53 protein-coding genes and 1 tRNA gene (2 of these 54 running past the window's edge) are annotated in these 57671 nt (G+C 33.5%); 20 read left to right on the top strand and 34 right to left on the bottom strand.

The window, feature by feature from the left end; genetic code table 11:
- From JE46_RS07470 to JE46_RS07435, 8 genes are all read left to right on the top strand, one after another.
- Positions 1-463, top strand: partial view of a sigma-54 interaction domain-containing protein gene (locus JE46_RS07470; protein WP_031454637.1) — the 3' end only. The gene continues 797 nt to the left of window position 1, outside the view; 463 of the gene's 1260 nt are visible here — the last part of the coding sequence; its start codon lies off the left edge, out of view; its stop codon occupies positions 461-463.
- Positions 464-541: 78 nt separating this feature from the next.
- The gene (locus JE46_RS07465; protein WP_031454636.1) at positions 542-1063 is read left to right on the top strand and encodes an LptE family protein; all 522 of its coding nucleotides are present in this window, start codon (positions 542-544) and stop codon (positions 1061-1063) included.
- 53 nt (positions 1064-1116) lie between these two features.
- On the top strand, positions 1117-1686 hold the full coding sequence (locus JE46_RS07460) for a hypothetical protein (protein ID WP_209445151.1): 570 nt from the start codon (positions 1117-1119) through the stop codon (positions 1684-1686).
- On the top strand, positions 1661-2560 hold the full coding sequence (locus tag JE46_RS07455; protein WP_051872837.1) for a tetratricopeptide repeat protein: 900 nt from the start codon (positions 1661-1663) through the stop codon (positions 2558-2560). Before JE46_RS07460 ends, JE46_RS07455 begins: the two co-directional genes overlap by 26 nt.
- Before the next feature lie 3 nt (positions 2561-2563).
- On the top strand, positions 2564-2905 hold the full coding sequence (gene secG, locus JE46_RS07450) for a preprotein translocase subunit SecG (RefSeq protein ID WP_031454633.1): 342 nt from the start codon (positions 2564-2566) through the stop codon (positions 2903-2905).
- A gap of 141 nt (positions 2906-3046) precedes the next feature.
- Positions 3047-3322 carry a co-chaperone GroES gene (locus JE46_RS07445; RefSeq protein WP_012023920.1) on the top strand — a complete coding sequence of 92 codons (276 nt, stop codon included), beginning with the start codon at positions 3047-3049 and terminating at the stop codon, positions 3320-3322.
- A gap of 84 nt (positions 3323-3406) precedes the next feature.
- Positions 3407-5035, top strand: coding sequence for a chaperonin GroEL (gene groL, locus JE46_RS07440; protein WP_031454632.1), 1629 nt, complete (start codon positions 3407-3409; stop codon positions 5033-5035).
- A gap of 203 nt (positions 5036-5238) precedes the next feature.
- A complete protein-coding gene (locus JE46_RS07435; RefSeq protein WP_157505885.1) occupies positions 5239-7611 on the top strand; it encodes a hypothetical protein in 2373 nt (790 codons plus the stop codon).
- A 28-nt stretch (positions 7612-7639) separates the two neighbouring features.
- Here the strand turns inward: JE46_RS07435 and JE46_RS07430 are convergent, their stop codons facing one another.
- From JE46_RS07430 to JE46_RS07420, 3 genes are all read right to left on the bottom strand, one after another.
- Positions 7640-9172, bottom strand: a complete 1533-nt coding sequence (locus JE46_RS07430) for a SulP family inorganic anion transporter (RefSeq protein WP_031454630.1) — start codon at positions 9170-9172, stop codon at positions 7640-7642.
- A gap of 127 nt (positions 9173-9299) precedes the next feature.
- Positions 9300-9512: a hypothetical protein gene (locus tag JE46_RS07425; RefSeq protein ID WP_031454629.1), complete on the bottom strand. Its 213-nt coding sequence runs from the start codon at positions 9510-9512 to the stop codon at positions 9300-9302.
- 31 nt (positions 9513-9543) lie between these two features.
- A complete protein-coding gene (locus JE46_RS07420) occupies positions 9544-10536 on the bottom strand; it encodes a hypothetical protein (protein WP_031454628.1) in 993 nt (330 codons plus the stop codon).
- A gap of 75 nt (positions 10537-10611) precedes the next feature.
- On the opposite strand from JE46_RS07420, the gene JE46_RS07415 reads away from it, so the two are divergent.
- From JE46_RS07415 to JE46_RS07390, 6 genes are all read left to right on the top strand, one after another.
- Positions 10612-11694 (top strand): sensor histidine kinase, encoded by a 1083-nt coding sequence (locus JE46_RS07415; RefSeq protein ID WP_236010755.1) that lies wholly within the window; start codon positions 10612-10614, stop codon positions 11692-11694.
- Positions 11667-12380, top strand: coding sequence for a LytR/AlgR family response regulator transcription factor (locus tag JE46_RS07410; RefSeq protein WP_031454626.1), 714 nt, complete (start codon positions 11667-11669; stop codon positions 12378-12380). The genes JE46_RS07415 and JE46_RS07410 overlap by 28 nt, the downstream gene beginning before the upstream one ends.
- Before the next feature lie 236 nt (positions 12381-12616).
- Positions 12617-12871, top strand: a complete 255-nt coding sequence (locus JE46_RS07405; RefSeq protein ID WP_157505884.1) for a hypothetical protein — start codon at positions 12617-12619, stop codon at positions 12869-12871.
- A gap of 178 nt (positions 12872-13049) precedes the next feature.
- Positions 13050-13430 (top strand): hypothetical protein, encoded by a 381-nt coding sequence (locus JE46_RS07400; RefSeq protein WP_031454624.1) that lies wholly within the window; start codon positions 13050-13052, stop codon positions 13428-13430.
- A gap of 2 nt (positions 13431-13432) precedes the next feature.
- The gene (locus JE46_RS07395) at positions 13433-14695 is read left to right on the top strand and encodes a hypothetical protein (protein ID WP_031454623.1); all 1263 of its coding nucleotides are present in this window, start codon (positions 13433-13435) and stop codon (positions 14693-14695) included.
- Between the two features lie 198 nt (positions 14696-14893).
- A complete protein-coding gene (locus tag JE46_RS07390; protein ID WP_031454622.1) occupies positions 14894-16150 on the top strand; it encodes a TMEM143 family protein in 1257 nt (418 codons plus the stop codon).
- A gap of 614 nt (positions 16151-16764) precedes the next feature.
- Here JE46_RS07390 and JE46_RS07385 read toward each other — a convergent pair.
- A complete protein-coding gene (locus JE46_RS07385) occupies positions 16765-17310 on the bottom strand; it encodes a DUF4494 domain-containing protein (protein ID WP_031454621.1) in 546 nt (181 codons plus the stop codon).
- Between the two features lie 161 nt (positions 17311-17471).
- Between JE46_RS07385 and JE46_RS07380 the strand changes: the two genes are divergently transcribed.
- Genes JE46_RS07380 through JE46_RS07370 form a run of 3 tightly spaced genes read left to right on the top strand, consistent with a single transcriptional unit; the run spans position 17472 to position 19216 of the window.
- Positions 17472-17936, top strand: a complete 465-nt coding sequence (locus JE46_RS07380; RefSeq protein WP_031454620.1) for an Mpo1 family 2-hydroxy fatty acid dioxygenase — start codon at positions 17472-17474, stop codon at positions 17934-17936.
- A 27-nt stretch (positions 17937-17963) separates the two neighbouring features.
- Complete coding sequence (locus tag JE46_RS07375) at positions 17964-18443, top strand: DinB family protein (protein WP_031454619.1); 480 nt, start codon at positions 17964-17966, stop codon at positions 18441-18443.
- 26 nt (positions 18444-18469) lie between these two features.
- Positions 18470-19216, top strand: coding sequence for a hypothetical protein (locus JE46_RS07370; protein WP_031454618.1), 747 nt, complete (start codon positions 18470-18472; stop codon positions 19214-19216).
- Positions 19217-19439: 223 nt separating this feature from the next.
- Here the strand turns inward: JE46_RS07370 and JE46_RS07365 are convergent, their stop codons facing one another.
- The 3 genes from JE46_RS07365 to JE46_RS07355 all read right to left on the bottom strand — a co-directional run bounded on the left by JE46_RS07365 (position 19440) and on the right by JE46_RS07355 (position 22667).
- The gene (locus JE46_RS07365) at positions 19440-19769 is read right to left on the bottom strand and encodes a DUF4870 domain-containing protein (RefSeq protein WP_031454617.1); all 330 of its coding nucleotides are present in this window, start codon (positions 19767-19769) and stop codon (positions 19440-19442) included.
- 130 nt (positions 19770-19899) lie between these two features.
- Positions 19900-20643, bottom strand: a complete 744-nt coding sequence (locus JE46_RS07360; RefSeq protein WP_031454616.1) for a LytR/AlgR family response regulator transcription factor — start codon at positions 20641-20643, stop codon at positions 19900-19902.
- Entirely contained in the window at positions 20640-22667 is a 2028-nt protein-coding gene (locus JE46_RS07355) for a sensor histidine kinase (RefSeq protein WP_031454615.1), read from the bottom strand. The genes JE46_RS07360 and JE46_RS07355 overlap by 4 nt, the downstream gene beginning before the upstream one ends.
- Before the next feature lie 246 nt (positions 22668-22913).
- Between JE46_RS07355 and JE46_RS07350 the strand changes: the two genes are divergently transcribed.
- The 3 genes from JE46_RS07350 to JE46_RS07340 are packed head-to-tail and all read left to right on the top strand — an operon-like array spanning position 22914 to position 24346.
- Complete coding sequence (locus JE46_RS07350; protein ID WP_051872836.1) at positions 22914-23375, top strand: hypothetical protein; 462 nt, start codon at positions 22914-22916, stop codon at positions 23373-23375.
- A gap of 7 nt (positions 23376-23382) precedes the next feature.
- The gene (locus JE46_RS07345) at positions 23383-23850 is read left to right on the top strand and encodes a hypothetical protein (RefSeq protein ID WP_157505883.1); all 468 of its coding nucleotides are present in this window, start codon (positions 23383-23385) and stop codon (positions 23848-23850) included.
- On the top strand, positions 23828-24346 hold the full coding sequence (locus tag JE46_RS07340; RefSeq protein WP_031454612.1) for a hypothetical protein: 519 nt from the start codon (positions 23828-23830) through the stop codon (positions 24344-24346). Before JE46_RS07345 ends, JE46_RS07340 begins: the two co-directional genes overlap by 23 nt.
- Before the next feature lie 92 nt (positions 24347-24438).
- On the opposite strand, the gene JE46_RS07335 is transcribed toward JE46_RS07340, so the two are convergent.
- The 27 genes from JE46_RS07335 to JE46_RS07210 form a co-directional block, all read right to left on the bottom strand.
- Positions 24439-24690 carry a DUF6755 family protein gene (locus JE46_RS07335; protein WP_031454611.1) on the bottom strand — a complete coding sequence of 84 codons (252 nt, stop codon included), beginning with the start codon at positions 24688-24690 and terminating at the stop codon, positions 24439-24441.
- Between the two features lie 21 nt (positions 24691-24711).
- Complete coding sequence (locus tag JE46_RS07330; RefSeq protein ID WP_031454610.1) at positions 24712-25230, bottom strand: Rieske (2Fe-2S) protein; 519 nt, start codon at positions 25228-25230, stop codon at positions 24712-24714.
- Between the two features lie 9 nt (positions 25231-25239).
- Entirely contained in the window at positions 25240-25809 is a 570-nt protein-coding gene (locus tag JE46_RS07325; protein ID WP_031454609.1) for a 4Fe-4S dicluster domain-containing protein, read from the bottom strand.
- Between the two features lie 16 nt (positions 25810-25825).
- Positions 25826-28042 (bottom strand): molybdopterin oxidoreductase family protein, encoded by a 2217-nt coding sequence (locus JE46_RS07320; protein WP_031454608.1) that lies wholly within the window; start codon positions 28040-28042, stop codon positions 25826-25828.
- Positions 28043-28160: 118 nt separating this feature from the next.
- A complete protein-coding gene (locus JE46_RS07315) occupies positions 28161-29210 on the bottom strand; it encodes a hypothetical protein (protein WP_031454607.1) in 1050 nt (349 codons plus the stop codon).
- Between the two features lie 421 nt (positions 29211-29631).
- Entirely contained in the window at positions 29632-29802 is a 171-nt protein-coding gene (locus JE46_RS24495) for a hypothetical protein (protein WP_236010716.1), read from the bottom strand.
- A gap of 77 nt (positions 29803-29879) precedes the next feature.
- Positions 29880-30098, bottom strand: a complete 219-nt coding sequence (locus tag JE46_RS24490; RefSeq protein WP_236010717.1) for a hypothetical protein — start codon at positions 30096-30098, stop codon at positions 29880-29882.
- Between the two features lie 536 nt (positions 30099-30634).
- Positions 30635-33442, bottom strand: coding sequence for a M16 family metallopeptidase (locus tag JE46_RS07305; protein WP_031454606.1), 2808 nt, complete (start codon positions 33440-33442; stop codon positions 30635-30637).
- Between the two features lie 399 nt (positions 33443-33841).
- A complete protein-coding gene (locus JE46_RS07300) occupies positions 33842-35236 on the bottom strand; it encodes a TlpA family protein disulfide reductase (RefSeq protein ID WP_051872835.1) in 1395 nt (464 codons plus the stop codon).
- 27 nt (positions 35237-35263) lie between these two features.
- A complete protein-coding gene (locus JE46_RS07295) occupies positions 35264-36661 on the bottom strand; it encodes a RagB/SusD family nutrient uptake outer membrane protein (protein ID WP_031454604.1) in 1398 nt (465 codons plus the stop codon).
- 5 nt (positions 36662-36666) lie between these two features.
- The gene (locus tag JE46_RS07290; RefSeq protein ID WP_031454603.1) at positions 36667-40023 is read right to left on the bottom strand and encodes a SusC/RagA family TonB-linked outer membrane protein; all 3357 of its coding nucleotides are present in this window, start codon (positions 40021-40023) and stop codon (positions 36667-36669) included.
- A 270-nt stretch (positions 40024-40293) separates the two neighbouring features.
- Positions 40294-41481 carry a FecR family protein gene (locus tag JE46_RS07285; RefSeq protein WP_051872834.1) on the bottom strand — a complete coding sequence of 396 codons (1188 nt, stop codon included), beginning with the start codon at positions 41479-41481 and terminating at the stop codon, positions 40294-40296.
- Positions 41482-41548: 67 nt separating this feature from the next.
- Positions 41549-42103, bottom strand: coding sequence for an RNA polymerase sigma factor (locus JE46_RS07280; RefSeq protein ID WP_035136434.1), 555 nt, complete (start codon positions 42101-42103; stop codon positions 41549-41551).
- A gap of 637 nt (positions 42104-42740) precedes the next feature.
- On the bottom strand, positions 42741-43559 hold the full coding sequence (locus JE46_RS07275; protein WP_051872833.1) for a lysophospholipid acyltransferase family protein: 819 nt from the start codon (positions 43557-43559) through the stop codon (positions 42741-42743).
- Between the two features lie 408 nt (positions 43560-43967).
- Positions 43968-44678 (bottom strand): TauD/TfdA family dioxygenase, encoded by a 711-nt coding sequence (locus JE46_RS07270; protein WP_031454599.1) that lies wholly within the window; start codon positions 44676-44678, stop codon positions 43968-43970.
- Positions 44653-44976 carry a hypothetical protein gene (locus tag JE46_RS07265; protein ID WP_031454598.1) on the bottom strand — a complete coding sequence of 108 codons (324 nt, stop codon included), beginning with the start codon at positions 44974-44976 and terminating at the stop codon, positions 44653-44655. Before JE46_RS07265 ends, JE46_RS07270 begins: the two co-directional genes overlap by 26 nt.
- A gap of 218 nt (positions 44977-45194) precedes the next feature.
- Positions 45195-45268, bottom strand: a tRNA-Arg gene (locus JE46_RS07260).
- A 41-nt stretch (positions 45269-45309) separates the two neighbouring features.
- The gene (locus JE46_RS07255; RefSeq protein ID WP_031454597.1) at positions 45310-45759 is read right to left on the bottom strand and encodes a GatB/YqeY domain-containing protein; all 450 of its coding nucleotides are present in this window, start codon (positions 45757-45759) and stop codon (positions 45310-45312) included.
- A 212-nt stretch (positions 45760-45971) separates the two neighbouring features.
- Complete coding sequence (gene ftsZ / locus JE46_RS07250; protein ID WP_031454596.1) at positions 45972-47957, bottom strand: cell division protein FtsZ; 1986 nt, start codon at positions 47955-47957, stop codon at positions 45972-45974.
- A 73-nt stretch (positions 47958-48030) separates the two neighbouring features.
- Positions 48031-49440: a cell division protein FtsA gene (ftsA, locus tag JE46_RS07245; RefSeq protein WP_031454595.1), complete on the bottom strand. Its 1410-nt coding sequence runs from the start codon at positions 49438-49440 to the stop codon at positions 48031-48033.
- A 6-nt stretch (positions 49441-49446) separates the two neighbouring features.
- The gene (locus tag JE46_RS07240; RefSeq protein ID WP_031454594.1) at positions 49447-50169 is read right to left on the bottom strand and encodes a cell division protein FtsQ/DivIB; all 723 of its coding nucleotides are present in this window, start codon (positions 50167-50169) and stop codon (positions 49447-49449) included.
- Entirely contained in the window at positions 50156-51505 is a 1350-nt protein-coding gene (gene murC, locus JE46_RS07235; RefSeq protein ID WP_031454593.1) for a UDP-N-acetylmuramate--L-alanine ligase, read from the bottom strand. Before murC ends, JE46_RS07240 begins: the two co-directional genes overlap by 14 nt.
- Before the next feature lie 142 nt (positions 51506-51647).
- Positions 51648-52733, bottom strand: coding sequence for an undecaprenyldiphospho-muramoylpentapeptide beta-N-acetylglucosaminyltransferase (gene murG / locus JE46_RS07230; RefSeq protein WP_031454592.1), 1086 nt, complete (start codon positions 52731-52733; stop codon positions 51648-51650).
- A gap of 46 nt (positions 52734-52779) precedes the next feature.
- Positions 52780-54093: an FtsW/RodA/SpoVE family cell cycle protein gene (locus tag JE46_RS07225; protein ID WP_031454591.1), complete on the bottom strand. Its 1314-nt coding sequence runs from the start codon at positions 54091-54093 to the stop codon at positions 52780-52782.
- 81 nt (positions 54094-54174) lie between these two features.
- Positions 54175-55506 carry a UDP-N-acetylmuramoyl-L-alanine--D-glutamate ligase gene (gene murD, locus JE46_RS07220; protein WP_031454590.1) on the bottom strand — a complete coding sequence of 444 codons (1332 nt, stop codon included), beginning with the start codon at positions 55504-55506 and terminating at the stop codon, positions 54175-54177.
- A complete protein-coding gene (mraY, locus tag JE46_RS07215; protein WP_031454589.1) occupies positions 55507-56736 on the bottom strand; it encodes a phospho-N-acetylmuramoyl-pentapeptide-transferase in 1230 nt (409 codons plus the stop codon).
- Between the two features lie 79 nt (positions 56737-56815).
- On the bottom strand, positions 56816-57671 hold the 3' portion of the coding sequence (locus JE46_RS07210) for a UDP-N-acetylmuramoyl-L-alanyl-D-glutamate--2,6-diaminopimelate ligase (RefSeq protein WP_031454588.1). Its footprint extends 608 nt past the window's final position; 856 of the gene's 1464 nt are visible here — the last part of the coding sequence; its start codon lies off the right edge, out of view — the gene reads right to left on this strand; its stop codon occupies positions 56816-56818.

The following is a 57671-nucleotide window of genomic DNA, read 5'->3' as shown; positions in this document are numbered from 1 at the left end:
TTCTGTAATTAACGACAGTAAAAAAGAAAGTGACTTTAGTACCGAAAGAGACATTTTGTATAAAGTGCTTTTTGATATGAAAAGTGATTTAAATGATTTAAAAAAACTCACTTTAGAATTAATGAAAAATGGGTCTTCAAAAGTTCAGGACATCAATCCAAATTTAATTCAGAAAATTTATGGCTCACAGGAAAACGACAGTGAAATAGATTTTGAAGAAGAACCAAGGACAGCGGTTATGACGCCAGCAGTTCATGAAGATAATTATCATATACCAGACGACAACAACTATTTAGACGCTGAAACGATTGAAGAAGAAGAGATTTTACGTTTAGAACAAAAAGAAATCGAAATGATCAAAAAATCACTAGAGAAAAACAAAGGTAAACGAAAAGCTGCGGCTGATGAATTGGGTATTTCTGAGCGAACTTTATACCGAAAAATCAAACAATTTGACTTATAAACTAATCAATTCCAAAAATTAAATTGCAAATTCCAAATTAGTATATTTGAACAAAATTAGAATTTCATTCAAAACTTTATGAAAAAAATATATTCTCTATTAGCCCTAATCAGTCTTTTAACACTGAGCGGTTGTACTGTAAAATATAACTTTACAGGTGCTTCTCCAATTGAAGGCAAAACATTTCAGGTGAACTTTTTTCAGAATAACGCTGATTTGATTGAGCCTGGAATCGACAGAGAGTTCACATTGGCTTTACAGGATTTAATCATGAATCAGACTAATTTAAATTTAGTAAGCTCAAATGGTGATTTGCTTTATGAAGGTGAAATTACAGATTACCGAATTACTCCAATGAGTGCAAGTGCTGTGACTACAAATGGTGATGCAACAGCTTCCCAAAACCGTTTAACGATTCGTGTAATGGTTCGTTTTTCAAATAGAAAGAAAGAAACTGATGATTTTGAAAAAACATTCGAATTTTATCATGACTATCCGGCGCAATCTCAACTTGTAGGATCAGTTTTAAATGAAGCCATCAGAGATATTTTTGAAAGAATTACCCAGGATATCTTTAATGAATCGTTAGCTAAATGGTAAAATTGCTTAATCGGTTTTATTAACAATTAAACAACAATAACTAGGTTAAAATAATGAATGTAACTAATTATACATACTTAATAAATAAGCCTGATGCCATCACAGAAAAGCATACTGAAGCATTGGAAAATGTTCTGTATGAATTTCCGTATTTTCAAAGTGCCCGTGCATTGCGATTAAAAGGGCTTTATAATAAAAATAGCTTTAAGTATAATTATGCCTTAAAAGTTACAGCAGCCCACACAACCGACCGCTCTGTTTTATTTGATTTTATTACTTCTGAAACTTTTACGACTATTCAAGGCGAATATTATGACCGTCAACTTAGAGATCTTTTAAACATAACAGTTTTTGACAGTGAAATTGTCTTAGCGGAAGAAAAGAAAAAACTGGCAGAAGTTCATATTGATCCTATTGAAAAGTCTATTTTAAATTCTATTAAAGAGGCTACAACTGTCACAAACGCTACTTTTGAAGAAGCTGCAAAAATTGAAGAAAAACGAATTGATTCAATTACTGAGCAATCGATTTTGGATTCTTTTAAAGAAGTAACAAACGTTACTTTTGAAGAGCCTGTAAAAATTAAAGAAAAACCAGTTGACACCAACTTTAGATTCTTTTAAAGAAATAACAACCACTACTTTTGAAGAACCTCTAAAAATTGAAGAACAGTCAATTGATTCAATTACTGAGCGACCAACTTTAGATTCTTTTAAAGAAATAACAACCACTACTTTTGAAGAGCCTCTAAAAATTGAAGAACAGTCAATTGATTCAATTACTGAGCAACCAACTTTAGATTCTTTTAAAGAAGTAACTCCAGCTATTGAAGAAGTACCTATTATAAAGGAACAAACACGAACTTTTTTTGATGAAATTGTAGAGGATGAAGTTCCCGAAGTAAGAGTTGAGTCAATTGAACAATCTGTATATACTTCATTACAAGATGCATCAACAATTGTCTTTGAAGAAGCTCTTGAAGAACCTACAGAAACTGAAGTTCCGCAATCAGTAAAAATTGCTGAAGAAAACCTGGAAATTGGAAAACCATTGGATTTTTCTGTTAGCGAAAAGCATTCTTTTCAGGAATGGCTGCAATTAGCAAGACCAGAACCAATTGACAGAACAAATGAAGGTCCCAAAGAAGCAGTAAAAACAGAAATTGAAGTTGAAAACATAGTCGAAAATGAAATAATGGACGAAGAGAAAAAGAAAAAAGCAGAAATAATAAATAAATTCATAGAAGCGAATCCGAAAATTTCACCAATCAAACAAACCGCAATAACTCCGGCAGTACAACCTGACTCTCATAAAGAAGATAATTCTTATTTAATGACAGAGACGTTAGCCAGAGTTTATTTGGAACAAAAAAAATATACAAAGGCAATACAGGCATATGAAATATTAATTTTGAAATATCCAGAAAAAATTACTTTCTTTGCAGACCGCATATCGGATATAAAGATTTTACAACAAAATAACAATAACAATAATTAAGTAATGAGTACATTTTCAATTTTTTTAGTTTTAATCACAATAGTTTGTTTTCTATTGATCGTAGTAATTATGGTTCAAAACCCTAAAGGAGGCGGATTATCGTCTACAATTAGTGGAACTCAAATGTTAGGCGGAGTACAAAAAACGACTGACTTTTTAGACAGAAGTACCTGGACGCTTGCTACTATTTTGATTGCTTTAATCTTGCTTTCAAGTTTAAGCTTCCCAAGTATTTCAGGGGGAACAGACTCTAAAATTATTGAAAAAACTGAAGCACCCGCAGCTAATACTCCTGCTGCTCCAACTCAACAAACTCCTGCTCCGGCAACTCCAGCAGCTAAATAATAATTTAAATACAAAAATGAAATGCCAGCCTGTCAAAGCTGGCATTTTTTTTAGGAAAAAATGTCAGTTTTAAGAGCATGGCACAATTTCTGAAAGTCAAATAGAACATTAAAAAACGTATAACTATAATAATATAAAATCATGGCCTTAAACATTAAACCGCTTTCAGATCGCGTACTTATCGAGCCAGTAGCAGCCGAAACCAAAACTGCCTCAGGGATTTTTATTCCGGATACTGCCAAAGAAAAACCACAAAAAGGAACTGTAGTTGCAGTAGGAAACGGGTCTAAAGACCATACTATGACCGTAAAAGTTGGCGATACTGTCCTTTACGGTAAATATGCAGGAACTGAATTAAAACTGGAAGGAACTGATTATTTGATCATGCGTGAGGATGATATCTTGGCGATAATCTAAAAAAAATACAAGTATTAAGTTCTGAGTATTAAGAATTAAGATATTTCAAACTTGAAACAAACAAACTTTAAACAAAATTAAAAAATGGCAAAAGATATAAAATTTGATATTGAAGCACGTGACGGTTTAAAACGTGGTGTTGATGCATTAGCAAATGCTGTAAAAGTAACCCTTGGACCAAAAGGTCGTAACGTAATTATCGGGAAATCATTTGGTGGACCAACTGTTACTAAAGATGGTGTTTCTGTTGCAAAAGAAATCGAATTAAAAGACCCATTAGAAAACATGGGCGCACAAATGGTTAAAGAAGTTGCTTCTAAAACCAATGATTTAGCGGGTGACGGAACTACAACTGCTACAGTTTTAGCACAGGCAATCGTAAAAGAAGGTCTTAAAAACGTTGCTGCAGGAGCAAATCCAATGGATTTGAAACGTGGTATCGATAAAGCGGTTGAAGCTATCGTTGCTGACCTTGCAAAACAAGCTAAAGTTGTTGGAAGCGATTCTGACAAAATCAAACAAATTGCTTCTATCTCTGCAAATAACGACGAAGTTATTGGTGAATTAATCGCTACAGCTTTCGCAAAAGTTGGAAAAGAAGGTGTTATTACTGTTGAAGAAGCTAAAGGAACTGATACTTTCGTAGATGTTGTTGAAGGAATGCAGTTTGACAGAGGATATCTTTCTCCTTACTTCGTAACAAATCCGGAGAAAATGGAAGTTGAATTAGACTCTCCATACATCTTATTATACGACAAAAAAGTATCTTCTTTAAAAGAACTTTTACCAGTTTTAGAGCCAGTTGCTCAATCAGGAAAACCATTATTGATTATTGCTGAAGATGTTGACGGAGAAGCTCTTTCTACCCTTGTAGTAAATAAATTAAGAGGTGCTCTTAAAATTGCTGCTGTAAAAGCTCCAGGTTTTGGAGACAGAAGAAAAGCAATGTTAGAAGATATCGCAATCTTAACCGGTGGAACTGTAATTTCTGAAGAAAGAGGTTATACATTAGAAAACACAACTATCGAAATGTTAGGAACTGCGAAAAGAGTTTCTATCGATAAAGACAACACTACAATTGTAAGTGGTGCTGGTGAAGCTGATATCATCAAAAACAGAGTAAACCAAATCAAAGGTCAGATGGAAACTACTACATCTGATTATGATAAAGAAAAATTGCAAGAGCGTTTGGCTAAATTAGCCGGAGGTGTTGCAGTTCTTTACGTAGGTGCAGCTTCTGAAGTTGAAATGAAAGAGAAAAAAGACAGAGTTGACGATGCTTTACACGCAACTCGTGCTGCTGTTGAAGAAGGAATTGTTGCCGGTGGTGGTGTTGCTTTATTAAGAGCAAAAGCTGCTTTGGCAGACCTTAAAGCCGATAACGCTGATGAGGCAACAGGAATTCAGATTGTATCTCGTGCTGTTGAATCTCCGTTAAGAACTATTGTTGAAAATGCAGGTCTTGAGGGCTCTGTAGTTGTGGCAAAAGTTGGTGAAGGTTCTGGTGATTTTGGATATAATGCCAAAACTGACGAATACGTAGACATGCTTAAAGCCGGAATTATCGATCCTAAAAAAGTAACTCGTGTGGCATTAGAAAATGCTGCTTCTGTTGCCGGAATGATCCTTACTACAGAATGTGCATTAATTGATATTAAAGAAGAAAACGGTGGTGGAATGCCAATGGGAGGCGGAATGCCGGGAATGATGTAAGACCCCATTCCAACTATATATAAATCCGTTTACCAAAAGTAAACGGATTTTTTTTAGCTTTTATTTTTTTTATCTTATCATGATAAAAATTTTGATGTTTTAAACAAAACATTAAGAATGCGTTAACTACAACAGATTGTTATTGCAATTAAATTTATGTGCTGATTTATTCAACATATAATTTAGCTTAAACATTTCTTTGTATGAAACTATTTTCCAGATTTTTTAGTTTGTTATTCTGTTTGCAATCCTTTTCTCAAACTGCTAATAATTCGGAAAAAATAAAGGAATATATCAATACTTATTTTCATTATGACAGGGAAATTATCCATGTACAATTCAACAAAAATATTTACATAAACAATGAAGATATCGCTTTTAAAGGATATGTATTCAGTAAAAATAACAATATTCCAAACAACAATACTACAAACGTTGAATTGGTAGTCTATGATGATCAGCAGCAAATAATTCAAAAGCAATTACTTTTTACAGAGAATGGCACTTTTAAGGGCGGAATTCATTTGAACGAGAAATTTAAACCCGGTAAATATAACTTCCATTTTTATACTAACTGGATGAATAATTTTAAGGAAGATGATTCTTTTAATCAAACAGTTGAAATTATAAGTAAAAACAATCCCTATGTTTTTGAAGCTAATGACCCTGACTGGAAAACGGCAGAAATAAGTTTATTTCCGGAAGGTGGCAATATAATCGACGGCATCATTAATACAGTTGGAATTAAAATTAAAGATTGTAATAAGAAGGGCCTTGAAATAATGAACGGAGTTATTTTGGATTCTAAATCAAATGATGTTGCGCATTTTCAAACCAACTCAATGGGAAATGGCGTTTTTTATTTGAAAGCTGATTTGAAAGAAAAATATACGCTCAAAATAAATTCTGAAAAATTAAACATATCACAGCCGTTGGGTAAAATCGCTGAAACCGGGATTATTTTGAGTTACAATAATAATCTGGCGAAAAACAATTTGCTTGTTGTTCTTAAAACCAATGAAAAAGGCCTTCAGTTATACCAAAATAAAAAATTCATTTTGCTAGTTGAACAGGATGGTAATTTTATGCAGCAAGAAATTACTTTCAACAATAATAAAACAGAACAGCCCTGCTTTTTTGATAAAAAGATTTTATCAAATGGGGTAAACACCATTAGAGTGCTCGATGAAGATTTGAATGAAGTTACTGAGCGACTCGTATACATCGAGAACAATACTACTCCCATAACAACTCTGGAAGCAAAAGCAACATCTAATGACAGTATTATGCTATCTGGAAAAACAGAAGTCAATAAGGCTCATTTAAGTATCAGCATACTTCCTGAAAAGAGTGTTTGTATGAATCAAAAAAAATCAATTTCAGGTACCTTTTACCTGAATGCGTATTTAGAAAAAACAGAAACAAATACGTATCCTTATTATGATCTGGACAACAAGAATCGAAAACAAGACCTGGAACTCTTAATGCTTAATCAAAATAAGGGCAAATTTCTCTGGGAAAATATTAAATCTGATCCGCCAAAAATAAATTATCAATTTGAAAAAGGGGTTACTCTTAGCGGTAAAGTAGAGAAAGAACTAAAACCCAATTCGAAGAACAAAATTTCTCTTATATCCTTAAAAGATAATTCATTTGAAGAAGCTAGTATAGATGAGCATAATGATTTTAAGTTTGAACATTTTTATGCACAGGATTCTACGGTATTAGCTGTACAAATGATAAATGAAAAAAACGCTGCCCTATTTACTAAGATAGAAGCCAGAGTTTCCAGAGACGAACCCCGTTTTATTTTAGGGCCTTTATTCGAAAAAATTACTTGCCCTGTATTAAAAACTACAGATAATGTTTTTAATTTCGCTTCGCCAAAGCCAGAAGACAAGGCTATTGAACTGGAAGGAATCGCAATAAAAAACAATTTCAAAAAAGAGATTTTAACGCACAAAAACAGCATGAGTCCTGTTGCTAAAGCCTTTAAAATTAAAGAAGGAGAATACAGAACAGTTTTGAGCTTCCTGACATCGAACGGATATAATACCGGCATCAACCAAAATGATAATACTGTATATGTTCGCAACTCAAGAGGAGCATATCTGGGCGATTCAGCAAGTTCTCCATCAGTATATATTGATGACATTTTAGCTTTTGATTTTAATCAATTGTTAACTCTTACTTTAGATCAGATAGATGAAATTTATATTGATCAATCAGGCAGTTCGGATGTTTCATCTGTAGGACATGGTACGATTAAAATTTACATGAAAAAAGGACAGAAAAGTAATTATTTTAAACCTAAGTTTACCACGTTCATCGTAACAAAGGGTTTCGCTCAAAACATTAATTACAAAAATAGCAGATTTGAAAATCAGGAGGAGTTTAATTATTTCGGCACTTTAAACTGGTCTCCGGATATAGATTTAAAAGACGACCACTTAGACTATCAGATAAAATTTCCTAAAAACAATCAAAAAGAAATTCAGGTCTTAATTGAAGGATTTTCTGAAGGAGGACAATTAATTTCAGAAGTCAAAAAAATTCATATTGGAGGAAATTCATAATTTCCTCATGATCATTAGAACTTAGTTTTTATGATGAAACCACTTTGTACGTAGGGTCTTCAATTAGATTTACATTAATAACTGCATCGGCATTTTTCAGCAATTGCCTGCAGTCTTCGCTTAAATGTTGTAGTTCGACTAGTTTATTTAGCTGATTGTATTTTTTTGTCAGATTATTTAAAGCTTCAATTGCCGACATATCTGCAACACGACTTTCTTTAAAATCTATTATAACATGATCTGGATCCTTTTGAATATCAAATTTTTCAAGAAAAGTAGTTATTGAGCCGAAAAATAACGGTCCATAGATTTCATAATGCTTCACTCCTGCTTCATCAATAAAATGACGTGCACGAATTCTTTTGGCACTTTCCCAGGCAAAAACCAAAGCTGAAATAATAACACCTATTAAAACTGCCAAAGCCAGATTGTGCAATACAATTGTAATTACAGCAACCAGAATTCCAACAAAAATATCATGTTTTGGCATCTTGTTTATAACCCTGAAACTCGCCCATTCAAAAGTTGTAATGGCTACCATCATCATAACGCCAACCAAAGCAGCCATTGGCAGTTTTCCAATTACAGGAGCTCCAAAAAGTATGATAATTAAAATGGTCAAAGCCCCGATAATTCCGGAAAGTCTTGCTCTTGAACCTGCACCAAGATTTACTAAAGTCTGCGCAATCATTGGGCAGCCTCCCATTCCATAGAAAAAACCGTTTAAGATGTTCGAACTTCCCTGCGCTATACATTCTCTGTTACTATTTCCACGTGTTCCGGTAATTTCATCAACTAAATTCAGCGTAAGCAAACCTTCTGTCAAACCAACAGCCGCCACAATTACCGAATACGGAAATATCACTTTTAAAGTTTCAAAAGAAAGTGGAATATCAGGGATATGAAACGGAGGAAATCCGCCCTGAACTGATGCTATATCTTCAACCGTTTTGGTTTCGATATTAAATACAATTACCAAAGCAAAAACTACCATAATGGCTACTAAAGAAGCCGGAACTGCTTTTGTAATCTTCGGAAAAATTAAAACAATCGCAATTGTTAAAGCAACCAAACCAAGCATAATATATAAAGGAGTTCCCTTAAGCCAGGAAACCTGACCATTTACAATTGTCTTAAACTGTTCTAATTGCGACATAAAAATCACAACTGCCAAACCGTTTACAAAACCAAACATAACGGGCTGTGGCACCAACCGAATAAATTTTCCGAGTTTAAAAAGTCCGATACAGATCTGGACAACACCACCAAGCGCAACAGCTGCAAAAACATATTCTATACCGTGTGATTTCATCAAGGATATTAAAACAATCACGGTAGCTCCTGCTCCACCAGAAATCATTCCGGGCCTTCCACCAAATATTGCCGTTACCAGACCAGCAATAAAAGCAGCGTATAATCCAACTAAAGGCGGAAATCCGGCCAAGATAGCAAACGACAACGATTCCGGAATCATCGTCATGGCTACTGTTAAACCTGCTAAAATTTCATTTTTGTAATTTACTTTTTGAGTAAAATCGAAGAGTTGGAATGCTTTTTTCATAGGGCACAAATTTAAAAAAATAATGTGCATAAAATCAATAAACCTTTCTCTGCAAAAAGGAACTTCTGTACTTATAACTGCTCCAACAACAGCATGATACATGAAAAAATAAAGCTGATCATATTTTTTATTCTAACGGAACACAAACGTATCCCAGATGATTTACATATTCTACAATATTTTCAGGTTGCAGTTCATCCCCTTCAACCCTTAATATTTTATCACAGTCTTCTAAATCAAAATTGATTTTATAACCAGGAAATTGAGTCTGGATAACAGTCATGACATGATTTTTATCTGCCTCTTCCTGAACATTTGTTTTAAAAATTTCGACTTCCATAATCATTAATTTAAATTATAAATCTTAAGAACTACTGTTTTTTATTAAAAAGATTATATGAAATTCCAAATCTAAAATACCCCTGAGTATCTTCTTTCTGATCATAAACATATTGGTTGGTTCGTTCCCCTTTTTCGGTAATTCGGGTGGTCAACACATGATTAACACCTCCTTTTACAAATGCTATTATTTTGGGCGAAAAACTATATTCATACGTAACTCCGGATTTTAACTCTAACTGGTTAAGTTCATAGACACCTTTCAGATTGGCAGTGTCTAAATTGAGATAAAAGTTTTCAGAATTTAATTCTGTTCCAAAAGAAATTCTGCCGTCTTCGAGCAATTCTCTTCTAAACAAAATTCGCTGTGGCAGAATAAAATCCATATCCCACTTTGAGTTTTTAAACTTATGATTCATCGAAAAAAGCGGCGTAACAGGAATTATCGATGACGGATCTAATAATGCTAAAGCTCCTGCGGTAATTGTAGTAGAAGGTGTTTTTTTAAGCACCAAAACTACCGAAACGAAACCTTTTAGACGCTGAAAATCATCTTCGTTTCCATCAACAGTAGCAGTAGCATTGTAAATAACCGGTTTGTGAAAGAGCGAAGACATATAGGTTGCGCTTAATCCTCCTGCCCAATATTGCGTATTTCGATTGTCACGGGTATACGTTTGATCTGTACTGTAATTGTAAATTTCTCCAAAATCATAACTTTCATATTTATACCGCAATGAAGTCGTCAAAACAAACTGTTTGGATTTTGAAGCATAAAAAGGCAAATTAAACGCTGCTTTAAACCGGCTATGATTTTCAATTCTGCCTCTTTCAAATTTATTTCCTAATAATTCAGAATTGTAATTTGATGGTCCTAATTGCTCATATTGAATATCAAAAGTTCTTGTACTGGGAAACTTATCAATTATAGCTTTGCCAAACGTTTTCATATCAGGTTCTTTTTCCTGGGCTATTGTTTGCAAAGATGTAAATACAACGATTAACGAAATGATTTTTGATTTCATGAAAACTGTCTTATGATATTAAATCCGAATCAAAAATAATCTAGTTATCCTGATTTCAATCACAATTTTATACCAGTGGCGTATGTTTTATACGAATGGCGTTTGTATAATTTACCTATCACAAACAGTTATAAACTATACTATTATAGTATTTTTGCCGTTATGACAATTGCAAAAATTTATCAAAACTTTTTTCTACGCAATCTCTTCGTAAATACGCTCGTATATCTGATTATTCTGGCTTGTATCTACGATGAAGTAAAACTTGACGGTCATGACTGGCCTTATATCCTCAGTAAAATTGCTGTTGGTTATTTTCCAACCATTGTCTGGATAACCTGCTTTAATCTTTTTATTATCAAACCTTTTTTATTCCGTAAAAAGTTCAAGCTTTTTTTTACGCTTCTTGTCGTTTACTGGACAGGTTTTTATTATTGTATGACCTGGTTTTTCCCCGAAGTTGGATTAGGAAACTTAAAAACCCTTCAAATATTGTCACTTATTATAAATGGTACTCTTTTCTATTTTGTACACATCTTTATTACTAAAAAAATTACACAGACAGACAAAGACATCATGAATTTTAAGTCGGAGCTTTTGTTTTTAAAACAACAATTGAATCCCCATTTTCTATTGAATGCCATGAATAATCTTTACGGGGAAGCATTGGCAGAACCGGACAAAGTTCCTGACCGAATCCTGAACCTTTCGGATATGCTTCGATATCAGATTGAAGCGACAAAAAAAGATTATGTTTTAATTGAAGAAGAAATCGCTTTCATAAAAAAATACATTGAATATTACACTTTTAGAAATGAAAGATTGTCTGTAACCCAAAACATCGAAGGTGTTTATGATCTGACCGAGATTCCGCCATTGTTCTTTTTGCCACTGGTAGAAAATGCCGTAAAATTCTCTGCCGAAACTACAGAACCTTTTATTAAACTGGACTTAAAAGTAAAATGCCGAAATTTGACTTTTACTTTAAAGAACAATTATCTGGAATCATCACGGCTTTCGGGCACCGGAATTGGAATTGAAAACCTTAAAAGGCGTTTGAAAGTATATGGTTTAAAACACCATTTGAGCTGTAAAAAAGAGAAAAATATGTTTGTTGTAAAATTAAGTATATGGCAATTACCTACCGCTGTCTCATAGTTGATGACGAATCGCCTGCACACAAAGCACTGATTTCACATATCTCAAAATTTGATGAACTGGAACATTCCGGCAGTGCTTTTAATGGTATGGAGGCAATTAAAATGCTTAATGCCAATCAATACGATATTATTTTTCTGGACATCAATATGCCTGTTATCTCGGGTGTAGAATTAATGGAATTACAACCCAACAGACCACTCACTATTGTTACAACTGCGTATTCTGATTTTGCACTTTCGGCTTACCAAAATGATGCGATTGATTATCTTTTAAAACCTATTTCGCCTGAAAAATTTGCTAAGGCCATAGAAAAAGCCAAAACTTATTTTTCCGGAAACAGCCTTAAAAAAGAAATCAATACCAACGTAAAAACATTCTCCTATCGTATAAACGGACAAATGACAGACATGCCACTCGAAGATATTATTTATATCGAAAGCCTGGGCAACTACATGAAACTCTACAGCACCAGACTTAAATCGCCTGTTATCATTTACGGTTCACTTTCCAACATTGCTTCAGAAATTGAGTGCTCTAACTTTTTACAAGTACATCGCTCTTTTATTGTAAATGTGAATAAAATTACTGCTGTCACTTTTAAAAATCTTACTATGTTTAATGGGGAGGTTGTTCCTGTAGGAAGGAAATATCAGATTTTATTGAACAATTTACCAATTAGATAATTAGGCAATTAGAAAATTAGATAATCGAAAAGCTAAACTTTTATGAACTGCCCCCAAAAAGTGTCTAACTTTTTGGGGGCAGTTCAATTTAGTTGGGCTTTTTTATTTTTAGTGTTTACGTGAAACGGGTATTTATACTTGGGGATTGGGGTTTATTTTATGGTATAATTGTCTGGGAATAAATTTCTGGGAGATTATGGATTTACGTAAAGATTCAAATTTATAATTACAGATTTTTGTTTTTAAAATTAACTAACTTAAAAAACTATATGTATTCTACATCTGAAAAAGAAAAAGACTTTTTGAACCAACAAAAATTATTGACAACAAGTTCTTTAAAAGACTTTAATGATCGGGAATTGCTGGAAAAGCAAACTATTTATTTAATGAATATTGAAAAAAGCAATGAAAGAATAAAAGTTAATTTACAGTTTTGGTTTTATTTCGCAATTATTAGCGGCGTATCCGGTTTATTATTTTTAATTAATTAAAGGTTTTTCGAAGATTTTACACTAAAAACTATGCAAACCTCTTTTAAGTTTATGCAGGCTTTTTTATTCCTTACAAATCAAAATCTACCGACTCATAACTTGTTAAAAAACAATATTTGCCCTCATCCAACATTGTAATTTTAAACTTACTTTTACTGTAACTTTAATTCCATAAATTATGGCTGCTAAAACTACGCTTGATACGCTTTATTTAATTAATGATTCCAATCGAATAGTTTCAATCGAAATAATCGTTGGGGATCAGGGACAGACCTCAACTTTGAGTATTTCTTTAGACAAAGAAGACATTGTTTCCAATCATATTGGCAATTTGCCTAAAACAACCATTCAGGAAAATAAATTGCTGCACGGAAAAAGTCTTAAAATACAGGCAACGATCACTGATACTTCTAAGGAAACCAATGTAACTTCGTTAAATATAAAGTTGTCCGGCGGTTTCTTAACCCGAAACTATCCTTTATATAAAATGGTTGATAGTGACGGAGATTCAGCAGATTATTATTGCAATATTGAGTTTTTTAACCCTTCAAATTCTTGATCATGAAAATAGCCCTAAAAATTATTTTTGTATCCATCTTGCTGACCAATTTTATACTGGTGGCACAGCAAAAAGACAACAGTCAGGAATTTGATTTATTAAAGGCGCCTATTTCTCCGGCTTCAAACTTATTAGGTTTTTCACAAAGTGATATCGATAAACCTACAGATGTTTCAGCTTTTATGACATCCCTTCAAACAGCGACCAATTCATTTTCGCAATTACCATCTAACTACGCTATTGATATTGCACCGTACTGGCTGTTCAAAAAAAATAGTTTAGGAGATATTTCTACTAAAGGCCTTAGCAATTCTTATGGCAAAAAAGTTTTAAAACAGACTTTGGTATTGTCTTTTGCAGTTAAGAACACAGACTCGGTTTCGAATAATTTCAATCCTGAAAGTACATACGCCGCCATGGGGTTCCGATTTTCAATCTATCGGGGAAATTATGACAGTACAACGGTAAGTCAATTAAGGAAAATTGCAATACTGCAGCAGGAAAAACTTAAGCTTATGAAGAAAAACCAAACTCAGGTATATGATAATCTTCCTCAGGAAATTGATAGTCTGAAACAAGCAAGAAAAAATATTTTTGCAGGATTCGATACTAAAGATGAATCAAAGGATAATCTATTACTTGGTGAATTATTACTAAAAAAAGCAAGCAAATTAGACTCCGTTATTGGTGCTAAAATAGAAATTCTCCTGGATGATAATAAAGATGCAGAACAATTTACTAAAATAGATTCCAAGGTAAAAGAATTGGCAGGCAAATTTCAACTGGCCAGAGTAAACTTTACGTGGGATATTGCGGGCGGTATCAGTGCCGAATTCAGGAATAAAAATTTTAATAACTCAAAAGTTTACAATACGGGAATATGGACCACTTTTGGATATACTTGGGAAAAATCCGGGTCTTTATTAGGGTTAATAAGATATTTGTATAATCCTAATAAAATTTTCGCATTGGATAATCAGGTTAATGAAATTGATAATATTTCTACTCTTGATACAGGAATTAGATATATTTTTGGAAAATCTCAGTCTAAATTTAATTGCAGTATCGAGGCAATCTACCGAAGTGCTTTGTCACAGGATTCTATTAATTCTTCCTGGAGATTTATAGCAAACGCAGATTATGCAATATTAAAAAATCAGAAACTAACATTTTCTTTTGGACGTAATTACGATGGAACAACAACTAAGGATGGCAATTTAATCGCTGCTTTGGGTCTTGTAGTAGGATTTGGTAATAATAGATAATTAATACATGTAGTAAATATTATACTACAAATTTCATTTTTTACCATGCCATTAAAATAAAAATATATAAATTCTCAATCAGATCATTCTCTTTTAAACAATAACTAAACTTTAATACATTTACCACTTAAAATCAAATTTCGAGTGGTATTTTTGCGTTTAAGAAAATACTACTAAGATTAAAGTATCCAAATTCATATGACACGAGAACATTACATTCCTTTTAATAAGGAATTCTTACTCGATCAACAAATAGCTGCTTTTGCAGAAGATCAAAAAAAAGCAGACGATTTTAAAAAGTTATTCGATATCATCGAACATTACTATCATTATGAAGCTTTTAATCTTAATCGAAATCTAAAACAAAACTATGCTTTATTCGATCCGGATTTAAGTGAGAAAGAACGTGAAGGATTTGTAGGCAAGAGTGATTTTTCGATCTTTAAAGAAACACTTCTCAAAGTTTTAGATCATGGCAACTATCGCCGCGTTGAGCAAGAAGCATTGGACAAAGCTTTTAAAGATTCGGATTTGATTGGTTTAAAACTTTCAATAGACCTTAATGCTTTTAAAGAATATGAACTGTATGTTCGCGGTCATCACAAAGCGAAAGAAAAAATTACTAAACATATTTTCTGGAAAAAAGAAATAGAGATTGAATATTATGATCGCGTTATGATTTATCTAAATTATAATGAAGCCGATTATCTTAAGAAGAAAAAAGTAAAATTAGGAAAGATGCCTGTCGATCCGGGATCGATCGTTTTGAAAATATTTAAACGTGTCCCTAAAAACGATCTTGAAACCATTTTTCCAAATGCAATTCCAAGAATGTCTACTACCGATAAATTACTTCTTTGGATACCGGGAGTTTTTGGCGGAGTCTCATTATTAAGTGCAAAAGTAATTCCGGCTTTGATCAATATGTATGATGCCTATCAAACGGGTGAAGCTATTGATATACTAAACAGTAAAACTTCTTTAAATCAGGGATTAATTGCATTGGGAATTTTATCTGCTTACTGTTTTCGCCAATACAACAATTTTGTAAACAAAAAAATCAGATATTCTAAAATGCTTTCGGACAGCCTGTATTTTAAAAATCTGGGAAATAATAGTGGTGCTTTTTATTCGCTGTTAAATTCATCTGAAGAAGAAGTACTTAAGGAAACTATTTTAGCCTATACCTTTTTACACGAAAGTAAAATTCCGTTAACAGCAGAAGAAATTGATGATCAAATAGAGTCATGGTTTAAAACTAAACTAAACACAAACCTTGATTTTGATGTAAAAGATGCTTTATTAAAACTAAAAAACATTGGTCTTGGAATTGAAACCAATACTAAATGGGAAGTTATTCCGCTCGACAAAGCTCTGATTAAAATTGATAAATTATGGGATGAAGCTTTTGATTATAACCAAAAAAACTTTCCTGTTTCCAAAAATCACAAGTAAAATTCTCTATCACAAAAGCACAACATAGTAGTTGTTTTTTTTTTTGCTTTTTTTAGTTGAAATTCTATACCCGTATCAAGCAAAATCTCAGTGTTTTCAACGCATTATTAAAGTAAAATCCTGTTTATTTTTTTTTTAAGGTATTTTGTCGGTTTATTTTGTAGTTTATCGATTTAATTCGTAATATTGGCCTTATTTATAAATTTAACAAAACCAGTTAGTTTTATCATTTTTTGAAGTCGTTTTCAATCAAAAGTTAAAATTACAAATCATTAAAATCGAGAAAAGAGATGTCTCATACAAGCTATAAAAAAACAAAACATATAACGACAAAAATACTTCTAGTCTTATGGATTTCATTTGTTGTTGCCGCTATTATTGTCTTGCTTTTGCAAAATGAACTTTAACATCTCTCCTTCAAAACCTCAAAGGCGTTGCTATAGGATTGTACGCTTTTGAGAAAAGAAAAACTTGTTCTTACGAGGGTTCTTCTCAAGAATAAATTCATACAAATTTTTACTATAAATAAATAAAGTGCTTACCAAATTATTTAAAACAAAAAAGAGAACCATAAGTTCTCTTTTTTGTTTTATGACTAATTATCTCATTGATAATTAGTCTGTTTCTGCTTCAGTAAAATCCTCTGCCGTTTCTCCCACAGCAACCAGTTCTGGCTTAGAAGCTTTGAGGGCATTGAATCTTTCTAATTGCTCCAACTCTTCTTCTTCACCACTGAAATAAGGAAAAACGTCCATAATTGGTGACTCTGAAATAGCCGGAATTGTATAATCGCCCATCGTGTTTTTCATTACTGAAACGGTGTTATCATATGCTTCTTTTACATCATTGGCCTGTACTAATAAATACATGTTTGTTTTGCGTTCTTTTCCAGTTTCTTCATCAAAAGCTATTAATGATACTTTCGATTTAAACCAACGGTCTGCATTTTCGAAAGGATGAATTTCTGCATAATTTGCCACTTTTATATTCGTGATTTTAAATTCTTCACTTACATACGCCTTCATTTCTTCATTAATTCTGCTTTCAGCTTCCGTGTAGGATATTGCGTCTACCAAATAAGGCTCTGTTGTAACCTTTTGTGATCCAATATCATCCGTTTTTCTATATTTTACCTTGCACTCATACCAAATTGCACTCATCTTTGTTTTTTTTTAAGGAAGCCAAAGATAGATTTTAACGGAAATAAAATCGTCTTTTCGTAAAATAGATATTCACAATTTTGAAATCCAGAATCTTTAACGAAATTTACAACAAACTCAAAAATATTTAATAGCTTTGATATTCACCTAAACCCTGAAAAATGAGAACATTAGAACAATGGTTTGAAGAATATGCAGTGAGCCACCAAAACCCAAAGAACAAAGCGATACATTATATATGTGTTCCGGCAATTTACTTTTCTATAGTAGGATTACTTATGAGTATCCCGACCGGGCTTATCTCTACAACTTTAAAATTAAATGCTCCAATTATTGAAAATTGGGCTTTTGTGGTTTTACTTTTTGTACTTATTTTCTATATCAGATTATCAATTGTTATGGCTCTTAAGATTGCTGTTTTTTCAGCACTTTGTTTGATTGCCAATTATTATATCGCACAGTTATTGCCCCTGTGGATATTTTCAATAGGTGTGTTTGTTATTGCCTGGATTGGGCAATTTTATGGACATAATATTGAAGGCAAAAAGCCTTCTTTCCTAAAAGATATTCAGTTTTTAATGATTGGTCCGGCATGGGTTGTGGAGAATTTGTTTTCTAAGAAATAACTTCTCAACTAAATTTAATATTACGTTATGGAATTTATAGCTGTATACTCTAAAGAGCAATATGAATTCATAAAAGAATCTCGTGGAATATTATTTGAGTTTTGTAAAACAATTTCAGCAGAAGATTTTGTTAATCAAAATACTTCATTTGGTCGTGGAGGAAGCATTAGAAATCTGTTAGTTCATGTTGCAAACACTTACGAATACTGGATAGCAAATATTGTTTTGAAAAAAAATGTAATCTATTCTGAATACGAAAACTTTAAAACAATACAAGACGTCATTAGACTGTTTGATGATGTAGATAATTTCATGTTGGAATTTATCTCAAAAATGGATGATTTTGAAGATGAAATAGTATATGAAGTACAAAATATCAAAAATTCAGCAAAACCGTTTAAGATTTTTACTCATATTATTACTCACGAATATCATCACAAAGGGCAAATTTTATCCTTAAACAGGCATTTAGGCTACACTCCTGTTGACACTGATATAATGCGGTAATTTCAATACCCAAAATAATCATTACCATGAAAATAAACAATCAGGAAGTAAAAATTGAAAATTATGATATTTTTACTTATCGAAGAATTCGGCGTGCGATTGGTTATCTGGGAATTAGCCTGCCGGTACTGTTAGTTGTTTTGTCTTTTATTTCTTTTTTCGAAACTCCTGTTCAACATTCGATAAGTCATTACTATTATACGAATCTGAGGGAAATTTTTACCGGAGCTTTATGTGCAGTAGGTTTATTTTTGATTTGTTATAAAGGCCGTGGCAATATTTCAGTCTGGAAAAACGACAACTTATTAACTAATATTGCCGGAGTTATGGCTCTGGGTGTAGCTTTATTTCCTACAAATCCTGATATTATATCCGATAAAATGTACAGCCTTATTCCGCTTAATGAAAAATGGATTGGCTGGCTTCATTATGGATTTGCGGCGTTATTGTTTTTAATATTCGCTTTACTGGCTATCAATGTTTTTACAATTCGTCAGGAAAAAGAAATTCAAACTCCTAAAAGTGTCCTGAATGAAAACAACATTTACCGATTTTGCGGTTATTCGATATTGACATTTATTATCATGGTACCTGTAGCGGAAAAATTTTATCTTTTTCCTTATTCGACTTTGGTTTTTGAATCACTTTCGCTTTTTGCTTTTGGAATTGCATGGTTAATCAAAGGACGGGCTTTAGGCGATAAAGGTGTTATTGGGCAAAAATTGTATCAGGAAAATAATTCTGTGAGTACCGAAAAAGTTTTTGAGGAGTAAATTATTCTTTTCTTCTACTGAAAACTAAAGCCCTAGCCCGGACAGCAGTGGCATCCTTTTGTGGCGGGGTTCGCCATAAAAGATATAGCGAATGGCCGGATTAAGCTTCTAAAATTGTAAATGTGCTTTTTCTATTAGAAATTATCCCAATTTGTATTCCTGAACGCATTGGGATAATATTTCTATCCAAAATTAAAATGCAACAAAAGGTAAAAATTAAATTTTAGTTTATGAAACTAAATTTGTCTTCAAATATTTTTCCGATAACCGGAATTGGTTTCTTTTGTTCGTTGGCAGCATTGATGATGCCAAAAATCCACAGAATAAAAATGGCGTAACCAATGTAGTTAAGAAAATAAAGCGACGTAACCGTGAACACAACTACAGAAAGTATAATATTTACTGCGAAAGAAAATAGAAAAATTCCAAAGCCCTGCTTAAGATGATACGTTACAAGATCGCTTTTTGGCGTTATGTCTTTGCTTTTTACGAAGGCTATGATCCAACCAATAATGGTGATGTAGCTCAGGATTGATAAGGTTTTATTATTCATTGTTCTAATTATTAGTTGGACCAAAAATAGATACAATGAAACGAATGTGAAACCACCACTTTGTCATGGGTAGCTTTTAGTTGGTATTTGCCGTAGTTAAATCTATATACTGTAAATCGCTGTTGTAAAATTAAATTTCGTCTTTCATCAGTTTGAAAAATTGCTCCTTTTTTGCTCTCGAAATTGGCACAACCGATTTGTCATTCATGTGAATCATTCCTTCGCGGGAATAGCTCAAAATGGCATTTATATTGATCAGATGTGACTGATGTACCCGAAAAAAAACTGGCGGAACCAAAATATCCTCATAATTTTTTAGCGGTTTGGAGACCATGATTTTTCGGCCATCGGTTAGGAAAAAAGTGGTGTAGGAGCCCGAAGTTTCACATCTTAAAATTTGTTCTAATTTCACAACATACATTGCTTCCTGAGTTGGCAAAACAAGTCTGTCAGGCGTTTTAGACAGATTGGTCTGCAATTCGGTAATTTGCTGTTTTTCCAGAACTCTTTCCTGCAAAATGGCAATACGCTCAATTGCGGTTTTTAGTTCCTGCGGATCTATAGGCTTTAGCAAATAATCAACAGCACTGTATTTGAATGCGTTGATTGCATGCTGTTCATAGGCCGTCGTAAAGATGAGATGAAAAGCATTAAACGAAATTTGCTGCAGGACCTCAAAACCAGTTCCGTCTTTGAGCATTATATCCATAAAAACCAGATCAGGCTTGAGTCTGTCTATTACCTTTTTGGCTTCATCAATGCTTTCAGCATATCCGATAATCTGGATGCTGTCTCCGGCAACCATTTCCAGCATAATCGACAAGGCTTCTCTTAATCGGTGTTCGTCTTCAATAATTATTGTTTTGTATATCATTGTAGTATTGGAATATTTATAATTACGATACAACCCTGACCGTCTGTTTCCGGATCTCTTTCTTTTACCGTAAAACCGGCATCGGGATTCTCTTTTTGCATTTTTGTCAACCGTTCTTCTGTGATAGTTGTGGATAAAGATTGATGTGCATCGTTGATTTTTAATTTTCCCGAAGCAGCCAGCCCTATTCCGTTATCCTTAATTGTACAGATTAAACTTTGCCCGGTTTCATCTTCTTTAAAATAAATTTCGATTCGTCCGCGTACATTATTTTCCTGTGGTTTTAAGCCATGTTCAACAGCATTTTCTACAAAAGGCTGAATCAATAAGGGCGGAATTAAAACATCTGTTTCAACAGCATCGTCGCATTCAATTACATAGTCAAAGCCATTGTTTAGGCGTAGCTGCTGGAGTTCTATGTAATTCTTTAAGGTATTGATTTCTTCTTCAAGAGAAATGGTTTCTTTGCGTGATTGTTCTAAAACCTGTCTGGTGAGTTTTGCAAATTTATTGAGATAAGAAACGGCCGGGATAGTATCTTTTTGCAAAATCATACTTTGGATGTTCCCTAAGGCATTAAAAATAAAATGCGGATCCATTTGCGAACGCAGCAATCGTCTTTCTAATGATAGTCTTGCCGAAAGGTTTTCGATGGTTTCTTTTTCCATCAACTGTACTTTCAGATCGCTATTGGCTTGTTCCTGCTTTAAAAAATCTTCTCTGTTCTGATAATATCGCTGACGGTAGTAATAAGACCTGAACATAAATATTAGTCCTATCAGTAAAACTCCTGCAATGGCATAACCCAACAACTTATTTTTCTGTTGTAATTCGTTTTCGAGTTCCAGTTGTTTAATACGTTCTGCTTTTTTGGAAGATTCATATCTGGCCTCGGCATTTTGGAGTTTTGACTGGGTCGACTCGTTGTATTTTAACTGATTGTATTTTGCATAAAGCGTATCATAACCATAGTAGGCCTGAAAATCTTTTCGCTTTACCGAAACATCTTTTAAAGAGCTGTAAAATGTAGCTAACAGATAATTATCAGTATACGGAAGGCTTTTTTGGTAATTGATTCCGTCAATAAAAAGAAGTTCTGCTTTTATATAATCGCCTTTTTGGGTAAAGTAATATCCCTGAAGTCCAATCGCACTTCTATAGATGATTTTTACATTGTATTTTTTGGCAATTGCAGTGGCTTTTTCGAGGTTTTTCAAAAAAGCCTTTTCGTCAATTGGCTGTGGGCTTTTGGTATAAAGATCAGCAAGATTGATATAAGCAATTCCGATGTTGCTTTTGCTGACAATTTGATCTGATTTTTTTTCTGCCAAAGAAACTGTCTCCTTAAAAAAATCTATGGCAGCTTCCCAATCTGCTATCCCTCCGGTTTCGAGTTTATCGGTCAAAAAACTTCCAAAAGCTAATCTTGCATACAACTCGCTTTCAGCATCTCCGGATTTTGCAGCATGAACCATTGCTTCTCTTGCATATTTTTCGACTTTTGGAGGTGATGCAGGTGAAAAAAGGTACGAGATATCTGAAGCAATTTTGGCACATTGATCGTGTGCCTTTATTTTAGAAAACAATTTATAGGCTTCCAGAGAATACTCAAGTGCCTGAGGCTTATCATCGATATACGATTTTAAAGACCCCATTGCCCCAGCCGCATATGCTTTTGCCCTAATTTTATTTATGTTCTGCGAAAGGTAATAAGCGGTATCTGCATAATGCAAAAACTCTTTTAAATGCAACAGACGCCTCTGTGTTAATGCCAAATACGAATAACAAATCACTTCATCTTCTTTGTTCTTATTTTTTATTGCCAAACTAAGAGCCTGTTGCTGGATTTTAAGAGAAGCTACAGTATCAGAAAAACGTCTGGCATAACCCTGACTCGCCATTTTTTCGACAGTAGAGATACTTTGCGCCTGCATTACGATGGTCAATAAAAAGCAAAATAACACCAAAAAAGGGTAGTGAATTTTTCTCGTTTTTTTGAAATCAGATGTAAAAATTTGAAGCATAAATAATGGTAATTGTCGCCAAAGTACAAATTGTGATTAGACTTACCAAACATTTCATCATGGTTTTTAAATGATAAAAAGCTGATTACAAATACTTAATTGGAGACCAAAAACTGCCTGTTTCCTGATATATTTTAGAATTAACCAAATAAAAATCTAAACATTCCATTTACCAATTCGCAATTGCTATTGGTTTTTGTATGGAGTAATCTTGTTCTGTTAAATTATTTTAAAATCAACACTATCATGAATAAGAAAATCCTTTCATTACTATTTATCTTTTTTTGCTTTTTTGCTCAAATAAGCTATGGACAAACTGAAGAAAAACGTACAAAAATTGAAATCACCGTAAAAGACGGAAATAAAACTATTACAGCAGCCGTTCGCTCTGCAACAGTTTCTTTTACGAGAAACTCAACTTTGCCATCAAAAGATCCGTTAGACAAAACAGATCCAAAAAATCATTATCTGGCAATTGATTTTGAAAAACAAAGTATTGCTTTGTTGAGCGCTTTTGCTAAAAATAAAAACGGAATCGACGGTGAACTGACTATGACGGATACTTACGGGAAAACGCCATCGAGAAAATTTGAATTTAAAGGTGCAACATTAGATGCCTTAAGCGATCAGCTAAATGGTGATTATTCGAGCTCGTATTTTTCACTGAATTGCCGTTCCTTAATTATAGACGGTGTAACCATAGAATAAGTTCCCCATGACGCAGCTAAAATATTTTATAAAAGAGGGCAATAAATATGTCATGAAACGTGAATATGGCTTTTCTATAATGATCAGCACAGGGCTTGCTGCTTTTGCAATAGGCGGAATTTGGATCGACAATATGACTATGTTCTGGATATTTGGTGTTTTGTCTGTTTGTGCTGTTATTTCTATTTGGTCAAAACAGGTTATTATAGATTTAGACACACAGGAAATCATCATCAAAGTAGGGCTAATTGGGAAACCTGTTCCTATTGCCCTGAAAGATTTTCAAAATTTTGAACTGATAAGAATGAAGCAATATTTTATTACAATCAACACTTCTCTAAATATCAATTATTTAAAAGACGGAAAAGAAAAAACGCACTTGATTGCTCAGGGCTTTACCACAAGAGCAATGCAGAATCTGGCAAACGAAATAGACGAAATACTTGACAAGAATGAACATACGGGAAAAATATAATATTAAAGAAAACTCAAATTCGTTTTCATTTCAGCCTTTAAAACCACTCCAGAAATTATCATCATGGTTTTTAGCAGGGATTTTTGCTACAGCAATTCTATTGCCATTATTTAGAGAAATGCTGGATGAAACTTTATTTTTTGCCCTTTACATTTTATTAGCCTATGGTGTTATTCATAGTTTATATGATATTCTGATAAGGGCAAAAATTAGCTATACTTTTGATCTGAGAGCTAACTCAGTTTACAGAATGAGTCCTGTTTCTGAAAAGAAAAAAATCATGAAACTGGAAGAAGCTGTGATCTTTGTCAGTTCCGAAATGGGCAGCTGGCATTATAGCCTTGGGGCAAAAAAAAGTCATTTTGTAAAAAGTTATGCGATAAGTGAAAATTTCAGTTCTGGAAAAAAAAGCGATGCGAAGCAGGAAATATATGAAGAACAAATACTAATGAGAATTAACAAAATGATTGACTCTGCTCAGGGCTTAACAAATTAGAATGTGCAAAAAAGACAATTCAATAAAACTGAAGAAATTAATATTAAAAATGAGTATTTAATTATACAGAACGGTTTACACAGGTAATACGGTTACAATTGCTTTTTCGAATTCCCAATTGGAAGATAATAGAGCAAACCAATACCTATTAAAAATAATATAAAAGAAGCGACAAAAGCAGGAATAAGAATTTCTTTATTATTATCTAAAGCATTGTTTAAGGAGGCATACAATAACCAAATTTGAATCGTTACATTTAGAATTAATATAAAGATAATGGTCGAAAGTATTGCATTCAATTTATTAGGATTGGCTTGGTTCTGACTTCTTCTAAAATTACTCATACTCTTATTTTATTTACTGATTTATCCTAAACTTTCTTCTACGTTTTCAGCTGCTTTTACATAAACAGCATTATCTTTAAAAAACACTTCTAACTTAGGCAAAGCTCTCGGTGGCGGTCCTGCAATAACATCTCCGGTCTGCGCATCAAAAGAACCTTCGTGACATGGACAATGAATAACTCCGGTACCGGGCTTGTAAAAAACAGAACAGGAAAGATGAGTACACTTTTGTTCATAAGCTTTAAACTCTCCTGTTTCCAGATGAATCAATATATAAGGAATTGTACTCCCTTCCAGAACAAAAGCACGGGTACCACCTACCGGTACCTCATCTTTTTTACATACAAAGTGCTCTCCTTTTACCTCATCCTTCGGAAAAAGATGGGCTTTAACTGCTACCAAACCACTTCCAACCATTAACCCTCCTGACACTAATGTCAGGAATTTTGCAAAATCACGACGACTTACATTGGTCGCCTGTTGTTTTTCGATTGGAAAATCTTTTTTCCAGTTTTTATTTAAATTATCTTCTTTAGACATGAATTTGTTCTAATAAATTATTAATTCATTACTGCCTTTCGGCATCATAATATTAACTTTTGTATTCACCACCTCTTGACCAAAAAGGAAAGTATTTACAGGTGAGCTGTTTGGACGCATTTCCTGTATTTCCTCTCTGGTGCCATAAAACAAAGCCCCGCTTGGGCAAACAGTAGCACACATTGGTTTTTTGCCTACGCTTGTTCTGTCGTAACACATTGTACATTTCATCATCAAATCGTAAGATTCTTCTTTTTTCGGAACTCCAAATGGACAAGCCATTACACAATTTGAACAACCAATACATCTTTCTGTATTGGCGGTATGTACAATTCCGAATTCGTCTTTTGAGATAGCATCAGCAGGACATACATTTGCACAAACAGGATCATCACAGTGCATACACACCTGAACAGTTGTCTGCACAGTTGAAGCTCTGTCTACATAATTTACATGTATCATAGATTCCTGTCCATTTGTTTCGCATTCAGCGCAAGCCATTTCACAGGCCTTACAACCAATGCAACGTTGCATATCTACAAAAAACTCTTCATTTTTATTAAAATTGGTATAATTCATTTTTTGTTTTTAAAGATTAAACACTGGCATAGGCCAAAGATTCATTCGAAGGTGGTGCTATTTCATGTAATGGTTCTAAATGGCAGGCGCAAACTTTGAATTCCGGAATTTTAGAAATTGGATCTAATTCTCCTGTTGTTAGTTGATTAGCCGATTTTTTTCCAGACCAGTGATACGGAATAAAAACCGTATCTTCCCGAATCGTTTCTACAATATTTGCAGGAAAAATGCCTTCGCCACGGCGGGTAGTGACCTTTATTAATTCTCTTTGTTTAATCCCGTATTGTTGCGCCAGATTGGGATGAATTTCTAATAATGGTTCCGGATACTGATCAACGAGTTTTCCAATTCTTCGGGTTTGTGTACCGCTCAGATATTGGGAAACCACACGTCCTGTAGTCAAAATTACCGGATAATCGGCATTTGGAACTTCGCCCGGAAGTTTGTAAGGAGCCGGATTAAAATGAGCTCTTTCATCAGCTGTCCTAAATTTTTTATCTTCCCATAAACGAGGTGTTCCGGGATGTCCAATTTCCGGACATGGCCAAAAAACGCCCATTTCGTCTTCAACTCTTTGGTAGGTAATTCCATAATAATCAGCAGTTCCTCCTTTTGAAGCTACACGTAGTTCATTAAAAACAGCTTCACTGTTATCGTAGGTAAATTTATCTTTTACTCCTAATCGTTTTGCTAATTCCAAAATAATCGAAGTATCGGTTCTGGCATCTCCGGGAGGAGTTACTGCCTGACGAATGCGAATAACACGCCCTTCGGCAGAAGTAGTTGTGCCTTCTTCTTCTTCTTGTAATGAACCTGCCAAAACAATATCGGCATGACGGGCTGTTTCGTTTAAGAAAAAATCAATACAAACATAAAATTCTAACTTTTCCAAAGCTTCCCGAACGTAATTACTATTGGGTAAAGAAACTAAAGGATTAAAACAAATGGATAACAATCCTTTGATTTCTCCGCGATGAATGGCTTCGATTATTTCATACGCCGACAAACCTTTTCCGGGTAAATCTTTCTCATTTATACCCCAAACTTCTGAAATATATTTGCGATGTTCCGGATTCTCAATGTCTCTGTTTCCTGGTAATTGATCGCATTTATGACCATGTTCTCTACCACCCTGCCCATTTCCTTGTCCGGTAATAGTAGCATATCCGCAATATGGGCGTCCAATTCTCCCTGTCGCTAAAACCAAATTAATGCAGCCCAAAACATTATCTACTCCTTTAGAATGATGTTCGATTCCGCGGGCATGAAGTAAGAAACTCGTTTTGGCTTTGCCCCATAATCTGGCAGCTTGTTCAATTTTTTCTTTTTTAATTCCTGTAACTTCCTCTGCCCATTCTAAGGTATACTCTTTTACAGCATCTATGGTTTCCTGAAAACCGGACGTATGATTATCAATAAAATCATGATCCAGCATATCATGATCGACCAAATATTTTAGCATAGCGCCATACAATGCTGAATCTGTACCCGGACGGACATCCAAATGGAGATCGGCTGTTCTGGCCAACGGAATCATTCTTGGGTCAATAACGATAAGTTTTGCTCCCCGATCTCTGGCTTTCCAGATCCAGTGGGTTAGAGTGGGGAAAGTTTCACTAACATTGGCACCGGCTACAATTATAACTTCGGCATATTCTAAATCAGAATAATTATTAGAACCCCGGTCGAGACCAAATGCTTTTTTATTTCCCGCTCCTGCACTTACCATGCACAAACGCCCATTGTAATCTAAATTTTTGGTTTTCAAAGCTACCCTGGCAAATTTACCCATCAAATAACTTTTTTCATTGGTCAGCGAAACTCCGGAAAGAACGGAAAATGCATCGTTACCATATTTTTCCTGAATTCTTTTAATCTCCGAAACGGTTTTACCCATTGCATCATCCCAGGATGTTGGTACAAATCCCTGTCCTTCTACTCTTTTTAGTGGAGACAAAAGACGGTCGGGATGATTGTTTTGTAAATAACGCTGTACGCCTTTTGGACACAATCTTCCTTCGTTGAATGGAAATTCCATCCAAGGCTCAAAACCTACTACTTTATTGTCTTTTACCGACAATTGAATACCACACTGCATTCCGCAAAAACAGCAATGCGTTTTTACCAATTCATCCGGTTCATCTCTCCCTTCATATCCATCCTTAGGAGTATAATTTTTATGTGGACCAAATTGTGTTATAATGTTTTGTTCTGAAACAGGTAATTTTGCCATGTTTTTATGTTTTCTTTTCTTGGTTTTTCCCTATTTTATATTATTTGTATCCATTAATGTAGCTAATTCACAAACTCTAACTGAATACTAAAAAAAACGAAGATTGATTACTTATAAATTATCCAAATAAATTTCCGCCTTCTTGTCGGGCTTTCAGGTGCGCTTGGGCTAAACGGGATCTTTTTCCTTCAGGGCTTAAATCTAAATGTGAGGTTCCGTCTGGTCTGTCAAAATTAAAACCCAATTCTTTTGTTACTGTTTTAAGATCTTTAATATGTAAACTGGTGGTGAATGCTTCTCCAGTATGCTCACAAACAGCCATTCCCATTTTCATCCCTTGCTTTTTATAAATATGGGCTCCAATTTGCGCCGGACGCTGAATGATATGAAAGAACTTCCCGAACGGAATCCAAATCAAGAACATAATTACCGTTACAGCATGCAAAACGGCCAGGAAATCAAAGGCAAAACCTTTCATAAACTGGTACGAATAGGTTAATCCTAAACCTGTAGCCGAAATAGCAATTAATAAAATGAGAGGCAACAGATCACCTTCAAAAGTTTGAGTAGCAATCAAACCCGGATTTGTCAAACGTCTTCTTAAATAGTATAATGAACCAAAAATAACCAAATAAGAAGACCAATTTAAAGCATGAAAAGTCAAGAATGCGATAATGGAATCCAATTCAAAATCCATGACTTTAAAGCCAAAAAAATGTGCCTCGTATACGCTTATGCTATTAGGCGCCATTGAAAAATGAATCCATCCAAAAGTCAGCGGAATCGTAATTAAAAAAGCAGAAGTACAACCTATGGCAATCATAAAATGCGCCATCCATCGGTATTTTCCTCTTGGATAGATAAACTTTTGAAAAGCAATATTTTCAATAGATTCTTTAGAAGCAAACCAAAAATGAGAAAACACTTTTCCTGTAAACAGATAACTAATTCCTCTTTTAAAATATATCCAGGTTGGAGGTCTTTGCAGCCAAACAGAATAGCGGTACACAATACCAAAAAAAGCAAATACTGTCCCAAATAAATACGTAATTAATGCCGCATCAAAATTTTGCAGTTTTCTGGATCCGTAAAACACTAATACAATCATTAGGATGGACATCGAAGTAGCAATGAGTAAGGCTTTTATATTGTACTTTCTATCTTTCATTTTAAATTATATTGCACCAGCTAACCTTTAAATACCAATTAAAAAGAGTAACGGTTAATTTTTAAAAATTATATTTTTGAGCAAAACTAAGTAAAAAAATAAGTTAAATTACGTAAGTACCAATCATTAACAATAACGTTCTGTGATGTTATGATATTCAACACTGAATTTACAATAAAAAAGGCTGATTTTAGGCTGATTTAAAGAATCAATGGGCTAATCATTTCTTATTTAAAATAAAAACAAATACTATTTATATTTATTTTACAGTTTCTTTTCTGTCCATATCCTGAGCAAATTCGGGCAACTTTTCTCTGGTCATTTTTACAATTACGCGATGCATCCAAATCAGACATGTAATTGATAAAGCAAAGATAAAGAGCCATGAACTAGTCCAAAATCCAGTAAAAGCAAGTAAATATCAAAAAACTATTGGTCCGATAAATCCTCCCAAACCACCAATCATTCCTGCCATTCCTCCAATGCCCCCTACCTGATTTGGAAAATATTCAGGAATGTGTTTGTAAACTGCCGCTGAACCAATTCCCCAGCAAGCGCCAATCAAAATAACCAATACAAGATAAATCCACATATTCGCTTCAAAATGAATTTGTGTTATTCCGTCTGCAATTAATTCTTTTTTCTAAACTTTTTGATTTTCTGCTGCCACTACTTCCTGCCAGCTATTTTTGATGGAAAAAACGGACAGTGTTCTGCCTTAACCTCTTTTGGAGTAACTAAATATTCTCTTTCTCCAATAACTATTTTGGAAGAAGAAATTTGTGTTACTGTTCCTGCTTTCGCTGCCATTAAACCGTTCCCGCAGGTGGTGATATCTATTCTTGGAAATAAAAGCAGAAAACTCAATACTACCGAAGTACTTAACACCCAATAGACCACTTTTCGGGCTCCAAATTTATCGGATAAAAATCCTCCAAAAACACGAATAACACCTGCCGGTACTCATGAATTCCTCATTTAAAACAATGCCAATAGTCTGGTTTTTGACTCTAAGCTGATACAAAGCAGCTGAATATGCATAACGATAATAGTATTGGAAAACGTGTTTTCATGATTCAATAAGTTTTAAATAATAAATACTTTGACTGATTTTCAGCCTTAAATATTAAGACAGGAAAAACTAAAATATGCCTAGAGATAATAATATAAAAAAATGGATCGTCAGACCATACTCTTTTCGAATAATTTCACCAACCGATTTTGAGCCCATGAATGAAAGATATAAATGCTAAAAACCAATCAAATACTTATGCGACAAAAAAACCTTTTTTAGTTACATCTAATCTCTTTTAATTTTTTTTAAAGAAATTCAGAATTAGGAAACGATACAAAAAAACTTCCCATTTAAATTCTTCGATAATTTAAATGGGAAGTTTTCAGTAAAAAATTGTATTTAATTTTTTTTACACTTTAAGTTTAGGTTTAAATACTATTTCATAAGATTTGCCGCCTTTAAGAATTTCCGCTGCTATAAGCTGAATATCTTTTTTAGTCATTTTACTTACAATATCCTCAAAGTTTTTAGGATCATTTATATCCTCACCATATCTGTAATATTTAGTGATAAGCTGCATATCATAGGAGTTTTTATCTTTGGACTGTTCTTTTTCTTTTAAAAGATTAGTTCTAATTTTATTTAAATCTTCATCATTGATATTGCCTTCTGCAATTTTTTTAAATTCATCATTGACAATAGCAACCAGTTTGTCAGCCATATCCGGATTACAGTCAAAACTAAAAGAAACATTAGCTCTGGATTTAGGTTCTCTCGAAAAACCTGCAGAAGCACTTGGACTGTATGCCCCTCCTTCGGCCTCACGCACTGTTGCCGTGATTCGAAGCTGAAGTATTTTCCCTAAAACACTGCTGTAAATTGTATTTTTAATACTGTAAGGCATCTCTTTTCTATATATCATATTGACAACAGTCTTAGGATCTTTCATTTCTATAAAAATATCTTTATCAATTCTTGCTGAAAGCCATTCGGATTCATTGTCAAGATACTTCTCTTTTTTATTCTCAGTTTTAATCCCTGCAATGTATTTTTCAAGAAGAGGCTTCAACTGAGCTTCTTCGACATCTCCAACTATAAAAAATTCAAAGTCTGAAATGTCCGCAAATCTTTCTTTATAAATCTGTTTTATTTTTTCAAATGATACAGCATCAGCATAGTCCTGATTAAAAATAGCTTCTCTTGGATTATTTTTTCCATAAAGAGCCAGTGTTAAGCTGTCTCTCATTTTTTCGCCCACATCTTTGCTTCTTCTTACAATGTAATTGTTGATATTACTCTGCATTACTTTGAATGATTCTGCGTCAAAACGAGGTTTTACAAAATGAAGATGAATGAGCTGTAGCATGGTCTCAACATCTTTAGTATTAGAACGGCCAGAAACAGATTCATTGATATCACTTAGCCCTAAAGATACCGACGCTGTTTTGCCTGCCATTACTTTTTTAAGTTCTGCAGCATTAAATTCTCCAAGACCTGACATCTGAGTTAAATTAGATACAAAATCTGCAGATGGCAAATCAGCATCTTTTAACAGTGATATTCCGCCATCACTAATTGCATTTAGACTAACCTGATTTTTCTCTTTATTAACAAACTTATAATGTACTTTAACACCGTTACTCAAATAAAAAGTAGAAGCGCCAGTTTTCTTATCTCTCTTTACAGAAATAATAGTACCTGGTTTAATTTCGGTACCAGACATAAGTGTTTTTCCTGCAAGCTCTTCTTTATACGGTTCAATTGAACTGCTGTTTTCTAATGCTGTTATAATTTGATTTGCCTGGTCTTCAGATAAATTTTGCTGCCCTTCTACTCCGGTAACAATTAAAAATCTGTTTTCTTTAGTGTAGAATCCTTTTATAGCAGTATGAAGTTGTTCATTAGTAATTCCGGCTAATAATTCTTTTGCAATACCATATTCTTTATCAATATCCGTAATCACAGCATTTGTCAGGAAATTTTCCTGTATCTGATTTTCAATACTTGCATGGCTTTTTTGATTTTTTGCCGCAATTTGGTTTTCATAAGCCGTCCTGATGTTTTCTTTGGCTCTTTCAATTTCAGATGCTGTATAACCAAATTTCACTGCCCGGATTATTTCTGTCAAAACCTGACCGAAAGCTTCTTGCTGTTGATTTGGTTTAGGAGTAATTACAACATTAAATGCTTTTTTTGTTCTTGACAAAGGTGAATCTAATACACGTGCGCTAAGGAATGAAACTGTAGGTTTCTGTGCTAATTCTGATATTCTTTCAGACAATATGCTCAAAGCTATAGATTCTAAAAGCCCTCGTTTTAAATCTCCTGCTGTTTCTTCTTTCCATACATTATGACGAATCCCTAAACTTATTGAAGCTGAAGAAATTTCAGGATCGGTACCAAGGACATATTGCATTTTTTCATTGCCGGGAATATCCACAACAAATCGCTGTTTGGCATTTTTAACCGCCTGAATACCTGAAAATTTTTCCTGAATCTTTTTTTCGACTTCTTTGACATCAATATCTCCTATAATAGCGATAGCCTGTAAATCTGTCCTGTACCAGTCATGATAAAAATCACGAAGTGTCTTGTAATCAAAATTTTCAACAACAGACATTAGTCCTATTGGCATTCTCTGAACATACTTGGAATTGTTATAACTAATTGGTACTGATTTTTCAAAAAGTCTCATTTGTCCGTTTTGTCTGGTACGCCATTCTTCTTTGATTACCCCTCTTTCGGCATCAATTTCTTCATTGGTTAACAATAATTTATTCGACCAATCTCGCAAAACGGTTAAACACACGTCTACCAGACCGTCCTTGGTTGGAATATTATTCATATTATAAACCGTTTCGTCAAAAGAAGTGTAGGCATTGATATCTTTTCCAAAAACAGCCCCATTTTTTTGAAGCGTATTCAAAATACCTTTCCCTGGGAAGCTCTCGGTACCGTTAAAAGCCATGTGTTCTAAAAAATGGGCAAGTCCTTGTTGGTCATCATTCTCAAGAATAGAACCCACATTCTGAATAATATAATAACTCGCAGCTCCCTTAACTACATCGGTTTTTTTTATATAATAGGTAATACCGTTAGGTAATACCCCTTTTATAATACTTTTATCAGTAGGCAGCGCCTCATTTAAACTATTTTCCTGAGCCTTAATCGTCAAAGAAGACACGCAGACTAACAGAGATACTATAATTTGTTTCATTTTTTTATGGATACAATTTGATTGATTACTTTCTTTTTCTTCTGGTCATCAGGGCCTGTTTAAAATTACTTTTAATATTTTTTAAAGGGTTGTATAAACAACCCTTTATCATCATTTACAGTTGCTTACTAATTCAAAATAATAAATAATGAAATTTTTAAAGCTTGCCTCATTTCAAAAAAAGCAGGCTTAAAAATATGACAAAAGCTCAGCCTTTCTGCTGAAATATATTCTAAAGGCGAATCATGACTTAACTGAATTTTCCGGACAAATTAAAAACTCAGCACAGCAAGAAAATAGTTTCTCATTTGGATTTTAATTTTGCAGTTACAGCAGTTTTACCAGCTTAATCTTTGTATTGATTAAGCCGATAACTGAAGTCTGCCAATTTCTTTAGTACTAAATATTCAGCCCGTTAAGCAAATCCCTTAATTTTGCTTCCGAAGGTCTTGGTGCGTTTGAGGAAACTATATTTCCCTGAGGATCTATCAAAATAAAACGTGGGATGCCTTTAATAAAATAATCCTGAATAAACTTAGAATCCCAGGCATTATCAGCTATAACCTGAATGCCTCCCATTTTTTTATCGCTTATCATTTTTTTCCATTTCTCTATATCCGCGCGTTTGTCTATGGAAATACTTAAAAACTGAATATTCTTTCCCTTATATTCTTCTTCAATTTTACCAAGGTGTGGAATTTCTACTTTGCAAGGACCACACCAGGTTGCCCAAACGTCTATGTAAATATATTTCCCTTTTAAATCATCTAAAGACACCTTGCCTCCGCCATAATTATCATAACCAACAAATTTTGGAGACGCATTTCCTTTAGAAAGAGGTAGCAGTTTTTGATAAATCTGGCTTATAGCTTTATTATTAGTCTCATCTGTTGATGAATTAATGAATACTTTGTAATATTCCTGAACATCGCTGATATATGCAATTGCATTCTTAGCATGTTCGTAAAGAAGTATATTTTTTATATCCTGATTTTTTGCGCTCGAAACTGCTGTGATATAAGAAAGATAATAATTATCATGTTTATCTCTTTCTGCAAGTTCTTTACCCAATTTTCGGTAATGCGCCAATACTATATTCTTATAAGAGTTTGAGAAATAAAAATCTTCTGAATTATCGTAATCAAATGTTTTTAACTCAGGCAAAAAATCTGTTGATACTTTAAAATCAGTATTTTGAGTATAATGAGCAGGATCAGTTTCATATTTAATCATCTCATTAATATATTCATAATTGATATTTCTTTTTTCTTTATTTTTAAAATTTTCCGAAATATTTACCTGACTAAGAAGCAGAGAATCTTTCGAGGCTTTTGCTTTGTTCATCATACGCTTAAAATCGGTTTCACTAAGTGCATAACGAATTTTTAAGTCCTCTGCAACTCCCCAATTCTTGCTTGTTTTTTTCTGAATATAAGAATTGACCGGTCCTCCCTGACCTGAAAATTTTAAACTTTTTTTAAAATCTTTGGCATCAAATGAAGTACTTAAGTTTGATCCGGGCTCCAAAAACAATTTAGCTGAAAAATCTTCATGCTGTAAAGTGTAGAAACCTTCTTTTAATTTTAACGTCTCAGTAAATTTACCTTCTGGTGAAAGTTTTATTTCTGAAACAACCTGGTTCTGAAAATCATATATTTTTATTTGATCCTCAATCTTATTGCTGATCACACCCGAAAAAACAACAAAATCATTTTTCTTTTGGGCTGTTCCGGAAACATAACTTAGTATTAAAGTTAAAACAAGTAATGTTTTTATTTTATGTGGAATTTGCATTTATATTAAATTATTAAGTTAAACGGATTACTCGCGATCGTTCTCTCCTATTTCCGGGTTTGCCAAAATGTATTTTGTAGCAATTGGCACAGCCCAATTTTTACTGTTAGCCTTAAGCTCAGCCGTTTGTCCATTATACTTGTGAGTTAAGTTGATATTGGCATTGTGAAATTGATTTAATCTTTTAATATCAAAAAATCTTAAACTCTGACCTACTAACTCTAATCGCCTTTGAGTTAACACCATATCAATCACTTCAGTTTGACTGGTACTTGCTAATGCTCTATAATCAGCTGCCGGGATACGATTTTGTCTTAAATAATTAATATCGGTCAAAGCAGCATCTAAACGATTTAATCTGGCATTACATTCTGCTCTTGTCAGTAAAATTTCCGGTACAGAAAATCCGCAAAATCTAAAGGATACAAAAAATGAAGTAGCAAATGCATAATCACTTCCGGGAATACCAAATAAAGATATCGGGGCAAATTGTCGTTTTCTTTGGTCTCTGGTTTCGTATAAATTATAGAGTTCCTGTGTCAGAGGTAATGTTCTAAAGGGTTTTGAAGATTTTTTCAACCATATTATTTCCGGATTATTCTGAGGCAGCGGCATATTAATAATATTAGAAGAATTATTAGCAACCGTATTGTAATTAAGGAGTTTATTGTTAAGAGCCAGTGTAAGATCGGCATACTTTAATGCATTTTCATAGTCTCCTAAATATAAATATATTCTGGATAAAAATGCATAAGCGGTTACTTTTGCCGGTCTGTGTCTTAGTGTAGTATTGGCTTGTAAATCTGGCAAATACTGAATAGAAGAAGTTACATTTTCTATGACATAATCATAAATTTGTTTTACGGTTGCACGCGGCAATTTTACATCTTCTAAATCGGTAGTGGTTCTAAATGGAGCCGCAAATACACTAGAAGCAGTTGCTGGATTATAATGGGGAGCATATAAATTTACTAAAGCAAAGTAAGCATAGGCATTGTGAATTTTTGCTTCTGCCTGAAGCTGTAACTTATCATTCATATCTCCCTCTGCATCCATAATTTCTTCAGAGACAACATTTGTGACATATATTTGACCGTAAAGGTTTTGCCAATCCTGATCTTCCTGATCGGCATTAAAAAAATTATCTTTCCATAAGAACATATTTTGCTCATTTTCAGGAACTGATGCACTTACATTTGGATTATCATATTGGTATTCATCCCCCATTAAATCTACATTTGAATAGGTAGTTACCAAAGCTGGTGATTTTGAAGTAGAAGTGATTGCAGACTGATCAAGCAGCAATCTGTAATCTGACACTTTCTGAGGAATAATAATGCCTTTAGGTTTTATATCCAACCACTCTTCTCTGTTACATGCCGTTAAAGTTATAAGGCAAATAAATGATATGTATATTTTTTTCATTTTCGTTAAAAGTTAGCTTTAATATTAAATGTATAAGATGCTGGTGTTCTGTAATACATGCTTTCCGGGTCAACATTCCATTTATTAAAAGTAAAAACCGCCAGATTATCAATTTGTAAACCAAGTTCAAATTGTTTAATACCTATTGCCTGTAATGCCCTACTGTTAAGATTGTACCCTAATGCCACTTGCTTTAACCGGATATGGCTAGCATCGTCAATAAACTGTTTTGCATTTGCATAATATGTGTATCCAGCTCTAAAATCGTTTGCTCCGGTAGGTATTCTTGGGATAATCGTATTATTTTCATCTCCAGGGTTTTGCCATCTCTTATCGAAATCTTCATGTATATGCCCATTATTTAAACCAAAACGAACATCATAATAATCAAAAACGTTTCTGTTTCTAAATACATAATCAAATTTATAAGTAGTCAGAATACGCAGATTAAGGTTTTTGTAATTAAAATTATTAACCCAGCCTCCATAATATTTAGGTGTTAAAGAACCATTGTAAACCAAAGCATTTACATCTGTAATAAGTTCACTCACTCCTTGTTCATTTCTTCCATTTACATCAATTACATCTCCATTCTGATTTAATGTTAACGGGTATCCGTTTGAATCCAAACCAATATAGTTATAGCTGTACAAATATCGTAATGGTTTGCCTTCTAATGGCTGACCGTCTAAATAGGTATTGATGGTTTGGGTAGGTACATCAACTTTAGTCACTTCATTTTTATTATAACTAAAGTTTAAGGTTGTTTGATATTTGAAGTTTTTATTATCAACTATTCGGCCAGTAAGCTGCGTATCTATACCATGATTCGTCATTATTCCGGCATTAACAAGAGCCGAATTAAAACCTAAAGTAGAAGATATAGCAACTGTCGATAATAAATCTACACTCTTTTTGTTATAGTATTCAATGCTTCCGCTTAATCTATTATTAAAAAATCCAAAATCTAACCCCAGGTTTTGTACATACGTTTTCTCTAATCTTAATGATGGATTTTTTACAGTGGAAACAAAGCCATACTGATTACTGGTTTGAGAATCTCTGCTTATGCCTACCTGTAAAAATGGACTCGTGCTGTTATCTACATTTCCATTGCTGCCATACGTTCCTCTAAGACTCAGCAGATTAATGTTTTTTATTGATTTCATAAACGGCTCATCATGTAGATTCCATTTAAGTCCAATTGAATATAATGGGATATTTCTATATTCGCTGCTTCCTCCAAACAGGTTCGCATCATCAAGTCTTATACTTCCGGAAAGTATATATTTTCTTTTGTATGCATAGGCCGCATTACCAAAATACGATATAAATCTATTCTCTATTTCAGTTATTCGGGTTGGGTCATTTATCGTACCTGTTCCCGAAGGAGAAATATTTACTATAGCACCAAATGGAATATTGGCATAGGTTAGGGATTCCGGATCATATCCATATTTAGATGTTCCAAAAGTATTACTCATCTCCCTTCTTATTTCATACCCTGCAACCGAAGTAATATTATGGTCGTCAAATGATTTATCTAAATTAAGCTGGAACCTTCCTGAATGCGTCCTGCTTTGTCCAAATTGATTCTCTAAGATACTTCCTTTCGGAATTGTGCTTACATATCTGCCTAGTGCTGCATTATTCGCAGTGTAAGTATTAACTAAGCTTCTCACGGAAAAGGTCTCTTCACTAAATAAGTTATTTATAGTATTCTGTCCCCATTCGTATTGGTATTTCCCCTGAATATTTAAATAATCCGTGAAATTATATTTTAATTCTGTCTGTAAACGAAGTAATGTTGTTTTAGTATCGTTGTTTTTATTGTCAAATTCCTGCTTCAGGTTGTAATCCCATGAATAAGGATAATTAGCAGCTATTGTAGCATTATAAAATCCGTAACGCTGCGGCAGATATTCTCCATTACTTCCTACTATATCCTGATATTGGAATAAATTGCTGTAATCAGAAAATGATAATCCGTTGTTTTTATAATTGTAAGTATCCAGATTAAAATTAAAATTCAGCTGCAGTTTGCTTGAAAGATCAATACTGTTGTTCAGATTAACAATAACCTCATCACGATCATTATTTTTGAAAAAATTTAAGCTTTCATTTTTATTATAAGTAAGCGAAGCACGATAGGTACTGCGTGTTCCTCCACCTGATATGCTGGCATTATGCTGGCTCCAGATAGTGTTCGCCATAAATAAGTCTTCAAACTCATTTCTATTATCTTTAGCTAATAAACCATTAATGATTTCATCCTCCTGGCTTTGATTAATACTACCATTGTTTTGCTTTAAATAAGTTTCTAAACCTTTACTTAACCTTGGTGCACTGTAATTAGTTGGAAATGTGACCCATCTGTTATCTGCTCTGTGTTTTTCGTATTGCAAATAGCTGGAAGTAGGCGCATATTTTAAATCATTCAGATCGTATCTTGACGTAATTTTAGTTGTTGATGACAAACTAACTGTCGGCACTTCTCGGCTGCTTCCTTTTTTAGTAACAATTACGATTACACCATTAGCAGCTCTAATACCCCAGATAGAAGCCGCTGCAGCATCTTTAAGAATTGTTATGCTTTTTACATCATTAGGATTAATAGAATTCAAATCTTGTGAAACCGGAAATCCATCCACAATAATCAAAGGGTCGTCATTAGCATTAATAGTACTTAATCCTCTTATGGTTACCCCATCTGTATTATCGAATAAAACACCGGAAACCTCTCCTTCAATTTTTGAAATAATATCCTGAGAGATCTTAAAGTCCAGAACATCTTCATTAATTTTCTGAAATGACCCTGTTGCTCTTTCTTTAGAAATGTTTTGATATCCTGTAGATACTATCTGTAAAGCATCAAGCTCTGTGACATCTTCTAACAAAGTTTGATTTATTACTTTCTGAGAGTTAACTTTTACTTCAATGGTTTTAAAACCTACATAACTAAATACGATTACATCCTGAGGAGACGATACTTCTAATTTATACATACCATCAAAGTCTGTTGTAGTAGCAGTCGCATTCCCTTTTATATGAACCGTTACTCCCGGAAGCGGCATTCCTGATTTATCAGTTACCTTTCCCATAATCGTTATTTTCTGAGTCAGGATTTCTCTTTTTTTGATTAAAATCGTGTTTTTGCCTGTTTGTAAATACTCGTAATTAGTATTGTCTAACACTTTTTCTAAAAGTTCATCTACATCTAATTTCCCTTTACGTATTAAAACTGAAGGCAACTTTTGATTTAAATCCTGCTCGTAAACAAAATGATAATTGGTTTGTTTTTTAATTAGGTCAAAAACTTCATCAATTGTAAGTCTTTTACTAGACTCTACAATTATTTTCATTTGCCCTATAGAACTTATCGGACTAAATGATAAAAGTAAAAAACTTATTAGCAATAGAAATGTTCGCATAAGTAATACGTGCAGCCGTTTCCTAAATTGGGAACTGGCTGAATTTAAATTAAAATTCATAAATTTGTTTCTGATTAGTTGGACATTGGTTTAATTAATTATTCATAGAAGAGATACGAAGTTTGTCACCGCCAAATGATTCAGCTTCGTTCTCTTTTTTTTGTGGTTTACTTTTTAATATTTTATCCTGCTTAATTATTTTTATTCCAGGACAACTGTTTTCTCACGAATGGTGTATTTCGATATAGCACCTAACTTTTTAAATGTTTCTAAAATTTCTACTATGCCCTGATTTTTTTCAAACAAACCATTAAATCCTTTGTTTTGCAATCCCGGATTTTTAAAAACCACATCGATATCATACCACCTTGATAATATCAACGTTATTTCTTTTAATGATTTTCTTTGAAAACTAAACACACCGTCTTTCCATGCGATGTCGTCATAGACATCCACCGATTTGGTCTGCATGGTATTGGATGCTTTGTTTAGAACAGTCTGCTGGTTAGGATGCAGTTGTACAACTTGTTTATTATTTGACAATTCTACTTTACCTTCGACTAGCGTCGTGAAGATATTGGCCTCATCAGCATAGGCTTTAATATTGAATTGTGTACCCAGCACCTCAACATTTTGGCCTTTTACTTTTACATTAAAGTGAGATCCTTTGTGAGCTGTGCTTGGTGACACTTCGAAGTAAGCTTCACCATAAACCAATTCTACATTGCGGGATTTGCCGTTGATAAAACGATTTGGAAATTTGAGCTGCGACTCGGAGTTAAGCCAAACTTTAGTACCATCAGCCAACTGCAATGAGAATTGTCCTGCACGTGGAATAGTCAGGTAATTGTATTCAATTTTAGTATCGCTGTCTTTATAAGCTACGTTTTTACCATTCGCAGAAATTCCGTCAGCATTATAGGTATTGCCTTGCCCCAGAACAATAATTTTACCATTACCTAATACCAAAGTAGCCTTATCGGTTCCTGGTTGAATTGGTGCTGACTGCACTACTGCAGGCACTGCCTGAGTATCAGCTGTACTACTGTAAAAATAAAATCCCAGACCTAAAAGGACTAACAGGATTGCTGCATATCTTAGGAAGTTAAAGTTGAGCTTAAATACTCCCGGTTCTGAATCATATAAATCAGTATGTGGAAAATTACTCAGTTTCGGGTGGATATTTTTCCAGGCTTTGTTCTTATCGATAATTTTCTGGAATCCTAACTGACGTGATTTTTTATAAAGTTTTACATACTCTATAAAGAAAAGTTCATTATCCGGACTCTCATTAATCCAGTTTTGAAGTGTATCAAAATCTTTCTGATCCAGCTCTTTAGAGAGATAGGATCCGATTAATGATAGTATAGTAGAATTTAAATTATCCATATTAAGCTATTGTTACTTATATGATAACAAAAGAATAAAAATGGGTGACAAAAAATTAAACTTTTTTTTATTTTAACATTAATAATGCAATCAAAAGCGGAGAATTGCGTAATTTTTTCAATGCTCTCCCATATTGTGTTTTTACAGTATTCACAGAAATACCATAAAATTCGGCAACTTCTTTATATTTTTTATCATCAAGTACAATCGCCTTAAAGATTTCTTTACTTTGATTGGGAAGTTTGTCAATTTCTTGTTTCAAACGCATTAACTCCTGATCTGGTGATAAACCAAAAGGGATCTCGTCTTCTATCAATTTATTAATTACATCATCTAGTTCTTCGAAAACAAATTTTGAATGTTTTCGCATTTCTAAAACACTATTGTTTCTAACGGATCTATGTAAATAAGCACCCAGCGAATCCTCAATTTTCAGATAACGCTTTTCATTCCAGAAGTCAACGAATATATCCTGAACAATGTCTTGCGCCATATCATAGGAGTCACAATATCTCATGGAATGAATACAAAGTGTATCATAATACTGATCAAAAAGTATCTTGTAGGCTGAAGCATCTCCTTTTTTTAGTTTTACTAATATTTCGGAATCAGTTTGCTTCATGGATGCAAAGGGTTAATGTGGTATTATTGACTTTAGAGAATCAAGGTGCTAATATACCTATTTCGACTTAATAAAATCTAATAAATCCTCAAGTTGCTGTATTGCCTGAATAAGATTAAAGTATTTTTTTAACCGTTAACCAATGTGAGACAACTCATCACCTGTCTACCCAAACAAATAAAACTGAACATTATTCAATAAGAATGAAAAGCTTTTTCAGAAAATTAATCCGGAAAAGCTTTTCACAAATTGTTCATTATTTTCAGATAAAAAATACAATCTGGAAAGTATTAGAGGATCTGTTAGCCTAAAAAACAAGGGAAGCTAAAATCCGTAATTTACATGGAACACACATCATTGCTTTTTTTATATACTTTAAAATTTACGTTTAAAAGATTTAAGTACCAAAAAAACAGAACCGACAAAAGAAGTACAAAAATTACAACCAATAATTTCCATCTAAAACAAAAAAGAACAAATCAGAAAAACTGACTTTGTCCTTTTAGTGAACACCTTGACACAAAATTCGAGACTTTTTCTCGAAGATTTCCAGATTTTAAGTAAGCTGACAGAGATTAAAAAATACAAATACTTGATTTTAAAATATTTAAACAACAATTAAATGAAGTTAAATCACTTAATTATGTAATTGATTTTTGAGAGCATATAGCTTGCTTCTTAGATTTTTTAACATTAAAGGGTCAGAGACTTTACCTTTAGTTCTAGTTAAAAAAATGGGCTCTCCGATATTCATCTTTAAAATATGTCCTTGTTTATTAAAGAGCTCCGAGATCAGTTTTAAAGTTTGTAACATGGGATGAATTGATTTTAACATACCGAATAAAAAACCATTATTTCCATGAAAATATATAGGTAAAATAGGAACGTCTGCTTTACAGATAATTTTTCCTACCACAGGATGCCATTCCGGATCTGTGATTTTACTCGTCTTAAAATCATAAGATGAAACTTCTCCGGCGGGAAATATTGCAACAGGAATACCTTCTGATAAAGTTTTGAGTGTCATTTTTAATCCCGTAATACTCGCAGAATTTTGCACATTTTCAAATGGATTTACCGCAATAATGCATTTCTCAAGATTTGGGATTTCCTTTAATAAAAAGTTCCCCATATACAATGTATCAGGACGTATCTTCGCAATTGTACTTAATAAAGCCAATGATTCAATACCTCCATAAGGATGATTTGCAACAACTATAAATGCTCCTTCACGAGGAATGTTTAATAATTCGGCAGGATCAAATTGAACTTTTACACCAATTTTCATTAAAACATAATTAGCAAAATCTGCGCCCTCAAGATTACCAGCCTCTTTTACAACCTCATTTAAATTGTTAATCTTCATTACTTTCATTAAATAAGAAGATAATCCCGGGATAGGAATTTTAGAAAGGCCAGCAGCTTCAGAAAATTTTTCTTTAGATATCAGTGTCATATGTTGTAACGGTTAAGGTTGAATACGAAAGCTAATAAACCTAAAAAGAACTAAAACTAGCAATGGTTATTGATAAATCTTGTTTACTATAACGTTATGACTAGAAACAAGAATTTTGTGTTATGAAAGGGAGAGATGGTTAATCATCTGCATATTCTTTATCGCAATCGTGAGTAAAGATACTCGATTTTACATGCGAAAGTTCAATAAGTAAATAAAACAATTATGAAAAGTACGGATTTCTTAATATTGTCTTTGTAATTATAGAAATAAAAAAAAGGTAAAACACATAATGTATTTTACCTTTCTTGCGACCTTAGAAGGACCGAATACAAACCTTTTGCTTGAAGATTTGAAAACTTCAAATGAAATTTTAATATTCTAATTAAAAATTGAGAACTGCTCTTTTTAATTCATATTAAACCTTATTCTTTTGATTAATCTTTTTGAGTCTATATCTATTTCGTCTCGTCCATGCAGTAGTAAATCATTTCTGAATAATACTAAATCTTGCTTTTTTAATTTAATTTTAAACGAATTAGCTTCAAAAATTTTGTCCAAATTATTTAGTTCTTCAATTTCCTTCTCATTGATTTCGGAAAATGATTCCATAGTTATTCTATCATAACAAATGTGATAGTTGCCATTGTTGCCACTTAAAATACTTCTATACTGATTTCGGAATTTCCATTTTTTATGTAATAGATTATGGATTACATTTTCAGATAATTGATTTATTATTTTTCTTAAAAAAACAAAGTTATTTGCACCTTGTTCCTTGATGGCTGGCTCGACGCATAAAAAACCTACACAGTTTGGAATTACATCAAAATCAGCACAATCAGTATGTAAAGGAAAGGAAAAAGCAGAAGCAGCAATAGAAGTGAAAAAATTATTTTGCTTAGATATTTTGACATCAAAAATGTCTTGCCTACAATTGTTTCTATTTTCTTTTACAGAATCTCCAATACTATTGATAAATGATTGAAATTCATGATCTAATAAAGGGAAGTTTTCTATGAGAACTATAGTTTCCCCTTTTTGTAATGTTTTAATTATATTTTGAGGATTAAAATCTTTTTCAAAATCAAAACTAATTAACAAGTCCAATACCTCCATCAATAAATAAGCTTAATTCATTATTAAATCCATTTTTCGGAAAACTATTAATTTTTTGATTTAAATTCTCAATAATTGTAAATTCTCCAAATTCATTTCCTGATTTATAATAATAACTACAGGATATTTTCTCTACATTCCCACCCCATTTTAACTCTCTGAAAACCGGAATTTCAGTCATTTCATGGATTTTTGAAAAGAGTTCTCCAATTGTAAAGCTTTCATTAATATCAAGAACATTTAAAATTACTGGGACTTGGTTGTAATCATTCAACTCTGAAAAAAATTCAATTTTCATCTCTTCGTATTTAGTTACTTAGCTTTTACTTAAATTTTCTGGCTAATATAAATATTTTTATCTATAAAAAGCATTATAAAAAATAGCTACACTTTCGCTGGTTCGGGCCAAAATTTATCATAACCACTGATTTTATAAAAATAAAAAAAATGAGAAAAAAATCAAACTACAAAAAAAGCCTGAGAATATGTATTCTCAGGCTTTAAAAAAACTTATAGTGACCGCGACAGGGTTCGAACCTGCAACCCTCAGAGTCGAAATCTGATATTCTATCCAGTTGAACTACGCAGTCAGTATTGTAATAATTTAGATTGTATTATCTTAATTATTAATTTAAACTAATAATTTTTTCACAATTGCAGAAATGGTTTTTCCTTCGGCAGTTCCGCCCAATTGAGCAGACGCCAATCCCATTACTTTGCCCATTGAAGCAATACCTGAAGCTCCGGTTTCAGCAATAATCTTAGCGATAATAACTTCAACTTCTTCTTCACTTAACTGAGCTGGTAAAAACTTCTCTATTACCGCAACCTGAGCCAATTCTGGTTCAGCTAAATCAGGACGGTTTTGCTCTGTAAAAATTCGAGCACTTTCTTTACGTGTTTTAACTAATCTCTGAAGTAATTTAATTTCTTCATCTTCTGACAATTCTTCTTTAGAACCAGATGCAGTTGAAGCTAATAATAATTCAGATTTAATGGCTCTTAATGACTCTAATGCTACTGTATCTTTTGCTTTCATGGCAGTTTTAATCTCATCCATGATTTGTACTTGTAAACTCATCTTTAATTATTTTATTTAAATAAGCTTAGTTGATGCTTATCCTATTCATTTGGAATTGTTTTGACTTGGTTTGCACTGATTAATACATCCATTTTAAATATTTTTAAATAGCTATTCAAAAAGTCAAATTCTAAATTCTGTGCGAAGATAAAAAAAATAACCCGAAAATTAAATCCAATTTTCGGGCTATCCAAATATTATGATTTTTAAAACTAATCTACGTTGTCGTGTAAGAAAGAATTATTTGAACGCAATTGCAAATCATTATTACTATCTGTTCCGACTGAGATTCTGGAATTAGTGTTATTTGACTGTGAATTAGATAAATCGATTCCTAATCTTTTGTAAGCAGGCTCTTTTTCAAGCTCATCAATTCTCGAAACGTTATTATGAAATTTATAATTAAATTCTTTTAATTTCTTTCTTCTTTCCTCAGCTCTTAAGCGCAGAGTTTCTTCAATTGTCAATTCCAGAGGAGAAACTTCTGAAGTAGTTGTAAAATCAGGTTGGCTTTCAAAATCACCTCTTGGTTTCAATGTGATATTCAATTCTTCCGGAACTACATTTTCTATCACTTTTTCAACTGGTTTTGAACCCATTAAATCATTCTCAACCTCCATATATTCTTCCAGTGAATATTTGATGATTCCATTTTCAGAAAGTTCTGTTACCGGCACAAATGAAACTGGCTCGTTTACTTTTATATTACGAGTCTCATTTGTCAATTCAAATAAAATTTTATTATCCTCAACAACCAGCGGTGCTTTTTTTACTTCAGGTTCAGCTCTAAAAAGTGGCAAATCAAAAGAAAAAGCAGTCTGCTCTTGTCTTTCGAAAACTCTTTGCTCAACTTGTTTCGTTTCCTGAAAAGATTGCACTTCCGGACTTGAAATAGTAAAATCAATATCTGTAATTGGTGAAACGATTTCAAAAGTTACATCAAGATTTTTGATAAACTCTGACATCACCACTAATTCTTCCTGATTAATTGTTGGTGTAAGTACCGGAGCAACCGGGGTTTGTACCACAGGAGCAACAACCGGATCTTCCATCAAATCAAAAACAATTTTTCCCTCTGATTTTATTACTGGTGTTTCAGTATTTAAATCAAAAGAAGCAAGAGACCTGTTTGTTAGATTATGAACACTTCTTTGCTCATCTTCTAAGGTATGAATGATTTTTTTAGGCTCAGTATTTACTATTTCGTTTTGTTGTTCAACATCAAAACCTGTAGCAATAATAGTTACAGCAATAGCTTCACCAAGAGTTTCGTCTTCACCAACTCCCATGATAATATTAGCATTATAACCTGCTTCTGCCTGAATATGATCATTGATTTCTCCTATTTCATCAAGCGTTATTTCATTAGATCCAGAAACGATAAGCAACAATACGTTTTTGGCTCCTGTAATTTTATTATCATTTAACAATGGAGAATCTAATGCAGACACTATAGCATCTTTAGCTCTATTGTCACCCTCTGAAACTGCTGATCCCATAATAGCGGTTCCGCTGTTTGCCAAAACCGTTCTGGCATCACGTAAATCGATATTCTGAGTATAATGATGCGTAATTACTTCGGCAATTCCTCTTGAGGCTGTTGCCAAAACTTCATCCGCTTTTGAGAATCCTGCTTTAAAACCAAGATTTCCGTATACTTCTCTTAATTTATTATTATTGATTACAATTAGCGAATCAACCTGCTTACGCAATTTTTCAATTCCTATAAGCGCTTGTTCCTGACGTACCTTTCCTTCAAACTGAAATGGAATTGTAACGATACCTACCGTTAAGATTTCTCTTTCTTTTGATAATTGTGCTATAACAGGAGCAGCACCCGTACCGGTTCCACCACCCATACCTGCAGTAATAAATACCATTTTAGTACCACGATCAAGCATCTTTTCGATATCAGCAATACTTTCAATAGCCGATTGTTGTCCCACATCAGGATTTGCACCTGCTCCAAGACCTTCTGTTAAATTTACTCCTAACTGAATTTTGTTAGGTACCGAACTATTTTGAAGTGCTTGTGAATCTGTATTACAAACGATGAAATCAACGCCCTTAATACCTTGTTTAAACATATGATTGATAGCATTGCTACCTCCTCCACCTACACCTATTACTTTGATAACATTTGATTGGTTTTTTGGTAAATCAAATGAAATACTTCCAAATTCTGAGTTGCTCATCATCTTTTTGGTTTTGAAATTCTTATTTAATACATTTTTTACTTCTTGACTTGGGGCCAATAGTAATTCCTTTTCTTTATTCTGCGTTATCTAAAAAATCTTTTATTTTATCGACATATCTGTCAAAAAATGATCTTCTGATTTTTATTTCGGTAGATTCTTCTACAACAACATTATTTTTAACTTCTCTTGGTTGTTCAATAGTTTCAACTCTTTCAACGTAGTTTTCTTCAACTTCGTATCGCTGTTGCGTTACCGGAGGAACATTTCTGTAAACCACCCTTGGCTGCTCATTTACAACCTCCATTCTAACAGCGCTTTGCGTACTGTTTTCAATACTATTCATTACTAATCCAACAGCAGTTGCAAATAACGGACTAGAGATTTCTTCACTTGAATTACCTGCTAAATGCTCATTTGGATATCCAATTCTGGTATCCATACCTGTGATATATTCTACTAACTGTTTAATATGTTTTAACTGGGCCCCTCCGCCTGTAAGTACAATCCCTGCAATTAATTTTTTACGTGGATCTTCATGCCCGTAAGCTTTAATTTCAGCAAAAACCTGTTCTATTATTTCTACAACACGAGCGTGGATAATTTTAGATAGATTTTTAAGTGAAATCTCTTTGGGCTCTCTTCCTCTCAAACCCGGAATAGAAACAATTTCGTTATCTTTATTTTCCCCCGGCCATGCTGAACCGAATTTTATTTTTAAAAGTTCTGCCTGCTTTTCAATAATCGAACAGCCTTCTTTTATATCTTCTGTAATTACATTTCCTCCAAAAGGAATAACTGCAGTGTGACGAATAATACCATCCTTAAAAATGGCTAAATCTGTTGTTCCGCCACCGATATCGATAAGTGCAACACCAGCTTCTTTTTCTTCCTGACTTAAAACAGCATCTGCAGAAGCTAATGGTTCTAAAGTCAATCCGGATAATTCAATTCCTGAGCTCTGAATACATCTTCCAACATTTCTAATTGAAGACGCTTGTCCTACTACAACGTGAAAGCTTGATTCTAGTCTTCCGCCGTACATTCCGATTGGCTCTTTTATCTCAGATTGCCCATCGATTTTAAATTCCTGAGGCAAAACGTGAATGATTTCCTCTCCCGGTAACATGGCCAGTTTATTTACCTGATCAATCAAAAGCTGAATATCTTTTTCGCCAATCACTTCCTCAGGATTACTACGACTGATATAATCTGTATGCTGAATACTTCTAATGTGCTGTCCGGCAATCCCTACAACTACATCCTTAATTTTATATCCTGAATTATTTTCGGCTTCCAGAATAGCTTGCTGAATAGATTGAATGGTTTGCGTAATGTTATTTACAACACCTCTCGCAACACCCAGGCTTTTGGATTTACCAATACCCAGAATTTCCAATTTCCCATACTCATTCTTCTTGCCTATCATGGCAACTATTTTTGTTGTTCCAATATCTAGACCTACTGCAATGTTATCTTTTTCCATTTTCTATTATTTTGTGCAAACTACTTGTTCCGTAAACCTGAGATCAATTTTATTGTATTTATATAACGAACTATCTAAAACTGCTTTTTGAAAAAAGGCTTTATAATTCCTGAATTTTTCATCAACATTCATCGTTCTTCCAAAATCAATGATGTAATTATAATTTCTATTAAACATTTTTAAGCTGCCATTAGGCATAATTTCGATTGCAATGATGTTTTTTTTCAAAAACGCATCGTCATAAATTGTGCGAAATAGGGCAGCTAAATCTTCGTTATTTTTTTTATTTATTGTTCCCGAAACAAGAGGAACCCGCGCTGTAAAATTGTCTGATAAAGGCATTTTATTTCCCTCATAGTCAATATAGAAAGAGCTTGCACCATCATAAACTCTTACTATTGGTGTTCTCTGTTTTACCCGCGCTTTGAGAACTCCATCGATACTTACAAAAACATCTGACTTTTCAATCATCTCTTGCGTATCAAGGCTTTTTTCTATTTTATTCAAATCTAACTCATCTTTTCGGATACTGGAAGCGTCTCTTTTATTTTCTATCAACAATTTATTAACCGTTTCAGGCTTCACAAAAAGCATATTATCTCCTACAAAAACCACCATGGATTTCTTCAGTTTTCGATCTCCGTTTCGATGTTGCGCAAACGAATACAGAAACAAAACAAGTCCGAAAATAAGTACTAATCTTATGTTTGTCCAGTTAAATATTTTCATTTAGCATCTTTTTAATTGAAGGCACCATTTCACCAATATCACCAGCCCCTATTGTCACAATTATTGGCGCATCACTGGTTTTGACAGCAGCCAATAAATCTTCTTTAGCAACAATTCTTTTGTTCGGATTCGTCATTTTTTCCAACAGCCAGGACGATGTAATTCCTTCCATTGGTAATTCTCGTGCCGGATATATATCCATTAATAGTACATCATCAAACTGAGACAGGCTTTCAGCAAACCCATCAGCAAAATCCCTTGTGCGGCTGAATAAGTGCGGCTGAAAAACAGCCAGTACTTTTTTACCCGGATACAACTCCCTAACTGCCTGATGAACAGCATTTATTTCTGTTGGATGATGTGCATAATCATCAATATATACTAATTTATCAGTTTTAATCTGATAAGAAAAACGTCTTCTGATTCCATTAAATGAAGCAAGTGCTTTTGCAATAGAATCTGTAGGCGTACCATAAGTTCTAGACATTGCAATAGCCATTAATGCATTCATCAAATTGTGTTTTCCGGGCAAGCCAAAACGCAGATCCTTCATTATTTCTGATGGAGTCTGAACATCAAAAACATAACTTCCGTCTTCAATTCGAACATTGTAAGCTTTATACACAGCATTTTCATTTATGCCGCATTGAACACCATTTAGAGCCAATTCTTTTGTTATAAACAGCTTATTTACATCTTCGACTTTAGAAGCAAATTCAACAAACGAAGCTTCAATTGCATCACTTGTACCATAAATATCCAAATGATCGGCATCCATAGAAGTTATACAGGCTATATCCGGATGAAGGTGCAAAAATGACCTGTCAAATTCATCTGCTTCTACAACTGTAACTGTCTTTCCTGTTCCAATCAAATTGGAATTGTAATTCTCAACAATTCCGCCTACAAAAGCTGTAACATCCGCACCGCTTTCATATAAAATATGCCCTAAAATACTGGATGTTGTTGTTTTACCGTGTGTTCCGGCCACTGCAAAACTAAAAGTATCTCTGGTAATAATTCCTAAAACCTCAGCACGCTTTTTAACTTCGTACTGTCTTTCTATAAAATAATTCCATTCTGAATGGGTTATTGGAACAGCCGGTGTAAAAATGACTAATGTATTTTCTACAAAATAATCATGCGGAATCAAATTAATATTATCCTCAAAATGAATATCGATACCACTCTCCATCAATTCATTTGTTAGCATTGATGGTGTCTTATCGTAACCTGAAACTTTTTTCCCGATATATTTAAAATAACGGGCCAAAGCACTCATGCCGATTCCTCCGATGCCAATAAAATAAACGTTTTGTATTTGATTTAAATTCATTTCAATTTTAATTTTGAGCTATTTACATAATTAAAAAACTAGTAATTAAGCTTTTATGTTTTCTTTATTTAATAACTCAAAACGCCTAAAAATAACGTCCTGATTTGTTTTTCGTGTTGTATAATTATAGTTTAAAGTTATATTATAACAACTTTGTAATTTCATTTACAATAATTTTTGTCGCATTTGGCTTAGCCAGTTTTTTAATATTTTCGCTTAATTGTTTTTGTTTACCCTGATCTTTTATTAAAGCTTCAAAAACAATATTAAACTGAGTTTCCAATTCTGCTTCTTTCAGTAAAATTGCTCCTTTTGCATCTACAATAGCCTGAGCATTCTTAGTTTGATGGTCTTCAGCTACATTTGGAGACGGAATAAAAATTACTGGCTTCCCAACAATACATAATTCCGATACCGATGATGCTCCTGCACGGGAAACAATTACATCTGCAGCAGCGTAAACAAAATCCATTCTTTCAATAAAATCAACCACTTTTACATTTGACTGATTGTGTTTTTTATAATCCTCAAAATATAATTTTCCACACTGCCAAATCAACTGAATATCTTGCGAAACAAAATTTTGCAATTCTTTTTCAACTAACTGATTAATTCTTCTGGCACCTAAGCTTCCTCCTAAAACCAACAATGTTTTTTTATTAGGATCTAAACCGTAATAAGAAATCGCTTCTTCTCTTTTACTATCAATATCAATTAAATCCTGACGAACAGGGTTTCCCGTAAGAACTATTTTTTCTTTTGGAAAAAATCGCTCTAGATTTTCATATGCAACACAAATTGCATTTGCTTTTTTGCTTAGCAATTTATTTGTAATCCCCGGAAACGAATTCTGTTCCTGAATTACTGTAGGTATCCCTGCCGAACCAGCTGCCTGCAGTAAAGGTCCGCTGGCAAAACCACCTGTTCCTATAACCACGTTTGGCTTAAATTGTTTGATAATTCTTCTTGACTCTAATAAACTAGAAGCTAATTTTAAAGGAAACATCAAATTTTGCAATGTCAATTTTCTTTGTAAACCAGCAATCCAAAGTCCTTTTATTTCGTAACCTGCCTGAGGTACTTTTTGCATTTCCATTTTATCCTTGGCACCTACAAAAAGAAACTCGGCATCAGGAAATTGTAATTTTAACTCGTTTGCAATCGCAATTGCAGGATAAATATGTCCTCCTGTCCCTCCACCACTTAGTATGAATTTATACTTTGTCATATTATTCTAAAGGTTATAGTGTTTAAAACTATTCTCTTTTTAAATTTTACTTATTTAATACCGCATTCATTGGATTTCTGGAATTATCTTCAATAGAATACCTCAATCCTTCTTCTTCATAAATTTCATCTGCCGGTAAGTCTTCTTCAGCCAATTCTTTATCTATTAATCGTTGAAGTGCTTCTTTTCGTTTTTCCTTCTCTTCCCTTTCTTCTGCAATTTCTTCTTCTTTTTTTGTCACACTTATAATAATTCCAAGAGCAAAACAAGTCATCCAAATCGAACTACCTCCACTACTTATCAGTGGAAGCGTTTGTCCTGTAACCGGTAATAATTCGACCGCAACAGCCATATTGATCATTGCCTGAAATATCATCGGAAAACCAAGTCCAACAACAACTAATTTTCCAAACAAAGTATTTGCTTTATGAGATGCAATTACAAATCGGAATAACAGCAACAGATACAAAATCAATATTGAAACTCCCCCAACTAAACCATATTCTTCAACTATAATAGCATAAATAAAATCGGAAGATGATTGCGGTAAAAAGTTTTTCTGAACACTTTTACCTGGTCCTAAACCACCTAATCTTCCTGAAGCGATCGCAATTTTTGCTTTTTCGATTTGATAATCATCTTCATCAGGTTTATCTGTCGTAAAATTCATAATACGACTTTCCCAAGTCGATACCCTACTGAAGAATCTTGAATCCGGAAAAGCTTTCGCCACCAAAAGAAAAAACACCAACATTGCAATTCCTGAACCAATAATAAAACCGATATATTTTAATGGATATTTACCAATGAAAGTTAGCATCATAACCATACAAAAAATCAACGCTGTAGTCGAAAAGTTTGCCGGTAAAATAAGCGCCAATGTTATAAAAACCGGTAACCAAAGCTGTATTAATGAAACCTGAAAAGGTTCGTTTTCTTCTTTGGTTTTTGACAAATAACGCGCTACGAAAATAAAAAGAACAATAGAAGCTAAAGTTGAAGTCTGAAAGGTGATCCCAATAAATGGTACCTGAATCCAACGACTTGCATTTGCTCCGGCAATTACAGTTCCTTTCAACAAAGTATAAAGTAATAAAAACCAGACTACAGGCAATGCAATTTTTGATATAGCCCTGAAATAATGATACGGCACTTTGTGCACCCAATAAATGATCAAAAATCCAATACAAATATGCGCCAGATGTTTTACAAGATACCCTAAAGTATTTCCCGTTCCATGACCTATATAAGCTAAATTACTACTCGCACTAAAAACAGGCATAAACGAAAACAATGCCAATAAAGCCACGAATGACCATATTACCCTATCTCCTTTTAATTTGTTTACTAACTCCTTCATGTCTTTAGTTTCAAGTTTTTTCTTGTTTCAAGTTTCAAGTTGCCACTTAACGTGAAACCTGAAACTTGAAACTATTTTTTTCTACAAGTTGTGCACCGCTTGTTTGAATTGTTTTCCTCTGTCTTCGTAGTTTTCGAATAAATCAAAACTTGCGCAGGCTGGGGACAATAAAACAGCATCTCCTTTTTCAGTTAATCGTTGTGCTGTTTTTACGGCGTCATTCATATTATTTACTTCAACCATGATATCCACAACGTTGCCAAAAGCTTCGATAATTTTTCGATTATCAATTCCTAAGCAAATAATTGCTTTTACTTTTTCACGAACTAGTGACATTAATTCGTTATAATCATTTCCTTTATCAACACCACCTACAATCCAGACAGTTGGAACATTCATACTGTCTAATGCAAAAAAAGTAGCATTTACATTTGTTGCTTTTGAGTCATTTATGTATTGTACATTCTGAATTTTAAGAACTTTTTCTAAACGGTGTTCAACACCTTGAAAATTTGATAAACTTTCTCGAATTGTTGCTTTTCTAATTTGCATCAACTTTGCTACAGAGCTTGCTGCCATTGCATTTTTTAAATTATGTTTTCCTTCTAACGCAATGTATTCTGTTTCCATTGTAAACTCTTCGTTGTTGATGTTTATTTCCATTTTGTTATTTTTTATGTAAGCTCCTTCACCGAATTCTTTAGATAATGAAAAAGGAATTAATTTTGCTTTTGTTTTATTATTTTTCAACCACTCTGTGATTGCTTCATCATCTGCATCATAAATAAGATAATCGTTTTCGGTCTGATTCATTGTTATTCTGAACTTTGAATCAATATAATTTTGATATTTATATTCGTAACGATCTAAATGATCCGGGCTGATATTGGTTATAATTGCTATATCTGGTCTGTATTCTATTATTCCATCAAGCTGAAAACTGCTTAATTCCAGAACATAGGCATCGTATTTATTTTCTGCTACCTGCCAGGCGAAACTTTTTCCTATATTTCCTCCCAAACCAACATTTAAACCTGCTGATTTTAGCAAGTGATGCGTTAGCATTGTTGTGGTCGTTTTACCATTACTTCCGGTAATTCCAATTGTCAATGCTTCTGTAAAAGGTTTGGCAAATTCTATTTCCGAAATCACTTTAACTCCTGCCGCAATAAGCTTTTTTACTATCGGGGATTTTTCAGGAATTCCCGGGCTCTTCATTACTACATCGGCATTCAGAATTAAATCTTCAGTATGCTGTTCCTCTTCCCATGCAATTTTATTAATGATAAGAACTTCTTTATAACTTTCTTTTATCTTTCCAAAATCAGATACAAAAACATCATATCCTTTTTTCTTTCCGAGGATAGCAGTACCTACACCACTTTCTCCCCCTCCTAAAACCACCAGCCTCATCTATCTTAACTTTAAAGTAACGATTGACAATATGGCTAACATGATGGCAACAATCCAGAATCGGGTTACAATTTTACTCTCATGGTATCCCTTTTTCTGATAATGATGATGCAACGGAGACATCAGAAAAATTCTTCGGCCTTCACCAAAACGTTTTTTGGTATATTTAAAATAGGCTACCTGAATAATCACTGAAGCACTTTCTGCAAGGAAAATTCCGCAGAATAAAACAATCAATATTTCTTTACGAACTGCAATTGCCAATACAGCAATGATCCCTCCAATGGTCAAACTTCCTGTATCCCCCATAAAAACTGAAGCAGGAAAGGAATTATACCACAGAAACCCAATCAAAGCACCTGTAAAAGCAGAGATAAAGACGGTCATCTCTCCCGAATTAGGGATGTACATTATATTAAGGTAATTTGAAAAAATAATATTCCCCGAAACAAATGTAAAGATCCCGAGCGCGAGAACGGATATCGCCGAAGTTCCCGCAGCAAGACCATCAATTCCGTCAGTTAGATTTGCTCCGTTTGATACAGCTGTGATAATAAAAATAACAACCGGAATAAAGATTAACCATGCCCATTTTTCGTATCCTTCTCCCATAAAGGACAGAATTTCGGCATAATCAAATTCATTGTTTTTCACAAACGGAATTGTTGTTGCTGTTGATTTTTCTTCAACCGGAGCTGGCAAAACTACCGTTGAACTTACATTTTTATAGACACTTGTTCTTCCGGTATCTGTTCTTACCGTTACAGCCGGATTAAAATACAAAACAGCCCCAACAATAATTCCAAGACCTACCTGACCAATAACTTTAAAAATCCCTTTAAGACCTTGCTTATCTTTTTTAAATATTTTAATATAATCATCAACAAACCCAATTGTACCCATCCAAAGAGTTGTTACAATAAGCAATACGATGTAAATATTATGCAATCGTGCAAATAACAAAACGGGGACCAGTGTTGCAAAAATGATAATAAGTCCTCCCATTGTAGGAGTTCCTGCTTTCTCATTCTGACCTGCAAGACCTAACTCACGCACTGTTTCACCAACTTGCTGATTACGCAAAAAATTGATAATTCTTTTTCCGTAAATAGTTGACAAAAGCAGCGAAAGCATGAATGCCAAAGCCGATCTAAAAGTGATATACTGAAAAACTCCCGTTCCGCTTATATCTAATGTTTTGTCAAAATATTCAAATAAATAGTATAGCATATTTTTCTATTTTTTAAATTCCAATTTGAAATTCCAAATTCTAATGATCCTTGTGGTATTTGAACTTAAAAATTCGTTGTTATTTATTTAGTTGATCTAAAATTTCTTTTACCGTTTCCATATCATCAAAATGATGCCGAACACCATTTATTTCCTGATATGTTTCATGACCTTTACCGGCAATCATAACAATATCATTAGGCTGGGCTAATTGACAAGCTGTTTTTATCGCCTGTTTTCTATCTGTAATTCGTAAGAGTTTTTTATAGTTATGAGGTTCAACACCTTTCTCCATTTCATCCAAAATTACTTCCGGATCTTCATTTCTTGGATTATCAGAAGTCAAAATGGCCTTATCACTTAAATTGGTAGCAATTTGAGCCATAATTGGTCTCTTGGTTTTATCTCTGTTTCCTCCACAACCTACAACAGTAATCAATTGTTCATTTTTAGTCCTGATATCATCTATTGTTTTTAAAACATTTTCCAAAGCATCCGGTGTATGTGCATAATCAACAATTGCTGTAATATTTCCTTTCGAAACGATATATTGAAAACGTCCCGAAACACTTTCTAAATCAGAAAGCAAACGCAACGCTTCAAGACTATCCATGCCTAACTCTATGGCAGTGCCGTAGATAGCTAATATATTATAGGCATTAAAAGTGCCTATAAGTTTTACCCAAACTTCATTATCGTTTACTTTTAACAATAATCCGGACAATTGACTTTCTAAAATCTGTGCTTTAAAATCTGCGTATGTTTTCAAGGCATATGTAAACTTTCTGGCAACCGTATTTTGTAGCATTACTGCTCCGTTTTTATCATCAATGTTTGACAAAGCGAAAGCCGTCTTTGGCAACGAATCAAAAAATGATTTTTTTACATCTCTGTATTCTGCAAAAGTGGGATGATAATCTAAATGATCGTGTGAA

The sequence above is a fragment of the Flavobacterium chungangense LMG 26729 genome, from assembly GCF_000735715.2.
GTDB lineage: Bacteria > Bacteroidota > Bacteroidia > Flavobacteriales > Flavobacteriaceae > Flavobacterium > Flavobacterium chungangense.
This window is presented reverse-complemented; position numbering and strand designations above follow the sequence as displayed.

Excerpts from the sequence above, each read along its gene's own strand:
- JE46_RS07465 (WP_031454636.1), top strand. The coding sequence starts at position 542 with ATGAAAAAAATATATTCTCTATTAGCCCTAATCAGTCTTTTAACACTG.
- JE46_RS07460 (WP_209445151.1), top strand. The coding sequence starts at position 1,117 with ATGAATGTAACTAATTATACATACTTAATAAATAAGCCTGATGCCATC.
- secG (WP_031454633.1), top strand. The coding sequence starts at position 2,564 with ATGAGTACATTTTCAATTTTTTTAGTTTTAATCACAATAGTTTGTTTT.
- JE46_RS07445 (WP_012023920.1), top strand. The coding sequence starts at position 3,047 with ATGGCCTTAAACATTAAACCGCTTTCAGATCGCGTACTTATCGAGCCA.
- groL (WP_031454632.1), top strand. The coding sequence starts at position 3,407 with ATGGCAAAAGATATAAAATTTGATATTGAAGCACGTGACGGTTTAAAA.
- JE46_RS07435 (WP_157505885.1), top strand. The coding sequence starts at position 5,239 with ATGAAACTATTTTCCAGATTTTTTAGTTTGTTATTCTGTTTGCAATCC.
- JE46_RS07430 (WP_031454630.1), bottom strand. The coding sequence starts at position 9,172 with ATGAAAAAAGCATTCCAACTCTTCGATTTTACTCAAAAAGTAAATTAC.
- JE46_RS07425 (WP_031454629.1), bottom strand. The coding sequence starts at position 9,512 with ATGGAAGTCGAAATTTTTAAAACAAATGTTCAGGAAGAGGCAGATAAA.
- JE46_RS07420 (WP_031454628.1), bottom strand. The coding sequence starts at position 10,536 with ATGAAATCAAAAATCATTTCGTTAATCGTTGTATTTACATCTTTGCAA.
- JE46_RS07410 (WP_031454626.1), top strand. The coding sequence starts at position 11,667 with ATGGCAATTACCTACCGCTGTCTCATAGTTGATGACGAATCGCCTGCA.
- JE46_RS07400 (WP_031454624.1), top strand. The coding sequence starts at position 13,050 with ATGGCTGCTAAAACTACGCTTGATACGCTTTATTTAATTAATGATTCC.
- JE46_RS07395 (WP_031454623.1), top strand. The coding sequence starts at position 13,433 with ATGAAAATAGCCCTAAAAATTATTTTTGTATCCATCTTGCTGACCAAT.
- JE46_RS07390 (WP_031454622.1), top strand. The coding sequence starts at position 14,894 with ATGACACGAGAACATTACATTCCTTTTAATAAGGAATTCTTACTCGAT.
- JE46_RS07385 (WP_031454621.1), bottom strand. The coding sequence starts at position 17,310 with ATGAGTGCAATTTGGTATGAGTGCAAGGTAAAATATAGAAAAACGGAT.
- JE46_RS07380 (WP_031454620.1), top strand. The coding sequence starts at position 17,472 with ATGAGAACATTAGAACAATGGTTTGAAGAATATGCAGTGAGCCACCAA.
- JE46_RS07375 (WP_031454619.1), top strand. The coding sequence starts at position 17,964 with ATGGAATTTATAGCTGTATACTCTAAAGAGCAATATGAATTCATAAAA.
- JE46_RS07370 (WP_031454618.1), top strand. The coding sequence starts at position 18,470 with ATGAAAATAAACAATCAGGAAGTAAAAATTGAAAATTATGATATTTTT.
- JE46_RS07365 (WP_031454617.1), bottom strand. The coding sequence starts at position 19,769 with ATGAATAATAAAACCTTATCAATCCTGAGCTACATCACCATTATTGGT.
- JE46_RS07360 (WP_031454616.1), bottom strand. The coding sequence starts at position 20,643 with ATGATATACAAAACAATAATTATTGAAGACGAACACCGATTAAGAGAA.
- JE46_RS07355 (WP_031454615.1), bottom strand. The coding sequence starts at position 22,667 with ATGCTTCAAATTTTTACATCTGATTTCAAAAAAACGAGAAAAATTCAC.
- JE46_RS07350 (WP_051872836.1), top strand. The coding sequence starts at position 22,914 with ATGAATAAGAAAATCCTTTCATTACTATTTATCTTTTTTTGCTTTTTT.
- JE46_RS07345 (WP_157505883.1), top strand. The coding sequence starts at position 23,383 with ATGACGCAGCTAAAATATTTTATAAAAGAGGGCAATAAATATGTCATG.
- JE46_RS07340 (WP_031454612.1), top strand. The coding sequence starts at position 23,828 with ATGAACATACGGGAAAAATATAATATTAAAGAAAACTCAAATTCGTTT.
- JE46_RS07335 (WP_031454611.1), bottom strand. The coding sequence starts at position 24,690 with ATGAGTAATTTTAGAAGAAGTCAGAACCAAGCCAATCCTAATAAATTG.
- JE46_RS07330 (WP_031454610.1), bottom strand. The coding sequence starts at position 25,230 with ATGTCTAAAGAAGATAATTTAAATAAAAACTGGAAAAAAGATTTTCCA.
- JE46_RS07325 (WP_031454609.1), bottom strand. The coding sequence starts at position 25,809 with ATGAATTATACCAATTTTAATAAAAATGAAGAGTTTTTTGTAGATATG.
- JE46_RS07320 (WP_031454608.1), bottom strand. The coding sequence starts at position 28,042 with ATGGCAAAATTACCTGTTTCAGAACAAAACATTATAACACAATTTGGT.
- JE46_RS07315 (WP_031454607.1), bottom strand. The coding sequence starts at position 29,210 with ATGAAAGATAGAAAGTACAATATAAAAGCCTTACTCATTGCTACTTCG.
- JE46_RS24495 (WP_236010716.1), bottom strand. The coding sequence starts at position 29,802 with ATGTGGATTTATCTTGTATTGGTTATTTTGATTGGCGCTTGCTGGGGA.
- JE46_RS07305 (WP_031454606.1), bottom strand. The coding sequence starts at position 33,442 with ATGAAACAAATTATAGTATCTCTGTTAGTCTGCGTGTCTTCTTTGACG.
- JE46_RS07300 (WP_051872835.1), bottom strand. The coding sequence starts at position 35,236 with ATGCAAATTCCACATAAAATAAAAACATTACTTGTTTTAACTTTAATA.
- JE46_RS07295 (WP_031454604.1), bottom strand. The coding sequence starts at position 36,661 with ATGAAAAAAATATACATATCATTTATTTGCCTTATAACTTTAACGGCA.
- JE46_RS07290 (WP_031454603.1), bottom strand. The coding sequence starts at position 40,023 with ATGAAAATAATTGTAGAGTCTAGTAAAAGACTTACAATTGATGAAGTT.
- JE46_RS07285 (WP_051872834.1), bottom strand. The coding sequence starts at position 41,481 with ATGGATAATTTAAATTCTACTATACTATCATTAATCGGATCCTATCTC.
- JE46_RS07280 (WP_035136434.1), bottom strand. The coding sequence starts at position 42,103 with ATGAAGCAAACTGATTCCGAAATATTAGTAAAACTAAAAAAAGGAGAT.
- JE46_RS07275 (WP_051872833.1), bottom strand. The coding sequence starts at position 43,559 with ATGACACTGATATCTAAAGAAAAATTTTCTGAAGCTGCTGGCCTTTCT.
- JE46_RS07270 (WP_031454599.1), bottom strand. The coding sequence starts at position 44,678 with ATGGAGGTATTGGACTTGTTAATTAGTTTTGATTTTGAAAAAGATTTT.
- JE46_RS07265 (WP_031454598.1), bottom strand. The coding sequence starts at position 44,976 with ATGAAAATTGAATTTTTTTCAGAGTTGAATGATTACAACCAAGTCCCA.
- JE46_RS07255 (WP_031454597.1), bottom strand. The coding sequence starts at position 45,759 with ATGAGTTTACAAGTACAAATCATGGATGAGATTAAAACTGCCATGAAA.
- ftsZ (WP_031454596.1), bottom strand. The coding sequence starts at position 47,957 with ATGATGAGCAACTCAGAATTTGGAAGTATTTCATTTGATTTACCAAAA.
- ftsA (WP_031454595.1), bottom strand. The coding sequence starts at position 49,440 with ATGGAAAAAGATAACATTGCAGTAGGTCTAGATATTGGAACAACAAAA.
- JE46_RS07240 (WP_031454594.1), bottom strand. The coding sequence starts at position 50,169 with ATGAAAATATTTAACTGGACAAACATAAGATTAGTACTTATTTTCGGA.
- murC (WP_031454593.1), bottom strand. The coding sequence starts at position 51,505 with ATGAATTTAAATCAAATACAAAACGTTTATTTTATTGGCATCGGAGGA.
- murG (WP_031454592.1), bottom strand. The coding sequence starts at position 52,733 with ATGACAAAGTATAAATTCATACTAAGTGGTGGAGGGACAGGAGGACAT.
- JE46_RS07225 (WP_031454591.1), bottom strand. The coding sequence starts at position 54,093 with ATGAAGGAGTTAGTAAACAAATTAAAAGGAGATAGGGTAATATGGTCA.
- murD (WP_031454590.1), bottom strand. The coding sequence starts at position 55,506 with ATGAGGCTGGTGGTTTTAGGAGGGGGAGAAAGTGGTGTAGGTACTGCT.
- mraY (WP_031454589.1), bottom strand. The coding sequence starts at position 56,736 with ATGCTATACTATTTATTTGAATATTTTGACAAAACATTAGATATAAGC.